Annotated in this window: 50 protein-coding genes, 1 tRNA gene and 1 pseudogene (1 of these 52 running past the window's edge); 29 read left to right on the top strand and 23 right to left on the bottom strand. The window is 63.5% G+C overall.

Translation table 11 applies throughout. The features are described 5' to 3' along the window. On the bottom strand, positions 1-83 hold the 5' portion of the coding sequence (locus tag MRBLMU1_RS25790) for a TonB-dependent receptor (protein WP_363507769.1). The gene continues 2,194 nt to the left of window position 1, outside the view; 83 of the gene's 2,277 nt are visible here — the first part of the coding sequence; the start codon lies at positions 81-83; the stop codon falls past the left edge of the window. 182 nt (positions 84-265) lie between these two features. Between MRBLMU1_RS25790 and MRBLMU1_RS25785 the strand changes: the two genes are divergently transcribed. The 3 genes from MRBLMU1_RS25785 (at position 266) to MRBLMU1_RS25775 (ending at position 2,501) form a co-directional block, all read left to right on the top strand. Continuing rightward, positions 266-931, top strand: coding sequence for a hypothetical protein (locus tag MRBLMU1_RS25785; RefSeq protein ID WP_363507767.1), 666 nt, complete (start codon positions 266-268; stop codon positions 929-931). Positions 932-980: 49 nt separating this feature from the next. Next, positions 981-2,102: a nucleoside hydrolase gene (locus MRBLMU1_RS25780; RefSeq protein ID WP_414646119.1), complete on the top strand. Its 1,122-nt coding sequence runs from the start codon at positions 981-983 to the stop codon at positions 2,100-2,102. Positions 2,103-2,192: 90 nt separating this feature from the next. Beyond that, the gene (locus MRBLMU1_RS25775; RefSeq protein WP_363507765.1) at positions 2,193-2,501 is read left to right on the top strand and encodes a DUF1272 domain-containing protein; all 309 of its coding nucleotides are present in this window, start codon (positions 2,193-2,195) and stop codon (positions 2,499-2,501) included. Between the two features lie 19 nt (positions 2,502-2,520). Here the strand turns inward: MRBLMU1_RS25775 and MRBLMU1_RS25770 are convergent, their stop codons facing one another. From MRBLMU1_RS25770 to MRBLMU1_RS25755, 4 genes are all read right to left on the bottom strand, one after another. Beyond that, complete coding sequence (locus MRBLMU1_RS25770; RefSeq protein ID WP_363507763.1) at positions 2,521-3,972, bottom strand: HD domain-containing phosphohydrolase; 1,452 nt, start codon at positions 3,970-3,972, stop codon at positions 2,521-2,523. Positions 3,973-4,007: 35 nt separating this feature from the next. Continuing rightward, positions 4,008-5,621, bottom strand: coding sequence for a GMC family oxidoreductase (locus MRBLMU1_RS25765; RefSeq protein WP_363507760.1), 1,614 nt, complete (start codon positions 5,619-5,621; stop codon positions 4,008-4,010). A 65-nt stretch (positions 5,622-5,686) separates the two neighbouring features. After that, complete coding sequence (locus MRBLMU1_RS25760; protein ID WP_363507758.1) at positions 5,687-6,466, bottom strand: SDR family oxidoreductase; 780 nt, start codon at positions 6,464-6,466, stop codon at positions 5,687-5,689. Continuing rightward, positions 6,463-6,789: a nuclear transport factor 2 family protein gene (locus MRBLMU1_RS25755; protein ID WP_363507755.1), complete on the bottom strand. Its 327-nt coding sequence runs from the start codon at positions 6,787-6,789 to the stop codon at positions 6,463-6,465. Before MRBLMU1_RS25755 ends, MRBLMU1_RS25760 begins: the two co-directional genes overlap by 4 nt. Before the next feature lie 104 nt (positions 6,790-6,893). Here MRBLMU1_RS25755 and MRBLMU1_RS25750 point away from each other — a divergent pair, with 104 nt between their 5' ends. Beyond that, positions 6,894-7,814, top strand: a complete 921-nt coding sequence (locus MRBLMU1_RS25750; protein WP_363507753.1) for a LysR family transcriptional regulator — start codon at positions 6,894-6,896, stop codon at positions 7,812-7,814. Between the two features lie 15 nt (positions 7,815-7,829). On the opposite strand, the gene MRBLMU1_RS25745 is transcribed toward MRBLMU1_RS25750, so the two are convergent. Together MRBLMU1_RS25745 and MRBLMU1_RS25740 are read right to left on the bottom strand one after the other, a co-directional pair. Further along, entirely contained in the window at positions 7,830-8,609 is a 780-nt protein-coding gene (locus tag MRBLMU1_RS25745; protein WP_363507750.1) for an alpha/beta fold hydrolase, read from the bottom strand. 204 nt (positions 8,610-8,813) lie between these two features. Next, positions 8,814-9,185, bottom strand: coding sequence for a MerR family transcriptional regulator (locus MRBLMU1_RS25740; protein ID WP_414646118.1), 372 nt, complete (start codon positions 9,183-9,185; stop codon positions 8,814-8,816). Between the two features lie 87 nt (positions 9,186-9,272). Here MRBLMU1_RS25740 and MRBLMU1_RS25735 point away from each other — a divergent pair, with 87 nt between their 5' ends. Next, entirely contained in the window at positions 9,273-9,722 is a 450-nt protein-coding gene (locus MRBLMU1_RS25735; protein WP_363507745.1) for a hypothetical protein, read from the top strand. Between the two features lie 39 nt (positions 9,723-9,761). On the opposite strand, the gene MRBLMU1_RS25730 is transcribed toward MRBLMU1_RS25735, so the two are convergent. Continuing rightward, positions 9,762-10,322, bottom strand: a complete 561-nt coding sequence (locus tag MRBLMU1_RS25730; protein WP_363507742.1) for a response regulator — start codon at positions 10,320-10,322, stop codon at positions 9,762-9,764. Positions 10,323-10,501: 179 nt separating this feature from the next. Between MRBLMU1_RS25730 and MRBLMU1_RS25725 the strand changes: the two genes are divergently transcribed. From MRBLMU1_RS25725 to MRBLMU1_RS25670, 12 genes are all read left to right on the top strand, one after another. After that, a complete protein-coding gene (locus MRBLMU1_RS25725) occupies positions 10,502-12,199 on the top strand; it encodes a response regulator (RefSeq protein ID WP_363507739.1) in 1,698 nt (565 codons plus the stop codon). Between the two features lie 165 nt (positions 12,200-12,364). Then, positions 12,365-12,577 (top strand): hypothetical protein, encoded by a 213-nt coding sequence (locus MRBLMU1_RS25720; protein ID WP_363507737.1) that lies wholly within the window; start codon positions 12,365-12,367, stop codon positions 12,575-12,577. Positions 12,578-12,781: 204 nt separating this feature from the next. Beyond that, a complete protein-coding gene (locus tag MRBLMU1_RS25715) occupies positions 12,782-13,495 on the top strand; it encodes a response regulator transcription factor (protein ID WP_363507734.1) in 714 nt (237 codons plus the stop codon). A 10-nt stretch (positions 13,496-13,505) separates the two neighbouring features. Further along, entirely contained in the window at positions 13,506-14,981 is a 1,476-nt protein-coding gene (locus MRBLMU1_RS25710) for a sensor histidine kinase (protein WP_363507731.1), read from the top strand. A gap of 2 nt (positions 14,982-14,983) precedes the next feature. Continuing rightward, complete coding sequence (locus MRBLMU1_RS25705; RefSeq protein ID WP_363507728.1) at positions 14,984-16,261, top strand: ABC transporter substrate-binding protein; 1,278 nt, start codon at positions 14,984-14,986, stop codon at positions 16,259-16,261. A gap of 338 nt (positions 16,262-16,599) precedes the next feature. Next, on the top strand, positions 16,600-19,740 hold the full coding sequence (locus tag MRBLMU1_RS25700) for a TonB-dependent receptor (RefSeq protein WP_363507725.1): 3,141 nt from the start codon (positions 16,600-16,602) through the stop codon (positions 19,738-19,740). Positions 19,741-19,852: 112 nt separating this feature from the next. Beyond that, positions 19,853-20,662, top strand: a complete 810-nt coding sequence (locus MRBLMU1_RS25695; RefSeq protein WP_363507722.1) for a 3-keto-disaccharide hydrolase — start codon at positions 19,853-19,855, stop codon at positions 20,660-20,662. Positions 20,663-20,731: 69 nt separating this feature from the next. Then, positions 20,732-22,018: a Gfo/Idh/MocA family protein gene (locus tag MRBLMU1_RS25690; protein WP_363507720.1), complete on the top strand. Its 1,287-nt coding sequence runs from the start codon at positions 20,732-20,734 to the stop codon at positions 22,016-22,018. A 27-nt stretch (positions 22,019-22,045) separates the two neighbouring features. Next, the gene (locus tag MRBLMU1_RS25685) at positions 22,046-23,434 is read left to right on the top strand and encodes a Gfo/Idh/MocA family oxidoreductase (protein ID WP_363507718.1); all 1,389 of its coding nucleotides are present in this window, start codon (positions 22,046-22,048) and stop codon (positions 23,432-23,434) included. A 117-nt stretch (positions 23,435-23,551) separates the two neighbouring features. After that, positions 23,552-25,171, top strand: coding sequence for a rhamnogalacturonidase (locus tag MRBLMU1_RS25680; RefSeq protein ID WP_363507716.1), 1,620 nt, complete (start codon positions 23,552-23,554; stop codon positions 25,169-25,171). 107 nt (positions 25,172-25,278) lie between these two features. Next, positions 25,279-26,106 carry a 3-keto-disaccharide hydrolase gene (locus MRBLMU1_RS25675; RefSeq protein ID WP_363507713.1) on the top strand — a complete coding sequence of 276 codons (828 nt, stop codon included), beginning with the start codon at positions 25,279-25,281 and terminating at the stop codon, positions 26,104-26,106. Positions 26,107-26,379: 273 nt separating this feature from the next. After that, positions 26,380-27,111, top strand: coding sequence for a PEP-CTERM sorting domain-containing protein (locus tag MRBLMU1_RS25670; RefSeq protein ID WP_363507710.1), 732 nt, complete (start codon positions 26,380-26,382; stop codon positions 27,109-27,111). A gap of 79 nt (positions 27,112-27,190) precedes the next feature. Here the strand turns inward: MRBLMU1_RS25670 and MRBLMU1_RS25665 are convergent, their stop codons facing one another. After that, positions 27,191-28,519 carry a type II toxin-antitoxin system HipA family toxin gene (locus tag MRBLMU1_RS25665; RefSeq protein ID WP_363507708.1) on the bottom strand — a complete coding sequence of 443 codons (1,329 nt, stop codon included), beginning with the start codon at positions 28,517-28,519 and terminating at the stop codon, positions 27,191-27,193. Positions 28,520-28,522: 3 nt separating this feature from the next. After that, complete coding sequence (locus MRBLMU1_RS25660) at positions 28,523-28,780, bottom strand: helix-turn-helix domain-containing protein (RefSeq protein ID WP_363507706.1); 258 nt, start codon at positions 28,778-28,780, stop codon at positions 28,523-28,525. Between the two features lie 568 nt (positions 28,781-29,348). On the opposite strand from MRBLMU1_RS25660, the gene MRBLMU1_RS25655 reads away from it, so the two are divergent. Next, positions 29,349-30,323 carry a hypothetical protein gene (locus tag MRBLMU1_RS25655; RefSeq protein ID WP_363507703.1) on the top strand — a complete coding sequence of 325 codons (975 nt, stop codon included), beginning with the start codon at positions 29,349-29,351 and terminating at the stop codon, positions 30,321-30,323. Between the two features lie 38 nt (positions 30,324-30,361). Beyond that, complete coding sequence (locus MRBLMU1_RS25650) at positions 30,362-30,655, top strand: hypothetical protein (RefSeq protein WP_363507700.1); 294 nt, start codon at positions 30,362-30,364, stop codon at positions 30,653-30,655. A gap of 209 nt (positions 30,656-30,864) precedes the next feature. Here the strand turns inward: MRBLMU1_RS25650 and MRBLMU1_RS25645 are convergent, their stop codons facing one another. Next, positions 30,865-31,188 carry a hypothetical protein gene (locus MRBLMU1_RS25645; RefSeq protein WP_363507697.1) on the bottom strand — a complete coding sequence of 108 codons (324 nt, stop codon included), beginning with the start codon at positions 31,186-31,188 and terminating at the stop codon, positions 30,865-30,867. Positions 31,189-31,207: 19 nt separating this feature from the next. Continuing rightward, the gene (locus MRBLMU1_RS25640; protein WP_363507694.1) at positions 31,208-31,447 is read right to left on the bottom strand and encodes a hypothetical protein; all 240 of its coding nucleotides are present in this window, start codon (positions 31,445-31,447) and stop codon (positions 31,208-31,210) included. Between MRBLMU1_RS25640 and MRBLMU1_RS25635 the strand changes: the two genes are divergently transcribed. Next, entirely contained in the window at positions 31,431-31,865 is a 435-nt protein-coding gene (locus tag MRBLMU1_RS25635) for a hypothetical protein (protein WP_363507691.1), read from the top strand. The two genes, MRBLMU1_RS25640 and MRBLMU1_RS25635, sit on opposite strands and share 17 nt — an antisense overlap. A 63-nt stretch (positions 31,866-31,928) precedes the next feature. On the opposite strand, the gene MRBLMU1_RS25630 is transcribed toward MRBLMU1_RS25635, so the two are convergent. From MRBLMU1_RS25630 to MRBLMU1_RS25605, 6 genes are all read right to left on the bottom strand, one after another. Next, entirely contained in the window at positions 31,929-32,756 is an 828-nt protein-coding gene (locus MRBLMU1_RS25630) for a hypothetical protein (RefSeq protein WP_363507688.1), read from the bottom strand. 285 nt (positions 32,757-33,041) lie between these two features. Continuing rightward, a tRNA-Ser gene (locus MRBLMU1_RS25625) sits at positions 33,042-33,131 on the bottom strand. A gap of 218 nt (positions 33,132-33,349) precedes the next feature. Further along, positions 33,350-35,434, bottom strand: coding sequence for a putative bifunctional diguanylate cyclase/phosphodiesterase (locus MRBLMU1_RS25620; RefSeq protein WP_363507685.1), 2,085 nt, complete (start codon positions 35,432-35,434; stop codon positions 33,350-33,352). A 3-nt stretch (positions 35,435-35,437) separates the two neighbouring features. Then, positions 35,438-36,604, bottom strand: coding sequence for an EAL and HDOD domain-containing protein (locus tag MRBLMU1_RS25615; protein ID WP_363507682.1), 1,167 nt, complete (start codon positions 36,602-36,604; stop codon positions 35,438-35,440). A gap of 279 nt (positions 36,605-36,883) precedes the next feature. Continuing rightward, positions 36,884-37,501: a response regulator gene (locus MRBLMU1_RS25610; protein WP_363507679.1), complete on the bottom strand. Its 618-nt coding sequence runs from the start codon at positions 37,499-37,501 to the stop codon at positions 36,884-36,886. 66 nt (positions 37,502-37,567) lie between these two features. Further along, positions 37,568-38,929: a cache domain-containing protein gene (locus MRBLMU1_RS25605; protein WP_363507676.1), complete on the bottom strand. Its 1,362-nt coding sequence runs from the start codon at positions 38,927-38,929 to the stop codon at positions 37,568-37,570. A gap of 223 nt (positions 38,930-39,152) precedes the next feature. Here MRBLMU1_RS25605 and MRBLMU1_RS25600 point away from each other — a divergent pair, with 223 nt between their 5' ends. The 7 genes from MRBLMU1_RS25600 to MRBLMU1_RS25570 all read left to right on the top strand — a co-directional run bounded on the left by MRBLMU1_RS25600 (position 39,153) and on the right by MRBLMU1_RS25570 (position 46,529). After that, a complete protein-coding gene (locus MRBLMU1_RS25600; RefSeq protein ID WP_363507673.1) occupies positions 39,153-41,237 on the top strand; it encodes a carbon starvation CstA family protein in 2,085 nt (694 codons plus the stop codon). Beyond that, positions 41,237-41,437, top strand: coding sequence for a YbdD/YjiX family protein (locus MRBLMU1_RS25595; protein ID WP_209720512.1), 201 nt, complete (start codon positions 41,237-41,239; stop codon positions 41,435-41,437). Before MRBLMU1_RS25600 ends, MRBLMU1_RS25595 begins: the two co-directional genes overlap by 1 nt. 130 nt (positions 41,438-41,567) lie before the next feature. Then, positions 41,568-42,437: a ThiF family adenylyltransferase gene (locus MRBLMU1_RS25590; protein ID WP_363507670.1), complete on the top strand. Its 870-nt coding sequence runs from the start codon at positions 41,568-41,570 to the stop codon at positions 42,435-42,437. Then, positions 42,434-43,537 carry a nitroreductase family protein gene (locus tag MRBLMU1_RS25585; RefSeq protein ID WP_363507667.1) on the top strand — a complete coding sequence of 368 codons (1,104 nt, stop codon included), beginning with the start codon at positions 42,434-42,436 and terminating at the stop codon, positions 43,535-43,537. Before MRBLMU1_RS25590 ends, MRBLMU1_RS25585 begins: the two co-directional genes overlap by 4 nt. Continuing rightward, positions 43,537-44,226, top strand: coding sequence for an acyltransferase (locus tag MRBLMU1_RS25580; protein ID WP_363507664.1), 690 nt, complete (start codon positions 43,537-43,539; stop codon positions 44,224-44,226). Before MRBLMU1_RS25585 ends, MRBLMU1_RS25580 begins: the two co-directional genes overlap by 1 nt. A gap of 173 nt (positions 44,227-44,399) precedes the next feature. Next, on the top strand, positions 44,400-45,341 hold the full coding sequence (locus tag MRBLMU1_RS25575; protein WP_363507661.1) for a PEP-CTERM sorting domain-containing protein: 942 nt from the start codon (positions 44,400-44,402) through the stop codon (positions 45,339-45,341). A gap of 234 nt (positions 45,342-45,575) precedes the next feature. Next, complete coding sequence (locus MRBLMU1_RS25570) at positions 45,576-46,529, top strand: PEP-CTERM sorting domain-containing protein (RefSeq protein ID WP_363507658.1); 954 nt, start codon at positions 45,576-45,578, stop codon at positions 46,527-46,529. A 75-nt stretch (positions 46,530-46,604) separates the two neighbouring features. On the opposite strand, the gene MRBLMU1_RS25565 is transcribed toward MRBLMU1_RS25570, so the two are convergent. Beyond that, positions 46,605-47,810, bottom strand: coding sequence for a glycosyltransferase (locus MRBLMU1_RS25565; RefSeq protein ID WP_363507655.1), 1,206 nt, complete (start codon positions 47,808-47,810; stop codon positions 46,605-46,607). A 186-nt stretch (positions 47,811-47,996) separates the two neighbouring features. Between MRBLMU1_RS25565 and MRBLMU1_RS25560 the strand changes: the two genes are divergently transcribed. Further along, entirely contained in the window at positions 47,997-50,981 is a 2,985-nt protein-coding gene (locus MRBLMU1_RS25560) for a hybrid sensor histidine kinase/response regulator (RefSeq protein WP_363508686.1), read from the top strand. A gap of 1 nt (position 50,982) precedes the next feature. Next, a complete protein-coding gene (locus MRBLMU1_RS25555; RefSeq protein WP_363507652.1) occupies positions 50,983-53,133 on the top strand; it encodes a putative bifunctional diguanylate cyclase/phosphodiesterase in 2,151 nt (716 codons plus the stop codon). Positions 53,134-53,280: 147 nt separating this feature from the next. Here MRBLMU1_RS25555 and MRBLMU1_RS25550 read toward each other — a convergent pair whose 3' ends face one another. From MRBLMU1_RS25550 to MRBLMU1_RS25535, 4 genes and pseudogenes are all read right to left on the bottom strand, one after another. Further along, the gene (locus tag MRBLMU1_RS25550; RefSeq protein ID WP_363507649.1) at positions 53,281-54,498 is read right to left on the bottom strand and encodes a CaiB/BaiF CoA transferase family protein; all 1,218 of its coding nucleotides are present in this window, start codon (positions 54,496-54,498) and stop codon (positions 53,281-53,283) included. Continuing rightward, positions 54,495-55,085, bottom strand: a complete 591-nt coding sequence (gene recR, locus MRBLMU1_RS25545) for a recombination mediator RecR (protein ID WP_363507646.1) — start codon at positions 55,083-55,085, stop codon at positions 54,495-54,497. The genes MRBLMU1_RS25550 and recR overlap by 4 nt, the downstream gene beginning before the upstream one ends. Before the next feature lie 21 nt (positions 55,086-55,106). After that, on the bottom strand, positions 55,107-55,433 hold the full coding sequence (locus tag MRBLMU1_RS25540) for a YbaB/EbfC family nucleoid-associated protein (protein WP_363507643.1): 327 nt from the start codon (positions 55,431-55,433) through the stop codon (positions 55,107-55,109). A 49-nt stretch (positions 55,434-55,482) separates the two neighbouring features. After that, positions 55,483-56,705 (bottom strand): annotated as a pseudogene (locus MRBLMU1_RS25535) (DNA polymerase III subunit gamma/tau); the annotation flags it as partial.

Genomic DNA, 56,705 nt, shown 5'->3' with positions numbered 1-56,705 from the left:
TCCTGCGCCCGCACGGCGGGTGCCGCGCCCACGGCCAAGGCCATCCCGATCATGGCCGCGCCTTCAATTTTCAACATCCGCATACAAGTTCCTCCCGCGTTGGTTCGATTAGCTTTTATGTCCGTAGTAAATTCTATAATGGTACGTACCTCAATTGATTTTATTTTTTATTTTTTGGATATTTGTTGTGTTTACGGCGCATTGGTGTTGAATTTTTCCCGCATCGATGCGATTATGGTACGTACCACAAGACATATAGGCCAACATGACAATCGCTTACACACCACCCGCCTACATCACCTTCACCGGCATCGACCGCGCCGATCTTCTGCCTGGCATGCTCGCGCTTTCGGCGCGCTACCCGATCGAATGGGGCGTGCTGCTCGACGCCGCGCAGGAGGGGTCGCCCCTGTTCCCCTCCGCCGGTGTGCGCCGCGTTCTGCAAAGCGCGCCGCTGCGGCTGTCGGCCCACATCTGCGGGGCCGCCGCGCGCAGCATCGTTGAAACCGGCGACGCCGCGATCGATTTGGCTGGTTTTTCCAGGGTTCAGATCAACCATGGACGCGCGGGCAGCAGCGACGGCGATATCCGCAACAGCGCCATCTTCGGCGCCCGGCAAGGCGTGCGGGCTGCGTTGCAATGCCAAGGCGACTTCCCCTCCGATACAAGGGTCGACTGGCTGTACGATGTGTCGTTCGGGACCGGCGTGCGGCCTACCACCTGGCCCGCCGCGAATGCGGGCCTGCCGTTCTGCGGCTACTCCGGCGGGCTAGGTCCGGACACGGTGCGGGACACTCTGCTAAAGTTCCGGATCGGCGCCGGCGCCAGCTACTGGATAGACATGGAATCCGGCGTGCGCACGGAGAACCGCTTCGACCTGGCAAAATGCGAAGCGGTGTGCCGGATCGTGTTCGATCAGCCAGGTAAGTAATTCCCGATTTCCCAACCCGTAACCGAAGAGCATAGTGCGGCGAACAATCATGATCATGGCGTGCGCGCTGACGCTGATCGGCACACCGCCTGCCCTGGCGGCGACCACCGCCCCCAAGATCATTATCGACAGCGACTTCGGCACCCTCAACGACGACGGCCAATTGCTCGCCATCGCCGCCCAACTCCAGGCGCGCGGCCGCATCGAAGTACTCGGCCTCACGGTAGTCTCGGGGAACAAATGGCTGCGCCAGGAGGTGGGCGACGCGCTGAAAGCCGTCGAACGCCTGGGCATCGAACAGCAAGTCGGTGTCTACGCCGGCGCCAACCTCGCGCTGTCGCACGACCTGGCCACTATCCGCGAGGAGCAGCGACTACACCCGGGCGGCGACGGCTACCTGGGCGCATGGAACTGGCCCGAACCCAAGTCCGACGCCGACATCAAGGCGCCACCCGACGGTCCCGCGCGACACACCAGAGTGCGCGACCAACACGCCGCCGACTTCATCGCCGACAGCGTTCGCCGCCATCCGGGACAAGTCACGATACTGGCCATCGGCCCGCTGACCAACATCGCGCTGGCCGTGCGACGCCATCCCGACATCGTGCCCCTGATCGCGCAGATCATCTACATGGGCGGCGCGTTCGACGTGGCCGGCAACACCACGCCGACAGCGGAATTCAACTGGTGGTTCGATCCCGAAGCGGCGCGCGAAGTGCTGCGGCTACCGCTGCGGCACGTCATATTCCCGCTCGACGTCACCAACACCGTCCAAATCGACAAGCAGGTCTACGACCGCGTCGTCAACGGCGCGGCCAGGGACGGAATCATCGCCAGATTATTCAAGCAGCTCAATGGCTATGGCTACGACGGAAAAAACGGCTTCGAGACGAATCCCGCCTACCACACCGACGTCTGGGACACGCTCACCCTCGCCTACGTGGTCGATCCGACCTACGCCACTCGCTCCGTGCGGCGCTGGATCGACATCGACACCACGGTCGGCGCAAACAACGGCCGCTCGATCGGCTACGCGACGGCGCAACCAGGACTTCAGCCCGCGACGGTTGTACAACGCTTCGACAACCGGCGCTTCTTCGACTTTTATGCGGACGGACTGACAGCCCCGGTCCCGGTGGCCATTAACGCGGCCTCGAGCAAAGCCAACTGACGAGCGCCATTATCCGGCCGCGCCTTTAGCGACTCATCGCGCTTTTGTTGCTATACTTGCAAGCAGCACAGCCAACTAAAGGAAAGCCCCATGCTTCAACTCAGACCGACCTGTGAACACTGCAATAAATCCCTGCCGCCGCAAGCTTTGGACGCCCGCATATGCAGCTACGAGTGCACCTTCTGCGCCGACTGCGTCGACAACGTCGTATCGAACGTCTGTCCCAACTGCGGCGGCGGTTTCACGCCAAGGCCGGTCAGGCCGTCGAAGAACTGGAAGAACAACAATTACCTCGGCAATGATCCGGCAAGGACCGAGATCAAGCACAAGCCGGTGGATGCGGCAGCACACGCCGCCTTCGCCGCTGAAATAAAGGCGATCCCGCCCGAGGCGAGATAAGCCATGGAGCCGGGGTTGATCACTCGGCGTGGATCAAGCCGAGCGTCAGCCCTTTCAAGGTGGCGGCGGTCCGGGTTGAACACTCGAGTTTGCGGAAAATGCTCTCGACATGGGTGCCCACGGTGGACGGGCTGATCTGCAACTCGCGCGCCACCTCCTTGTTGCTTTCGCCCAGACTGAGCCGGCGCAGTACCGCGATCTCCCGCTCCGATAACAGCTTCTTGCGCTGGGCCGCAGGCTCGGCCGCGTCGACGCAGGTGCCGCCGGCGGCCGCGATCACGAAGTTCACGGCTTGCAGATCGAATCGCCCGGCTACCGCGTCCGCCGACAGGAGGCGTGCCGCCTCCCGCGACGCGCACGCGGCGCGCCATGGACGCGGCATGCACAACGCCGCATACGCGGCCGCCGCCGCCAGTATCCGTTGCGGCATGTTCAGCGACTCGGCATCGAGGTCGCGGTAGTATCCGCTGCCATCGAGCCGCTCGTAGACATGCGACGCGAGCGCCGCCTCCGCCCGCAGCGAGGGAATCTGCACGCCGGCACGCGCCGTCCAATACGGCACCAGACGCACTTTTTCCCAGTCCGCCATCCCGAGCTTGCCGGCACGCTGCCAGACGATGTTGGGCACCGCCGCGCGGCCGACGCCGTGGATGAGCCCCGCGCGCCCCAGACAGCGCTGCTGGGCAGGCGGCAGGCCCGCCAGCACCGCCGCGCGTTCGGCAAGGTCGGCGACGCGGCGCGAGTAGCCCAGCAGCCATGGCAACTTCAGCTCGATCGTGTCGGCCACGATCGTCAGGGCAACCCGTTCGGACAGGGTCGGCATCTCCGCCGGACAGGCTGGCGCCTCGATCGCCTCGAGCCAGGCCTCGGCATGCGCCGCCAGCAGGCGCACGAGGTCCGCCGGATACTTCTTGTCGGCGCGCGTGGCGATGAGCCGCAGCGCTTCGCCCACGCCACGGGCGCGCGTCAGGAGTTCGAGATCCCCCGCCAGGTTGGCGTGGTAGACCAGGCGTGGGATCTGCGGATCGCACAGCCGTTCGGGCATGCCGCCGCCGTCGTAGTGCTCCCAGAAGCGCCGCAGTCCGGTCTCGACCTCCTCCGGCAAGCCCATCGCCTGGGCGATCGCGCCCGACACTTCGCAGTGGATGCGGGCGAGCGGCGCCACGCTGGTAAAGCTCATCCCGTTGCCGGGCGGGAGGGTTTCCAACAGCATGGCGTCGCGCCCCGCGACATCGTCGCCCAGCAGCGCGGAGAAGCCGCTGGCGTTCGCCGTGCATCCGGACCAGCGCAACAAGGTCACCAGCCGCGCGTGGCCGCACGCCCCCGGCTCGGCGCCGTCCGCCAGCGCCAGCCGCTCGGCCAGATGGGCCGAACGTATCGATTGATTGGTGGGCTGGCCCATGCTCAGGTCGCCGACCATGGCCAGCAGTTGGACGGCTTCCTCGACGGTGACGGTGTGGTCTTGTTGCATTTTTGTACTGTAATGGAAAACCCTAGCGAGGGCAATCAGATGCCGTGTTTGGCCTTGATGACTTCGGCCGCCCGCTCGCCGATGACGACGCAGGGCGCCATCGTGTTTCCGGTGGTGATGTGCGGCATGATCGAGGCGTCGGCGATGCGCAGATTGCCGACACCATACACCTCGAGATTGCCGTTCACCGCCGACATCGCGTCCCGTCCCATCTTGGCGGTGCACGACTGGTGCCAATAGGTGACCGCGCCGTTGCGGATGTAGGCTTCCATCTCCTCGCGGCCCAGCTTGCCGGGCATGCTCTCGCCCTTGACCAGCCGCGCGAACGCGCTGGCGTTGCCCAGCTCGCGGCACATCTGGACGCTGGCGATGGCCGCCTTCATGTCGTCCGGATCGGCCAGGGTGTTGGCGCGGATGACCATCGCGTCTTGCGCGTTCGGCCCCGACAGCTGCAACTCGCCACGGCTCTTGGGATGCGCAAGGCCGGCGAACATGGTCCAGCCATGCGCGGGCACGCCGCGCGCCGCGTTCTCCGCGCTCGGCACGGGAAACTCGACCTGGCAATGCAGCATGTCGGGCGCCTCGAGCCTGGAATCGCTCTTCCAGTACAGCGTCGCCTCGGACCCGCCGTTGCCGACCTGCTGCGGCTGCGCGTACTCCCAGATGCAGCCAAAGGATACGTGGTCCTGATGGTTCTGGCCGACACCAGGCAGGTGCTGCCGCACGGCGATGCCGTGGCGCTTCAGTTCCTGCTCGGGGCCGATGCCGGACTGCATCAGCACCTTGGGCGTGTTGACCGCGCCCAAGGACAGGATCACCTCCCGCGTGGCGCCGAACAAGCGCTTGCGTCCATCGAGAATGACCTCGACACCGGTCACCTCGCGGCCCTCGAACGTGAGCCGCGACACCAATGCGCCGGTCAGCACGGTCAGGTTGGGCTGCGCCATCTTTTGGTAGGTGTACGAGCGGAAGACGGACAGCCGCTTGCCGTCGCGGATGCGCAGGTCGTTGATCGCGGCGCCGCCGTCGCCCTCCATCATCGCGCCGTTCGGGCTGTCGAAGGTGGGGATGCCGAGCGAGCGCGCGGCCTCCAGCATCAGCGTCGCCGTTGGCTGCGGCTGGTGGGCCGGCGCCACGTAGACCGGACCGCCCTGCCCGCGCCGCTCCGGATCGGCCGGACCGTGCCAGTCCTCGATGCGGCGGTAGATCTTCAGCACGGATTCGTAGTTCCAGGCGTCGTCGCCCGCCTCGGCGGCGAAGTGGTTCCAGTCGCTGCTGTGCCCGCGCGCCCACAGCATCACGTTGATGCTGGAGCCGCCACCCAGCACCTTGCCCATGTTCATCGGGATCGAACGTCCGTTGAGGTGCGCGTTCGGCTCCGCCATGAAGCCCCAGTCGCGTTCCGAGCCCAGGTTGAGCGGCCACTGCGCCGGTTCGATGACGCTGTCGACGTCGTCGCTGCCGCCCGCCTCCAGCAGCAATACGTTGACGGCGGGATTCTCGGCCAGGCGCGCGGCGACGACCGAGCCGGACGAGCCGGCGCCACAGACGATGAAGTCGTAGTGGGTTTTGAGCGCTCCGGTGAGCGTGGACTGGTTACGGAGAACCGCTTGCGCGAATTCGACTTCGGGGGATGATGAACTGTTCATGGTGGGATCCAATGGTTGGGTGAAGGATGCCGCCCTGACCTAGCGACGGCGCTTGGAAAAGCTGTCTAAACGGTCGGTGTCGTGCCGCCATCGATCACGAACTCGGCGCCATGGACCGACGCCGCCAGCGGCGACAGCAAAAACGCCACCAGCTCGGCGACCTCGTGCGGTCTGCCGGGACGGCCGATCGGGATGCCACCCAGCGACGCCATGAGCTCCTCCCTCGCCTCGTCCTCGCTGCCTTGCCTGTGTGTCGCCATGCGAGTAATCAGGGCTTGTGCGGCGGTGGTTTCAATGAAGCCGGGCGAGACGGCGTTGACGCGAATCCCGCGCGGGCCGAATTCGTTGGCCAGCGATTTGCTGTAGTTGGCAAGGGCGGCCTTGGCGGCGGCGTACGCCACGGTCGACTCGAACAACGGCAGCCGGCGCTGGATCGACGTGATATGGACGATGGCGCCGGCGCCGCGCTCCAGCATCGCCGGCAGGAAGGCGCGGTCGAGCCGCACGGCCGCCATCAGGTTGACCTGGAGCGCCGCGTCCCACATCGCGTCGGTCAGCGCCAGCGCGCCGCCGCTGGGCGCGGACGAGCCGCCCACGTTGTTGACAAGGAAATCGAGGTGGCCGAACTCGCGCTTGACGGCGTCGGCGACGTAAGCCGCCCCTTCGGCGCTGGACACGTCCGCTTCGAGGTAGCGGACCCCGGCCAGCGGCTCCGGCGGCAAGTGGCGCGCCGGGGCGATGACCTTCGCGCCTTCCTCCACCAATTTGCGGACGATGGCCTCCCCCATCCCCTTGGTGCCGCCGGTGACGAGCGCGTGCTTGCCTTCGAAGAGATAGCGGCTCATGGCTTGATCTCCAGCGACTGGATGCTTCCGGAGCGCAACAGGAAGTTGAAGTTCAGCGTGACGGGGCTGCCCGGGAAGCTGCCGCGGACGGTCGCCCGCAGGATGTGGCGGCCGTCGGTTTCCTCCAGGCCGGTGGGTTCCATCGTGGCGCTGTAGCGCTCGCCGGTCTCGGCGACCCATGCCGCGATCTCTTTACGGCCATGCCGCGTGCTGCCCTCGTCGTGGACGGTGGCATCCTCGTGGAAACACGCGGCGGCGCGTTCTGGCTCCCGCGCGTTGGTGGCCTCGACGTACTCGGTGATGGTTTGCGGTAATTTGTTCATGTCATTCTCCTAAAAGGTGTGAAGCCAGTGTATATTCGGCCATCATGAAGAAAAAGGACCACAATGGACATGTGCTATGAACCAATGGTTCAAAATTGGTCGCTATGAGTTCGCTCGACTTGATTCGACTCTTCCTCGCGGTGGCGGAAGAACTCAGCTTCACGCAGGCGGCCCGGCGGCTGAACATCACGCCGACGGCGGTCAGCAAAGGCGTGCGCGCGCTCGAAAAAAAGCACGGCGTGCCGCTGTTCGTCAGAACCACCCGCAGCGTCTCGTTGACCGACGCCGGGGCCGGCCTGCTGGCCGCGCTCAAGCCGGCGGTCGGCCAGATCGACGAGGCCTTCGACGAGTTGTCGCGCTTCCAGAGCCGTCCGTCCGGGCACTTGCGCCTCACCGCGCCGCGCGCCTTCGGGTTTCTCGTCGCCCGGTTCCTGGTGCCGCGCATGCGCGCCGCCTACCCCGACATCACCTTCGATCTGTCGCTCGACGACGGCTTGGTCGACCTGGTGACGGCGGGCTACGACGCCGGCATCCGGCTGGGACAGGCGATCGCGCAGGACATGGTGGCCATCAAACTCAGCCGTCCGCTGTCGTGGTCGCTCGTATCGGCGCCGGGCTACTTCGAGCGCTCCGGCCTCCCCGAGCGGCCACGCGATCTGCTGGCGCATCAAACGCTGCGGTATCGCTTCTCCACCTCCAGCCGCTTGCCGCCGTGGCGATTGACCGGCGACGACGGCGAACTGCTGCTCGACACCGACGCCGCCCTGACCGCCAACGATACGCAGATGCTGGCCGAGTGGGCCCGCCAGGGCATGGGCATCGCCTACCTGCCGGACCTTGAAATCGATGATGACGTGCGGTGCGGACGACTGGCGCGGGTATTGACGGAGTTCGTGCCCGCCACATCCGGACTGTTCCTCTACTTCCCCATGCGCACCCAGAACCAGCCGAAGATGCGCGCGCTGATCGAGCAGGTGTCCCGGCTGGCCGACGAAGGCGCGCTGGATGTCAGCTGCGCCCGCTAGTACCCAAATGCCTGCTTATTTGGTTGCCGCGACCGCGTCGAGGATCACCTTCGCCACCTCGGCGGGACGCGACTGCTGCGGCACGTGGCTGGCCGGCAGTTCGGTGGTCTTGGCGCCGATCTTCTTGGCCATCGCGTGCTGCAAGCCCGGGTCGATCATGCGGTCGCGCGCGCTGACGATGAACCACGACGGTTTGCTCGTCCAGGCGGCGGCGGTCACCTTGTCGGCGAAGGCTTTGGCCTGGATCGGTCCCTGGGTCGCCGTCATGACGGCGGCTTGGGCCGGCGTCACATCCTGGGCGAAGTCTTCGCGCATCGCCGCTTCCGGCAGGCTCAGGAAGCCCTCGCCATCGGCGACGAAGCGCTTGGTGCCGGGGGCTGCGGGGTAGCCCTCGCCGGTTTCGGCGGTGGACTTGCCGGCGTCGGGCGCGAACGCGGCGACGTACACCAGGCTGCGCACCTTGTCGTGCTGGCCGGCGTCGGTGATCACGGTGCCGCCCCACGAATGGCCGACCAGCACGACCTTGCCCGGCTGAGCCGCGATCGCGCGGCGCGTTGCGGCGACGTCGTCGGCCAGCGAGGTGAGCGGGTTCTGGACGGCGGTGACCTTGATGCCCTTGGCCTGCAGCAGCGGGATCACCTTGGCCCAGTCGGAACCGTCGGCGAAGGCGCCGTGGACGATGACGACGGAGGGTTTGGCGCTGGCGTCGCTGGCGGCGGCGCTGGCTTGCGGGACGATGGTTGCGAAGGCGGTTGCGATGGCGAGCAGGCGCAGCGAGGTTTTGATGGTGGTCATGGCGTTCTCCGTTTGGTTTGTTGGGTAAGTGAAACCAGTGTAGGGAGAATGTTGGTAAGGCGGTATCGGGTGAATGGCCTATGTCGGTGTCGTAAGTTCGAGGTTTAACAGTAGACGGGCCGTCAGTCTACGCCTTGGGCTGTGCGCTTGGCGCCGACTGCCGGATGGGCTGGCAGAGCGCGGCAGCATAAAAGTTCTGAAAGATCAAACGGAATCGCTGGCTTGCAGTGGACATGCCGACATGTCCTGTCCAAGGCGGCGTGACAATTCGCCGCGCAGCGACTGCAAACCGTCAATACGCTGGTCGATATCGGCCAGCTTGCGCTCCAGCGCGACGCGCAGCTGCCCGGCCGAGGCAGCGGGCGCGGCCAGCAGCGGCAGGTCGGCCTCAATCTCGGCAAGCGTAAATCCCAGCGACTGCGCCAACCGGAGGTAGCGCAGCCATTCCACTGTCTCGGGCGGATAGTCGCGGTAGCCGTTGGCGCCGCGCCGCGCGCGTAACAGACCGCGCTTCTCGTAAAAGCGCAGGGTATCGCGGCTCAGGCCGGTGGCGTCTGCCATTTCTCCGATTTGCATCAATTTTCGCACATTGTGACTTGACCTTGGAGTGTACTCCAGGCTTTAGCATGTCGCATGACTTAAAGATAACCCAGGAGAGACCCCATGCATTTCTCGACCAACACTTTCCGCCACATCGTGCGCGCCAGCGCCGTCTACGACCTGGTCGTGACGGCACCGTTCGCCACGCCGTGGACGTTCGCGCAGGCACATGCGCAGCTCAACGCGGTCAACCAGGCGATGGGCGGCGCCGCCCTGCCGGCGTTCGCGCCGTTTCACGTGCTGTTCGCCTGTCTGCTCGGTAGCGTGGTGCTGGTCTGGTCGGTGCTGCGCGTCACCGATCCACAGCAACGCTTTGGGCGCTACGACGGCGTGGCCCGTGTGCTGTTCAGCAGCTGGATGATGTGGGCGTTGCATGCGACCGGGGAGCCGCTGCTTTGGCTGTTTATCGTGCCGGAGCTTGCTTGGGGCGTGATCCAGTGGATGCCGGTGATCGCCGTTGACCAGCACAGGCCCGCGAGGCCCGAGGACACGCTGATCCGGGTCTTGAAGTGAAAACAAGCGACGCGGCCGGGCTATTGGGCGGATGACAACTCAGCGCACATGCATCTCCTCCACCGCCGCCAGCAGTTCTTCGTTCGTGAACGGTTTGCGAACAACGCCATGGGCACCCAGCGCCAGCGCCATTTGCAGACGTTCCTCGGAGTCGGCCGAGACGACGAGCGTCTTCAACGGCTCGGGCAGCTCGTTTTTTTTCAGAAAACGCAGCACGTCCAAGCCGTCCAGGCCCGGCATGCGCAGATCCAGCGTCATGAGCGCCGGCTTGAAGATGGGCAGCATCGCGCCGGCCTCGAAGCCGTTCGACGCGACCGCCGTCTCGAAGCCCGCGCCGCGCAGCACACGTTCAATGGCGCGCGCCATGTTCGGCTCGTCATCGACGATCAGGACGCGCCTGGGCTGGACAACGGCCAGCGTGTGGTCGGGGATGCCGTTTTTCCGCATAAATTCATGCAACTCGCCGACCAATACCCGGCGGTCGCCCCTGCCGGGTAATTTGTACGCCGGCAACAATCCACGCTCTATCCAGCGTGATACGGTCCGGAAATTGACGCCGCAAATGCGCGCGGCCTCTCCCGTGGTCAAAACGTCCGACATGTTCCACCCTCCTTTTCGCGCCGTTGCGCCTAGTTTGCGTTGACAGGATAGTCACTTCGTCCAGCATGGGCAACATGTGATCGCCATATTGGTCACGTCGTTGACAGGATAGTCAGGTAAGTCTATATTGACAGTACGGGTCGCATACAGGCGGGCTGCCACCGAATCCGAGAGGGAATATGATGAGCCAGACGACCACCCGCAAAGCGCCAAGCGCTGCCGACACGCCAGCGGTCAATTGGGCCGAGAAGCATTACCTGGTGGTCGACGATTGCGCCAGCATCCGTCAATTGCTGCGGGAGAGCCTGCGCAACATGGGCGCCAAGAACATCGACCTGGCCATGGACGGCCAGGAGGCGATGACCATGCTCACCAATAAGCGCTACGACGTCATCTTGTGCGATTACCATCTGGATGGCGGGCGGAACGGCCAGCAAATCCTGGAAGAGGCGCGCAGCAACAATTCGCTCATGCCCAGCAGCATATTCATCATGGTCTCGGCCGAGAAGAGTTCCGATTCGGTGATGGGCACCGCCGAACACTGCCCGGACGCCTATCTGCTCAAACCCATCACCGAGGGCATGCTCACCACCCGCCTGAACCGCGCGTGGCAGAAAAAACAGGTATTCCGGAAAATCGATTTGGCCTATGCGCGCAAGGATTATGCGCACGCGGCCATGTTGTGCGACATGCAGATCGGCGACAACAAGCTGCATGAAAACGATTTGTTGCGCATGAAGGCTTCCCTGCTGCTCAAATGCGGCCAGCGCGACAACGCCCGCGCCATCTTTGAGAACGTGCTGTGCCACCGCGACTGCACCTGGGCCAAGGCCGGCCTGGCCAAGCTCCGACTGCAGGACGGCGATTATGCCGGCGCCTGCCAAATGCTGCAGGATGTCATCGCCGGCAACGGCCTGTACCTCGACGCCTACGACCAGCTCGCCACCGCGCACAAGCACCTGGGCCAATCCGAGCAGGCCAGCGCCGTGCTTGATCGTGCGGCCCGGCTCTCGCCCAATTCGGCGCCGCGCCAAAAGACGCTGGCGGAAGTCGCACTGAGGCTGGGCGACGTGGCCGCCGCCGAAAAAGCCTACCGCAAATGTATAAGCGTCGGCGAACATTCGATCAACAGATCGGCCGATCCCTATTTCGGCTTGGCGCGCGTGTGCGGCATCAAAAAGGCCCCCAAGGAGGCCATGCAAATCCTCGCGACGGTGCAAAAGAAATTCGCGGGCGACGTCAGCGATCTGCGCGCCAAAATCACGGAGGGACTGGTGTGCCTGGACAATGGCGACACGCGTAGCGCCACCGCCATCGCCGAGGAACTCGAAGCGATGCTGGCCACGGCCACCGCCGCCGTCCTCCCCTCCCCGAACACGTGCATGGATATCGCCACGCTGCTGCTGGAAGTGGGCATCAAAGAGCCGGCGGTCAAGCTGCTGTGCTACGTCGTCCAGAATAACGACGACGACAAGACCGTGCGCGACGAGGTGCAAAAAGTTTTCGAGTACGCTGGGATGGACGAAGAGGGAGCCAATCTGATCGCGAACGCGCGCAAGGAGGCAAGCGACATCATGAACCGGGGCGTGCTGTTGTGGAAGACCGACAAGCTGGACGAGGCGGTCGAGTGGATGCGCGCCGCGCGGCTGAAATTGCCGGGAAATCTGCGCATCTTGCTCAACACTGCGCAAATTCTAATTTCACACGTGCAAAAGCGCGGCTACGATCTGGCGCTGGTGGCCGAAGCGGCCGAGGTGCTGAACCACATCGACAAGATGGCGCCCGGCCAGCTCCGCCATTGCGAACTGAGCGCGCAGTTGGCAACCCTCATGCCCGCCACTGCCGAGGTCGACCTCGTGGCGGTGATGCTGCACTGACGCCTCGCGCCCCGGCGCGGGATCAGATCGCTGACCGCTGTCGGCCATGGCAAAGGCCGGCGTATGCTGTATGCCGCTACCGGAAATCTGGTCGAGCCGATGCCACCCGCACCACCTTCCGCAGCATCTCTACAATTGCTAGTCATTCACTTCCTAGTCCCTCTCATGGCAAACCAAAACGACCTTCCGGGGAACCTGATCAATGTGACGAGCGATGACCGCACCTGGAACGGCGTCGTCGTCGTGATCATCGAGTTTATCGGCGCGCAGCTGTATAGCGGCGCGCTCGTGACCGCGATTGCGCTCCGGCTGTTTCGCGGCAACCAATGCCCCGTCAAGTGCCCGACCAAAGCCAAGTCCAAGCCTGAAGTGCCATGACCTCTATGTGAATGGCTCGATCCATGCCCTGTGCAGCTGTCCCGGTCGAACCCTATTTCGGTCCCAACTCCCCGGACATTACTGCAATATTACTGCTATACTGCAATGAAAGCCAATCCGGGCTTAGACGCCGGTCCGCGCTTACAGGCGCCGCCGAACAGGCGACCATTTGTATCGGGGGCGGCAACAGACTGGCATATTCGCATGCAACTTTTACTTGTCGAAGACGACGAAATCCTCGCCACTGGAATGGCATCCCTGCTTGGGCTCTCCGGGTTCACGGTCGAACACGCGCCCAATGGCGCGGTTGCGGAATTCCTGCTCGCACGACATCAGTTCGACGCCGTCATCCTCGATCTCGGCCTGCCGATGGTGGACGGACGCACCGTGCTGGAAAACCTGCGTACGTCAGGCAACGACCTGCCAGTCCTGGTGCTGACCGCGCTTGACCGCCTCGACAGCCGCATCTCGGTGCTCAACGCCGGCGCCGATGATTACCTGACCAAGCCGGTCGACTTCTATGAACTGGAAGCCAGACTGCGCGCCGTGTTGCGTCGTTCGGCGCACAAGACGACGGCCAAGCCGGCCTCTCAAGGTGGCAGCGCGCCACCCAGCGCCATGCTGCGATTCGATCGCGACAACCGCAGGGCTGTCAGCGACACCGGGACCGTCGAACTCAGCCCGCGCGAAACCGTCCTGCTCGACCTGCTGCTCGCCAACGCCGACAACGTGGTGACCAAGGAGCAGATTGCCGCAGCATGGGCGAAGGAGGGGCACGAAGTCGGCCAGGGCAACGCGACCGAAGTGCACATCCATCGGCTACGTCGCAAGCTTGACAATTCTAGTCTGGTCATCAAGACGATTCGCGGGCTGGGGTATCTGCTTGAAGGCACAGCCGAGTGCGTCCAGCGCACCTGAAGCAAGCGTGATGGCCCGCTTGCGCCTGCACCCCGGCAGCCTGTCGCTGCGCCGCCAACTGGTGCTATGGATGCTGCTGCCCCAACTGGTGCTGTGGCTTGCAGGCGGGGGCCTGACTTATCGCCTGGCCGTGCATTATGTGAACCAGGCCGCCGACGCCACGCTGTCGCAGACAGCCAGAACCCTCGCGCGGCAGGTGCAGCCTACGCCCCATGGCTTGCTGGTGGACTTTCCCCGTGCGGCGCAGGAAGTGCTCGAAGCCGATCCCGACGACCGCCTGCTGTACACGGTCAGCTCGCCGCCAGGGCGGGTCATCCTCGGCAATAACACTGTTCCGCCGCCACTGGGGGGCGTGCGCCCGCGCTGGAACGAGCCGTATTTCTACGACGGCGAAATGATGCTGGCCGACGCGGGGGCAAGCGGGACCGCCCGCACCAGGATCATGGTGCGCATCGCCGCCTTGTTCGTGACCTATGACGATCCCGACGGCAAGCAGCAGACGATGCTGGTGCAGGTGGCACGCAATATGGCACACCGCGAAAATCTGTGGAAGAAAATCCTGATCGATACGCTGCTGCCGCTGTCGATACTGATCGTGCTGATGACGATCATCGTCTGGGCTGGCACCGGCGCCGGCCTTGCGCCGCTGCTACGCCTGCGGCGCGAGGTCGAGGGCCGCTCGGCGATGGACCTGACCGCACTGCGCAGCGACGCCGCGCCACAGGAAGTACGCTCGCTGGTGCAAGCGCTCAATGCCTTGCTGGCTTCAGTGCGCAAGAATGTCGCGTCGCAAAAGCGCTTCATCGCCGATGCCGCTCATCAACTGCGCACGCCTCTGGCCGGACTGCGAAGCCAGACACAGCTCGCTTTGCGCACCAACCGCGATCCCGCGCTGACCGCCTGCCTGGACCTGGTGCATCAGAGCGCAGTGCGCGGCGCCCACCTGGTCGACCGGCTGTTGATGCTTGCGCGTGCAGAGCCGGAAGCTGCGATGGCGACGGAACAGACGCCGATCGAGGTACTCCCTTTCGTCAGGACACTCGTGACGGAAACAGTGCCGCGCGCGCTGCGCGCCCGTATCGACATTGGCATGGAAGACGCGGGCGGCGGGACGGACGCTGCCCAACTGCGCGTCATGGGCAACGAGTTGCTGTTGCGTGAAGCGCTATTGAACATCCTGGACAATGCGATCGAATACGCCGGGCCGGGCAGCGACATCACCGTCCGGGTGAAACGGCACGCCGACCGCGCGGTGATCGAGGTGGTCGACAGCGGTCCAGGCATTCCCGCCGCGTTGCATGAACGCGTGCTCGAACGTTTTGTCCGGGCCACCGACAAGGGCCTGGGCTGCGGCCTCGGTCTGGCGATCGTCACGGAGATCGCCTTGCGCCACCAAGGCAAAGTCGAACTCAGCGACGCGACGCCGCATGGACTGAAGGTGGAGTTTAGCCTGCCGCTGGCGGCACCGACCATATCCGGGCCGTAGCCATGCGGACCATACAAACGGCGCACGGCAGCCCCCGGGCATGGATCGTCAATGCCGCGATGGTGGCCTGGATGCTGGTCCACGGCGGCGCCAACGCCGAGCCGATCGAAGTACTGCACTCATGGAATGGCGAATCCGACGCCAAGGCCTTCGCCGTGCTACGCACCGCAGTGACCGGCAAAGGCCATAGCTGGCGCGATTTCACCGTGGTCGGCGGGGGTGGCAACGGCATGGCGAACGCGCTGCTCAGCTTCCGTGTTCTGTCGGGAAATCCTCCTTCGCTCGCACAAGTTGCGACGCCGGCCATCGAGCAATGGGCGCGGCAAGGCCGCCTGGCCAACGTGGACACGGTCGCCAAGGCCCAGAACTGGGACGCGCTGCTGCCTGCGCCGGTCCGCGCCGCCGTGCAGCACAACGGCAGCTATGTGGCGGTGCCCGTTAACGTGCATCGGCTCAACTGGCTGTGGATCAATTCGGCCGCTTTCGAGCGCGTGGGCGCCGGCGTGCCGTCCACCTGGCCGCAGTTTTTCGATACCGCGGAAAAACTGAAACGCGCGGGCCTCGTGGCGGTCGCCCACGGCGGCGAGCAATGGCAGGATCACCTGCTGTTCCAAACGGTCGCGCTGGGAGTCGGTGGCGGCGAATTCTACGTGCGGTCGCTGCTGGAGCTCGATCCCGCAGCCCTGTCCAGCTCCACCATGGAGCAAGTACTGCTGACCTTTCGCCGCATTAAGCAATACACCCAAGCGAAGGGTCCGGCGCAGCGCTGGATGAATGCGTCGCAATCGCTCATCAACGGATCGGCCGGGATGCAGTTCATGGGCGATTGGGCCAAGCCCGAGTTTGCCAGCGCAAAGGCGCGCTACGGCTGGACCTTTCAATGCGTACCGACGCCGGGCAGTGCCGGGGCTTTCCTGTTCGCGATGGACACGTTCGCCGTCTTGAAACCCGCCGGTGCCAGTGCCACCCGCGCACAGCTGGACTTCGCCTCCGAAGCGATGTCGACATCAGTCCAGATAGCGTTCAACCTGGCCAAAGGCTCTATCCCCGTGCGGCTGGACGTCGATATCAGCCGGTTTGACCCTTGCGGTGTCGCCGCCGCCGACGCCTACCGCGACGCGGCGCAGCGGGGTACCTTGATACCCAACGTCAGGCCCTCGACACGGCCGGAAATCGCACAGGCATTCCCCGCCATCACCAGCGCGTTTTGGCGCGACGAGCGCATTTCTCCGGCGACGGCGATGAAACGCCTGGTCGCCGCGGTTCGCCAGGGCCGCTAGACACCTCGCAGGCGGAGCATTCGATCGCGCCAGCGCTCCGGCGCAGCCTTGCGACAGCCCTGCGCGCCAACACAATCCCCCTCCCCTAAAACGACTGTTGCGCGAATTCCGATAAACATCAACACGGCAAGTACTAAGTACTTGACTGGCGGTAAAGCCATGCAATACATTCGCAATATTGCATTAATATATTAGTACATCGGATTTATTACTGCAATATTGCATGCACAGGGTCGCATCGCCACATGCAATGAATGCTCCGTTTCCGGCAGGTCCGGCAACGCGATGGCCTCGAGCCAACAATAAAAAACCATTTTTCAAATCGGTGGAGGAGACACATGAAGCCCTTGAATAAAACGGCGATCGCGCTCGCGGTGGCCCAAACGGCCCTTGGCGCCGGCGGTATCGCGCAGGCGCAGGATACCGGCAGACTTGCGCCAGCCGGACAGAACGAGGAGGTGCAGGCGGTGGTGGTCACCGGCGTGCGCGCGTCGCAGATGCGCGCGATCGATATCAAACGCAACGAGGACAAAGTGGTCGACGCCATCGTTGCCGAGGACATCGGCAAACTGCCCGACTTGACGATCGCCGATTCGCTACAGCGCGTCACCGGCGTCCAGGTGGCGCGCGAAGCGGGCGAAGCCGGCCGCGTGACGCTGCGCGGCATGCCGCAGGTGCTGACCACCTTGAACGGCGATATGTTCCTCGGGGCCGGCAACGTCGTGTCCACCCAGCCCAACTATGCGGACATTCCGGCCTCGCTGATCGCGGGCGCCACCGTCATCAAGTCGAACACCGCCGACATCCTGCCGGGCGGGATCGCGGGTACGATCGACTTGAAAACCCGCCAGCCCCTGGACCTCAAGAAGGGCTGGACCCTGAGCGGCATCGCCGAGAACCAGCGCGGCTCCTACTCCAAGAAGGATAGCCCGAACGTGTCTTTTCTAGCGGGTTACAAGGCCGAGGATTCGAGCTGGGGGGCCCTGGTGTCGGCCAACAAGTCGAAATCGACGCGGGCAAACTACAACGCCAACGCCCAGAACAATGACTGGGACAGGATCACGCCGGACGGCGTGATGAAAAATCCGAACGACCCCGGTGCGGGTTACTACGATCTGACCGGCAAGGGTTCGGCCTGCGTGACCGCGCCCTTCCCTACCGGAATCAATCCCACCGCCGCCCCGGGATCGCTGACGGCGGCGCAGGCCAGCGCCGTCAAGACCTTCCATGATCGCAATAACCTCAGCTGCCTGATCGCCGGCAACTACGTGTGGATGCCGCGCATGATCTCGGCGAACGACAGGACACTGATCCGCGAGCGGGAAGCCGCCTCGGGCGCCCTGACCTATAAATTCAACCGCCAGCTGCGCGCCACGCTCGAGTCCTTCCACTCGAAGATCGCGGACGAGAACTACCGTCACGACATCTATTTCCATAACAATGGCGTGCTGTTCGACCGCCTGTTGCCGGGCGCGGCGCCGATGCTGGTCAGCGAGAATAACGTCGTCACGAAAGGTGTCCAGCGCACCGCGCGCCAGTTCTCGCGCGCCGGCAATGAGCGCAACGACGGCAAGTCGACCAACACCATGCTGCGTCTCGACTACCGGGGCGACGCCCTGTCCGGCGATGTGCGGCTGCAGCATTCCACCAATAACCGTTACAACGTGAACGGACAGATCGACTCCAACTATAACCCGACCTTCACGTCCACGCCGGCCGGTTGCACCGCCAATTGCACCACGACGAGCGGAACCGGCACCGCGGCATACCAAGGCTACCTGATGGGCTTTGATCTGACCGGCAAGCGGCCGGCCATCGACTTCCTCGACGGCGGATGGGATGCGACGAAGCTACAAGTGGGCAACTTCAACGTGCGCGGCAGCGACGAGACCGGGCGCCTGTCCAACCTCTCCGCCAACGGGGTGTGGCGGGATCCGGTATGGGTGTTCGACGGTTTCAAATTCGGCGCGCGGGCCAGCAAACAGAATATCAAGCGTTATGGCTGGGAAATGTATGCCCCGACGTATACCGGCGTCCCGGGCTCGGGTTTCAATTCCAATCCCAGCATCAGCTCGGTGCCACGCGGGACGCCGTTCAGAGATGCCCAGAAGAGTGGCTTCGGGCCGGATCTGCTGGCGGCCTACCCCGATCATTACACCAAAATCTATAACCGGGTCGGCATTTTTTCCACCCCATCAATCGCCCTGCTCGACCCGGCGGCGCTGAAGTATCCCATGCAGGCGTGGCAGGAACAATTCCCGCAGTGGACCAATCCGGCAACCGGCCAAACCTATACACCGTACCAAGGGGCGGCGCCGGAACAGAACTACCTGTACAAGGTTGTGACGAAGGAGGCTTATTTCCAGGCTGACTTCTCGGGAGATACGTGGTTCGGCCTGCCGTATTCCGGCAACGTAGGCGTGCGCCAGGTCAATTCCGAAGCGACCATCACCCGCAACGTCATCGACCCGAACGTGCGCCAGTACCCGAATGGTCCGCTGGCCGATCTGGGCGACGAGGTGCTGGTGCGTAACTACCGTGACACGCTGCCGAGCTTCAACCTGAGCGTATCGCCTACGGACAACCTGGCGATCCGCCTGGGCTGGAACAAGGCGGTCACCAGGCCGGACCTCAATGCATTGGGACGTCAAACCCAATACAGCCGCAACGCCAACAACGGGACCGATCCGACCCTGCCGGATTCGTTCAATATTTTCTTGGGCGCCAACGCCGGCAATGCGGACCTGCAGCCGTGGCGCTCGACCAATACCAATTTGAGCCTCGAGTGGTATCCCACCCGTGAGATCCTGGTCAACCTCGCGGCCTACCGTCTGGACATCGCTTCGTTTGCCCGCACCCTCAGCTTCGTCGCCCCCGGTCCGGACATCGACGGCGTGGTGCGCCGCACCGGAAACTGGACGCAGACCGTCAATGGCTCGGGCACCAAGACGCAGGGCCTGGAAGGCGGTATCAAGATGCCGTTCACCTTCCTGCCGGGCGCCTGGAGCGGCCTTGGCATGGACGCAAATTACACCTACGGCGAATCGAAGGGGTTTGATACCGATTTTTACGGCAACAGCCTGCCGTTGCCGGACTTCTCCGAACATACCGCCAACCTCGCGCTGTGGTATCAGAAATACGGCTGGCAGGCCCGGGTGGCGGCGAACTGGCGCTCGCCGCGCTTCTCCCAGGTTCGCAGCCAGCGCGCGCCCAACACCAACGTGGGAGCGCCGGATCTGGTCGCGCAATACAACGCCGATCAGATGTTGTCGAACGCCCGTCTGGCAACCTCGTTCAACGACGTGACCTATGTCGACGCGTCGGTGAGTTATGACGTCAGCGAGTACGCCACCGTGTATTTGCAGGTGGCCAATCTGACCAAGGCTTTCGACTCGCGTTACGCGCAGTTCAAGGAAATGTTCATGGACCAAGCCACATTCGATCGCACCTTCACGCTCGGCGCGCGCTTCAAGTTTTAAGGCACACGATAAGGATCAATCTTCGCTTATCTCCCTTGGCCAGTCAGCCACTCGCCCGGTGCGCGGGGTTGGCTGGCGTTTTTTCATAATGTTGTTTTCATGGAGTTTTGCAATGCCATACACCCCTCTTCTTCCCGCGCTTGTGCTGTCCGCCATGACCCTCGCCGCGGCGCCCGTCGCGGCGCAAACGGGCGCCTGCGAGAACGCCGGCGCGCCGCCCACGCCAGCGCTGACGGCGGCCGAGAAATCCGAAGGCTGGACCGCTCTTTGGGACGGCAGCTCCACCAGCGCCTGGCGCGGCGTGAAAACCGATGACTTTCCCAAGCATGGTTGGCGCGCGTGCGGCAACGTGCTCACCATCATGGGAAAAGGCGGCGAGGAATCGCGCGGAGGTGGCGACATCATCAGCCGCGAGCGTTACGCCGATTTTGAACTGACGCTCGAGGCGAAGCTGACCCCTGGCGCCAACAGCGGCGTGAAGATTTTCACCCAACCGAACCTGGCGCCGATCGACCGCCTGACCGGCAAGCCGGCAGCGGTGGGCTCGGCCATCGGCATGGAGTTCCAGTTGCTCGATGATGAACGCCATCCGGACGCCAAGCTCGGACGCGACGGCAATCGCACCATCGGCTCGCTGTATGACCTGGTCCCGGCCGGGAAGGACAAGACGGCCGCCCCGGTGGGTCAGTGGAACCATGTGCGCATCCTGGCACGTGGCAAGAGCGTGACATTCTGGCTCAATGGACGCAAAACCGTCGAAGTCGAACGCGGTTCGGCGGCGTTTCGCAGCGCCGTGGCCACCAGCAAATTTCGCGACATCCCGGGCTTCGGGGAATGGCCCGACGGTCATATCCTGCTGCAGGACCACGGTGATCAGGTTTCCTTCCGCAACATCCTGATCCGCGACCTGCGCGCGAAGTAAAACAGCGATGTTCCGAATTCGTTTATGTGAAGCGCGACGGCCACTGGACCGCAGAAAAGAAATGGCAACATGACTAGCAAACGCCCCAACGACATCCGGCATGAAGCTGAGCAGCGCCGGCGCTTTCTGGCGCGTGTGGCCGGTGTCATCACGAGCTCCGCCCTGCTGAGCGCGTTACCGTGGATGGCGCCGCTACGCGCCCAGCCGGTTGGCGACGCCGCGTCGGACCGGGTACGCATCGGCGTGATCGGCATCGGCTCGCGCGGCAGCCTGCTGCTGCAGTACCTGCTGCGCACGCCCGGCGTCGAAATTGCCGCGCTGTGCGACGATTATCCGCCCCACCTGGCCGCCGCGATGGCCGCCGCCGGCGGCAAGCCGAAGGCGTACACCGATTACCGCAGAATGCTTGAGCTGGCCGGCCTCGACGGGGTTGTGATCGCCACGCCGCTGCACCAGCACGCGCCGATGTGCCTGGACGCGCTGGCGGCCGGCAAGCATGTGTTCTGCGAAAAGAGCCTGGCGGTGACCGTCGACGAATGCAAGGCCATCGCGCGCGCGGCCCACGCCAGCGGGCTGGTGTTCCAGGTCGGCCACCAGCGCCTGTTCAGCGCGTCCTTCCTCCACGCGCACGAACTGGTGCAAACCGGCCGGATCGGCCCGATCACGCAGATCCGTGCCAGCTGGCACCGCAACAACGATTGGCGCCGCCCGCTGCCCGACCCCGCCCTGGAACGCAAGCTGAACTGGCGCCTGTACCGCGCCTACTCGGGCGGCCTCATGACCGAACTGGCCTCGCATCACCTGCAGGTGGCGAACTGGTACCTCGATGCGGCGCCGCTGTCGTGCGTCGGCTACGGCAGCGTCAATCACTGGAAAGACGGGCGCGAAGTGTTCGACAACGTCAACGTGCTGTTCCGCTATCGCGGCGGGGTGACCTTTATTTACGACTCGCTCATCAGCAACCGCCACCACGGACTGGAAATCCAGATCATGGGGCCGCAAGGCGCCATCGAAGGCGAGAGCGGAAAGCTCTACCTGGAACAACCTCCCCCCGCGCCGGCGATCGCAGCGCTGGTCGAGCAGATCGAACGCGGCAGCGCCGAGACGCTTGCCATCGGTGCGCCGACCTGGAAACCAGAAAGCAAAAACGGCATGGCCGGGCAGGACCTGCGGCGCGAGCTCGGCGGCGACGATGGCACCATCCTGTCGATGGCCGTTTTCGCCAACGCGATCCGCTCCGGCCGACCGATCCCGCAGATGATCGAGCACGCCTATCGCTCCGGCATCGCCGCGCTGATGGGCCAAGCGGCCATGGACCAAGGCCGCGAAATCGCCTGGCCGGGCGACTACAACTAAACTCAATCAAACAATCAAGGAGACCTCATGACACACGCACTTTCCTCGCCGCGCCGCCGCCAGTTGGTCAAAGGCGCCCTGGCTGCGCTGGCCGTCCCCCGCTTCGCCCGCGCCAGGGCGGCCAACGGCAAGGTCAACCTGGCCTGCGTCGGCATCGGCAACCGCGCCGCCGATGTCGTCAAGGCCCTGCACGCCACCGGACTGGCCAACATCGTGGCGCTGTGCGACGTCGATATGGGCGCGCCGCATACGCTCGAGATCATGAAGCTGTTCCCGGATGTGCCGCGTTTCCAGGATTTCCGCACCATGTTCGACAAGATGGGCAAGCAGATCGACGCGGTCAGCGTGGGCACGCCGGACTTCTCGCATTTTCCGGTTGCCATGCTGGCCATGTCGCAAGGCAAGCACGTATATTGCGAAAAGCCGATGGGACAGAGTTTCCGCGAGATCGAACTGATGATGGCCGCCGAACGCAAGTACAAGGTGGCTGCCCAGATGGGCAACCAGGGGCACTCCGAAGCGAATTATTTTCAGTTCAAGTCCTGGGTCGATGCCGGCATCATCAAGAACGTGCGCGCCATCACGGCGCACATGAACAATCCGCGCCGCTGGCATGGCATGAAAGTGTCGGGCTATCTGCCACGCAGGCCGCTGCCAGCGACGCTGGACTGGGATGGCTGGGTCGCCACCGGCGCCTACCATGAATACAATCCCGGCTACATCAACGGCGACTGGCGCTCGTGGTTCGACTACGGCAACGGCGCGCTGGGCGATTGGGGCGCCCACATCTTCGACACCGCCCACGAATTCCTGCAGCTCGGTTTGCCGACCGAAGTCGAGGCCGTACGGCTCGAGGGCTGGAGCCCGTTGATCTTCCCGCAAGCGTCGACGCTGGCGTTCCGCTTCCCCCAGCGCGGCGCCCTGCCACCGTTGGAACTGACCTGGTACGACGGCGTGGACAACCTGCCGCCGCTGCCGAAGGACTTCGGCGCGGCCATCGTCGATCCGAACATTCCGCCGCCATCGAAAGGCAGCGGCAACGCGCCCGTGCTGCCTCCCGGGAAGATCATCTATGGCGACGGCCTGACCTTCAAGGGCGGCTCGCATGGCTCCGAACTGCGTATCATCGGCGACGCAGGGCGCGATCTGGCCCTGCCGAACGTTCCGAAGAGCCCGTCGAACCACTTCGCCAATTTCCTCAAGGCGTGCATGGGCGAGGAAACCTGCCGCTCCAGTTTTGCGGTAGCCGGTCCGCTGTGCCAGGCCATGGCGCTGGGCGTGATCGCCCAGCGAGTCAACGGCAAGCTCAGTTTCGATCCGGCCGGCAAACGCATCACCAACAATGCGCAGGCCAACGCCCTGCTGGCCGGGGCGCCGCCGCGCAAGGGCTGGGAGCAGTACTATAAGCTCGCCTAAGCATGTTCGCATAAACGAGGAGCTGGACAACCCGTGAGCACACGATTGAAAAACGCGTGGCGACACCAACCACGGCTCGCGCGCCGTCAGGGTCTTCATCTTCATAAAAGGTAACAAATGTCTATCTCCCTCACGCATCGTCGCAAATTCCTGCAGTCCGCCGTGCTGCTGACCGCCCTGCCGGGGGCCGCCTATGGCATATCTTCCAGCATCGCGATCAACGTCAAGAGCCACGGTGCGAAAGGCGACGGCAAGCATATTGATTCGCCCGCCATCAACGCCGCGATCGACGCCGCAGCTGCCGCCGGCGGAGGCACCGTCCACTTCCCGGCGGGAACATATCTTTCAGCGTCGATTCGGCTGAAAAGCAATATCACGCTCCATCTCGACAATGGCGCGGTGATCGAAGCGGTCGATTGGAAACTGGCGCCTTACGACCTGCCGGAGTTCAATCCCGTGGCCGAAAAGTATCAGGATTTCGGTCACTCCCATTGGCAGAACAGCCTTATCTGGGGAATCGGCTTGCACAACGTCAGCATCACCGGTGCGGGACTCATCCATGGTAAGGGCCTCAACAGCGGCTTCGACCGGTTTGCCGAACAGAGCCCGAAAGACCGGCGCTATCGGGACGGTGGCCCGGGCGAAGGGAACAAGGCCATCGCCCTGCGCGATTGCCGCAATGTGATCCTGCGTGACTTCTCGATTCTGCATGGAGGCCATTTCGGCATTCTCGCCACCGGCGTGGACAGCCTGCTGATAGACCACCTCAAGATCGATACCAACCGCGATGGCATGGACATCGACGCCTGCAACAATGTCCGCGTGACGAACTGCAGTGTGAACGCGCCCTGGGACGATGGCATCTGCTTGAAGGCCTCCTATGGACTGGGCAAGATTCGCCACTGCGAAAACGTCACCATCTCGGATTGCTATTTGGCTGGTAACTTCGACGAAGGCACCCAGCTCGATGGGACGTTCAAACGTAGCTCGCCGGCGTACAAGTCCTACCGCACTGGACGCATCAAATTGGGAACGGAATCGAATGGCGACTTCCGCAACATCGCCATCACCAACTGCGTCTTTGACGAGTCGCGCGGCATCGCCATCGAAAGCGTGGACGGGTCCCATATCGAGGACGTCACGATCACCAACATCACCATGCGTGACGTGGCCAACGATCCCATCTTCATCCGGCTCGGCGCGCGCTTGCGTGGTCCCGACAAGCCACCGGTGGGGACCATCAAGCGTATCAATATCAGCAATATCGTGGTGTCCGGCGCGAACGGCGGCTATGCGACGACATTGAGCGGCATACCCGGCCACCCGATCGAAGATGTCAGTATCAGCCAGGTACGGATCCAGACCAAAGGCGGCGGCACGGCCGATGCTAGCAACCGCGTTCCGCCCGAGGAGCCATCGGCTTACCCCGAGCCCGGCATGTTCGGCGCATCTCCCGCCTACGCGTTCTTCATCCGCCATGTGCGCGGACTCGAGCTGCACCAGGTTACCGTGACCTACCTGGATGCCGAGGAACGTAGCGCGATTGTGCTGGACGATGTGAAAGACGTAGTTTTCCGAAGCATCAACGTGCGGCCCGGGCGGAACGGCGCCGCACTCATGGATCTGCGGGGAGCGAGTGAATTGTCAGTCAAGGATATGCGCCATCTCGCCGATTTCGACGTCACGCCAACGACGGTCAGGAAAGTGTTTGCCACCTCGACCGTTGCCGCCCCGTAGGACCGTTCGAAACGGCCGGACACTTACTTGATCCAGCCAGCAATTTCAACGACACTGTCGGATACCGCCGCCGCCAGCGTTTTTTAACCACCATCCGGAAATGGGCAATGAAGACAATAAAACCAGCAAGCCTGCTTTGCGCGTTGGCGTTGACCGGGTGTGTCGGCGTCCACAACAACTCGCTTGAATCAAAGGGCGCCATAGCGCCACAGCCTAAGCAAGCGGAGTGGATTCAGCTATTCAACGGGAAAGACTTATCCGGCTGGACTCCGAAGTTCAAAGGCTATCCGGCGGGCGTCAATTACAAAAACACATTCAAGGTTGAAAACGGCATCCTCAAAGTCGACTACAGCGAGTACGACAAATTCAACGGCGAATTCGGTCACCTGTTCTGGAAGCAGAAGCTGTCGCACTACCGTATTCGGGCGGAATATCGTTTCGTCGGCAAACAGCTCGCGGGCGCTCCGGGCTGGGGTTTCCGCAATAACGGCATCATGATTTTTAGTGAACCGCCGGAGACCATGGAGCTCGACCAGGACTTTCCCGCATCGATCGAGGTGCAGATGCTTGGCGGAGGCGGGCCTGGTGACCAAAACAACGGATCGTTCTGCACCCCTCATACCAAGGCGGTTTTTAACGGGCAGCTGACCACGACCCACCGCACCTCGGCCAAGTCGAAGGTATATATGGGGGACGATTGGGTCACCATCGAGGTGGAAGTTCGCGGTGGAAAATTAATCAAGCATATCCTTGATGGCGAGACCGTGATCAGCTACAGCCAGCCTCAACTCAACCCGAGCGATCCACACAGCCAGCGACTCATGGCGAAAGGCTTCCCTCAGATGCTGGAGAGCGGATACATCGCCATCCAGGCGGAGACCCATCCTACGGAATTTCGCCGGATAGAAATCCTGCCATTGGAAGTATCACTTTAGGCCTAGTGAAATTATCAAAATTTAAATTTTCATCAGCATGCCTTGATGATATCATTGTGATCTAAATATCAACGAAAGCCGTTATGCCGCGCTCGAATAGACGCGAGCTGCCTGTCGCGGCACGACGGCCACGATGCTCTCTCCGGCCTGGCCGTCTGGGGCGCTTCGGCCCGCCGCAGCAAGCGGGCTAAGCTTAGTGGTGCAATGCCAACCGTCCGGCCACCATTGTCATGGTTGTTCGCGGTCCCTTCCAACCTCCTACGAAAAGCAAACATGACTATCAAATTGTTCGCGGCAGGCGCCCTCCTGGCGCTGAGCGCCTTCTGCAGCCAGGCACAAGCACAAACCTGGACCCTCACCACGACCGGCCATATCGACTATGGATATGACCACATGCAACTTTTTGGCGACATACCGGACACGGGTTCCTGGATAGGACGGGACTTGACGGGCCTGGCGTATACGGAAACGATTACCGTCAGCACCGACCCGGCGCAGTGGGAGTTCAGCAACACCGCAGGTTCCGCAACTGAGCTGTACGGCAACGGCCCGGGATACACCGTCGCGGTCACCGTCAACGGCCACACCAAGACCTTCAGCGCCAACGCGACCGTCAGTGGGAGCCAGCTCATTTCCAGCGCGCTTTCGAGCAACATCAATGGCGCTGAAGTGTTGAGCAGCATGTTGGGCGTGACGGGCGGTGTCCAGGTGTTGCAAGTACAGACTTATGCGAGCAGCTATTCCGCAGCGTTTGTTCCGACGGGAAGTTTCAACCAGTCTCAAACCTTCTCGCAAGACGTGAGCGGCGCTGAGTTCAACAAAAGCGCCTCTTTCTACTTCACAAACGATATCACCGGTCCGGACATCAGTACGATGTTCGGCGGCACGCCGGACAGTATTACCGTCACCATCTCCGCCGTCCCTGAACCATCCAGCTACGCCCTCATGCTGGCGGGGCTGGCCATGACCGGCTTGATCGCACGGCGCCGCAAGAATCGCGCTTGAAGGAATCCTCTCCATCGCGATTCATGCAGCGGGCGTTTCATCATGCTCAAATTCAACGAAGAATCGTAAGCGCCTGGGATCAACCGGCGTCCAATTGCTGTGCCGATCGTTTGATCCCTGCGAAGACCGTTTCCGCAACTCGGGCGGGAAAGCCCGATGGTAACCGTGCCGCTACTGCCTCGATCGCGCCCGAGGTTCGCGCCAGCACGCTTTCGATAACATCTTCCGCGTCGGCGCGTAGGAAACACTTGGCGGCGGTGCTGTTGAAGTGCCTGCGCTGCACGTCTGCGAAGCGGTAGTGTTTGTTCTTACCCAACAAGGCCATCGCAAGCTTGGCGTTGTGAAGCGAATATTGATTCGCGCCGCCGCCTTCAATCGGCCAGATCGACATGACGTCGTACAAGGGCGCAAGCGCGTAGCGACCTGCGGGCAACAAGTGGATGCTGAAGTTCTTGGCATGTCCATCCGGCGCGGCCATCAACCAGAACAGCACTTGGCTGGCCAGCAGCGTGGTCAAGTCTTCCTCCGCGCGCTCGGAGCCGCGCAGCACCGCCGCCAATTCAGCCAGGCCGGGACCGCCGTCACTTTCGTACTTCAGATGCGGCGGGACCCCAAGGGCTTGGCAGAAGTCTTCCTGCGGCAGACGCATGATCCATTTTCCGGACGAGTGCATTTTTCGGTCGAAGCGCTCGACGCCTAATACCTTTTGAGCACCAAAATTCAAGATGGCGGTCTTGGCGACCGGCAGGCCGAATTCCGCCAGCAAGTTAATGCACAGCCATTCGTTCTCGACCGATGCGGTCAAGTCGGCCTTGCGGTGGCCGACCAATCCCAACGGCAGTTTGAGTATGTGGGTGGTGGGCGTGGAACTGTGTGGACGCATCCAGCCGCCGTTGTGCCACAGCAGCGCGGTCTTTTCCTGCGCGCCCGCGAGCGAGATGCGCAGGTCGTCGGCGTCCTCGCGGCGTCTTAACGGTCCCGACTGCGCCAACTGGATCAAGTGTCGCTCAACGTCCTCCTCGGACATGGGACTGCCTTCGATGCGCTTGACGTCGCTCGGTGCCTCGTCCTCCTCCAGCAACTGGACCGCGCCAACGCAGTCCCGACCGATTTCTTGCAGCAAGTCGAATGCTTCGATGGAGGCGAGCTTGTAGTGGGACGCCAGGCGCTTGCGTATCGGCTCGCTGTCGGGAAGGAGATTGTCGAAAAAATCGCGGACGACATCACCCCGCAATGGCAGATCGCCCGTATAGGGCAGCGATAGCGACAATGGCCGTCCCACCGCCGATTCCGTCCAGGATTTATCGTAAAGGAATTGCGTTTCGCCACGCGGCGGGATGGTCCAGGTTCCGACGCGCTCGCCGTTGCTCCACACCGACAGCGACCGAGAATGCGATTTGCGTCCCATGGATTACCATTCCGGCGTGTTCGGACCACGCTCCTCGTCGACGCTCGTCTTCGGCTGCACCAGCACTTCGTGATTCAACGCGGCTAGCAGCGCCAGTAACTGCTCGACGTTGATCGATCCCGGATCGAGTTCCATCGCCGAGATGCGGCTTTGGCTAATGCCCAGGCGTTGCGCCAGCTCCGTCTGCGACAGCCCTGCGGACTTGCGCGCCGACTGGATAAGCGGACCAAGCTGTTTGGAGAGCGACAGAATTTGCCTCATGGGATTTCCGCGTTTTACCTTTATAACGAATATTTACAGATTACGCTTATAACAGGTATCCGTCAAATACCTGTTATACAAGTAATTTTTAGTTACAGCTTCTAGGTAGTTTTCTGAGGAAAATAGTCGGACCAGGCCTGCATCAACGGCATGCGCTTGTCGAGCAGGTCGCCGCGACGTTATGCGACCTCGATCTTGTCGGGCAGACGATGCGACGCGCCAATACATACTCGCAAACCTCGCGCGATAAGTTGTTGCCTTCCGCCTCAGTGGCAAGGACGATTGAATTTGAGAAATGAAAAAAGCCTATGGTAATCAAGGGCTTTATTGTTCGTTTGGGGGAAGCGGAAATTCGAACTCACGAACGGCTCACACCGTCAGCAGTTTTCAAGTCTTCGAAGATTACTAACGAAATCAAATACTTACAGGAATTTCGATTCCGCGACTGGTCGAAATTAAGGCTTGGCGAACCGGACTGTCGCTTATTTGTCTGGGGTGATAATTGAATAGAATTAGCCGGCTTTTTTTTTAGATAACATTGCTACGAGATCATTTTCCGGAGATTAACTTGAAAAGTTTCTTTTTTGCAATCTATTTGTTCTCCATTGGCTTCGTGGCGCATGCAGTTGAAACGCCTGACACGGGACCACCAAAAGGAAGACTTTACGAAAAATATTCATATAGCGAGGCCTTACAACGTTACTTCCCCTATGGAACTGCGGAGGTTAGCTCTGTTTTCAAAGTCGATGATCGAACTGTAAGGGTATGTGCAAGCGAACAGGCTTGCAAAGATTACGTCCACATCACAGATGAGCCTAATGGACAATTTATCTCTGGCCCATTCGTTGCAGACGTCGCAGCAAGCTGGCTTGATATTTCCAAGAAAGGTGTGAAGCTTTGCGCAATCTTTAGTCAGAATTCGAATTCGTCGTGCGTTCGCCTTGAACTTCCCGTAGCGACAGATATTGAGATTTCCTACAAACGGAAAGGACCGTTTCCAACACTGAGCGTTGCCTCAAATAATCATAGTACTGAATACCTCGAATGGTATGGGCACTATCTGAAACGCTTGGTATTTGGCGGCGGAAAATTGCTGCATAGGCTGAAAGCAGAAGCAGCGGCTCGTCCAGATGGGGGCAATGTGGCAACGCGCTCAAATGATGAAATGAGCCCCCAGTCAGAAGACATCCCAATCGTAGTGATCGATGGGCCGTCCCAACCTATCGATCCTGGTGGCGGTGGTGGTATCATTATAGTGCCAATTAATCCAGGCGGCGGAGGTCCAGACCCAGGCGGCGGCGGCGGTGGTGGCGGTGCCAGTAACCCTTGTGGGTGCGAGCCAACTCCGGAAGAAAAATCCGAAGGGCTGCGAAAGTGCCTAGCTTTAAATGAATATCTTTATTACGAACGGGACATCCCCAGATGCAAGGAGGTTTTTCCAGGGCTCGATACTGCTGATTCTCGCAACCGCGCAATTTGTTACGCAGAGGCAGTTAACGACTGGGCTGATAACAACGCCTGGTGTAAAGACAGGTGGAAGTAATTTAATCGCCGATTCAAAAAGTAATATTTAAGGAATTTATGTCTTTATTTTGTTCCAGACAACTTAAGGCTATTAACGCAGGGGGGATTCACCCCGATTTTTTGGTCGCTATCGACGTCCCCATCCGTGTAGAAGGCGACTGGGTGGCGAAATTGTATATCGGCGATTTTTCGGCTGCTATTTTTGGAGTGGATTCTTGGCAAGCTGTCACTTTAGCGATGAAATTTATCAATTCCGAGTTATCCAGTCGCAAAAAACACGGATGGAAATTTTTCGCATTTGGCTCCGATATCGAGATTGATTTCAGTGACAGCGATTTCAATTTGAGCTGATTGTATGCGTTTTCACAAATGTGACAAGTTGTCAGATATTGCTTCGTAAGTTAAGTGAGGGAGTGAAATGGCCTCCCTCGCATCGTGCTAACGAGCCGGGCAGTTGTCGAGCCATCCGAAGGGGGATTACCCCAGCTTTTTTTCAGTTCAAATTTGAACTACTACATGCGGCTCTAGCTCTATCGACTACCGACGAAACTGCGCCTCCATTAAGGAAGCGCCGATTCGGCAGTAGGCACGGGACACCCCGGCAGGCAATTTGTAAATCGAATGGTAGCCGCGTGGTCGAGCTTTTTCAATACAGCTTTTAAATTATTTTCAGCGCGCGCGATGACCAATCGTACATGCGGGCCACGCACCCCCTTCAATTTCGTGCGCGTGCGCACCTCGTCTAACTGGTAAATATGCCTGCACTTAAGCGCCATGCGGTCGTTGAAGTCGCCAAGCTGGCGATAAGCAGCTTCAACAAGCCAGCCGTCAAGATAGTTTGCCGAAACCAGCGGACGCACCGACTGAATGCGCTCATCTCGCAAATCGCATTCTGGTGCTCGCTCAGAAGTCCCATACCAAGTCCTCTCCGTAGATCAGGATGAAGTTATCGAGGACGTCCTCGACCGCAGCCCAATGTTCCGCGCCGTACACCTTCTTCGGCTTTTCTTTTACGACGACCGCGCTCGCCCCCTCCCCCCGGCGAAAAAGCGGCGCGCTCTCGCCAAAGGGAATGTTATCCATCCCGGCCGGCTCGCTGTCGTCATCGCCCAGCGGATAGGCGTACGTGGCCGACCCAGACATCAACAACAACGCCCTGGTTGTCCGCCAAGCCAAGACGGGAAAGCTGTTATGCATCATGCTGTACCAGGGCCAGATCAAATCGGAGCTGGCCAGCGTCATCAAGCGCATCCAGGCGCGCCCAGGACGCAAACGCGGGTCGTACCTAGTATCGCTACCGGACGGCCAGCAGCTCAACAAGTGGAATCTGCGCCTGCGTTTTGACACCGCCCGAAAGGCGGCTATCGAGACATGCAAGAAGGAGGAGCAGCATGTCCTCGCCGAGCGGATCGCTCTCTTTCAATTCCGCGACATTCGGGCCAAGTCCGCCAGCGAGATCGTGGATGCGGCCGACGCAAGCGCGCTGCTGGGGCACACCGAGCAAGAGATTACCGACCGCGGCTATCGCCGCGTCGGCCAGCCTGTCAAACCGACACGCTAGCAGAAAATAACCTTGGCCTGACTCTGCATGGAGTGAGGCCAAGGGCGGCTTTCGACTGCGGATTCAACCCGCTGCCTTGGGCAAAATAAATACTCGGACGTCTATGCCTTCGCCACCCGAAGCAAGGTCATTTTCGATCCCAACTGGATTCGCAATTCGGCCTTCAGGGTCATAGACGAAGCACACAAGCCGCTTGCATTGAGGGTGCCTTTTATATTTCGCAATATCGATAATCAATTGCTCGCCAACGGACTTCGCGTTCAGGCCTTGACGCGTTTTCTTGATCTCAACGACAGTTAGAATCTCTGGAAGTAGAAAGTCGGTGCGCGAGGCACTTCCCGCATAGCTCGGCACCCATTCCTCAGGGCGGACGTCGTTGAAGTGAAGCCTTAATAGGGCGTGCATGAGGTCTTGAACGTCGTACTCATCGTTTACGTCTAACGTATCTCGATCTGAGTGACGGGACCGAAGTTGAACCGCAACAGCATGAAAGCGAAGAATGAGTTGGTCCAGTGCGTCTACAAGCTTCCGCTCCGACTCAGCAATCGACACTGGACCACTTGCCGCCACAAAGAGGTTCTTGTTGCGTTCAATTCGAGTAAGAACGGCTGAAACAGTACTTCTTATTTCCTCAACGCTTGCGTAGGAGGCAGTTTGATAGATGTTACTGACGCCTTCGTTATACGCACTACTCACAAGTTGAATGTGCTGCCGTGAGCCAGGGACGTGATCTCGGAGAAGGTCCAGAAGCTCGGTGACTATTGTCCGGAAACGATAGTTGTCTTGCCGCTCAATGTGTACCCCAGTGCGAGTGTGACTAAAACGCGCCAATATATCGCCAAGTTCCGCAAGGTACGTCGTCAGGGCGTCGATGATTTCTTCAGGAGCCATTGAGAGCTAAGTTGTTATAAATCGTAAACCGCCGGGTGAGCGACTTCGCTGTCGCCATCGACCTGAAATGGGCCGTTAGCGGATAAATGAGAACTTTAACTCATCTGGCAGTTGGTGTCAGGTCAAGTCGGCGTTACTCCGTCTAATCATTTCCACTTAGACTAGTTGTGGAAACCATTTCCGCAACTAGTCTAAGAATCCTCGCAAATTTCCAGCGCAACATTTTTTACTGCCAGCTCCAAAAGCAAAAAAGCCCTTGGTAATCAAGGGCTTAATCATAGGCACTGGCGGAAGCGGTGAGATTCGAACTCACGAACGGCTCACACCGTCGGCAGTTTTCAAGACTGCTGCCTTCAACCACTCGGCCACGCTTCCTATGGCGCAGCATTATACAGAATTCAACCCGTTGATGGGGAATCGCCCTTCGTTGGCGGCAAATCGGGCGCTGGCGGCGCTTGGCGGATTACGGCGTCCCGCCTAATCCGCCCTACGTGACACCCGTTACACCCGGCATCCCTGGCATCCCCGGTACACCCGGTACAACCCGGCATCCCCGGTATCCCCGGCGCACTCGACACGCGGTCACAGACGCATCAGGCGGCCCTGCTGGCCTGCCCCGGCGTCCAGTTCTCCCTGAGCGCCAGCTCGAAGGCGGCCGCCTCCAGCGGCTGCGAGAACAGATAGCCCTGCACCTCGTCACAGCCGGAATTCTTCAGGAACGCCAGTTGCTCGACCGTCTCCACGCCCTCGGCAATCACCTTGTGCTTCAACTGCTGCGCGATGCTGATGATCGTGTTGGCGATCGCGCAATCGTTGGCGTCGCTCGGTATGCCGATCGTGAACGAGCGGTCGATCTTCAACGTGTCGATCGGGAACCGCTTCAGATACGACAAACTCGAATACCCGGTGCCGAAATCGTCCAGCGACAACGTCACGCCCAGCGCCGTGATCCGGTCCATGATACCGATCACGCGGTCGATGTTGTGCATCAGCGTACTCTCGGTGATCTCCAGCTCCAGCCACGACGGCTCCAGCCCGTACCGGTTCAGCGTATCCATCACCCGCCCGGGCAGCGACGCGGTGAACTCGCGCGCCGACACGTTGACCGCCAGCCGGATCGGCGGCAAGCCGGCGTCCTTCCACTGCTTTGCCTGCGAACAGGCCGCCTCCAGCACCCATTCGCCCACCTGCACCACCAGCCCGGTGGCCTCGGCCAGCGGGATGAACTCGACCGGCGGCACCAGGCCGCGCTCCGGATGGCGCCAGCGCACCAGCGCTTCGGCGCCGATGATCTTGCCGGTGTCGATGGAGAACTTGGGCTGGTAGTGCAGTAGCAGCTCGCCGTTGCCGAGCGCGTGGCGCAGCCCGGTTTCGATGCGCATGCGCTCCTGCATGCCCTGGTTCATGTCCTGGCTGTAGAAGGCGACGTGGTCGCCATTGACGCCGCCCTCCTGCTTGGCGCGGTACATGGCGATGTCGGCCAGCCGCAGCAAGGTTTCGGCGTCGTCGCCGTCCTGCGGATAGACGCTGATGCCGATGCTGCCGCCGACCCGCAAATCATGGCCGTCGATCATGATCGGGCTGTTGAGCGTACCCAGCAGTTTTTGCGCGACCATGCTGGCTTCGAAGTGCTGGCCGAGGTCGAACAGGCCGATGGCGAATTCGTCGCCGCCCAGCCGCGCCACCAGGTCCTGGTCGCGCAGCACCGTGCGGAAGCGGCGCGCCACCTCGCACAGCAACTCGTCGCCGATCTTGCGCCCGAGCGTGTCGTTGATCATCTTGAAGCGGTTGAGGTCGATGAACAGGACGCAGCCTTGCAGCTTGCCCCGCTGCGCGACCATCAGGGCCTGGTCGACCAGCTTGGTCAGCAGGGTGCGGTTCGGCAGGTTGGTCAGCGCGTCGTAGTACGCCAGGTGGTGGATGCGCTCTTCGGCTAGCTTGCGCTCGGTGATGTCGGTGAGGTAGGCGATCAAGCCCATCGATCGCTTGTTGAGGTCGCACAGCGGCGACAGCGAGAGGCTGGCCCAGAACACCTCGCCCGATTTTTTCTTGCGCCGCACTTCCATCAGCCGCCCGCCCTGCTCGAGGAAGGGGTCGTGGGCGTCGATGTCTTCCTCGTCGTACAGGAACAGGATGTTGCGCCCCACCGCTTCCACCGAGGTGTAGCCGAACAGCCGCTCCGCGCCCTTGTTCCAGCTGAGGATGAAGCCGTTCATGTCCATCGTGACCACCGATTCGTGGATGTGGTCGAGGATCTGCGCCTGGTGCTGCAGCTGCGATTCGACCTGCACGTAGGCGTGGGTGCTGCGCTGCGCCAGCGAGTGCACTTGCAGCACGCTGCCGGCCAGCGTGGCGAGGCTGGCCAAGTGCTGGCGGTCGGCGTCGCTGTAGCCGAGCCGTCCGGAGACGATGAAGCGGCCGAAATAGCGGTCCTCGAACCAGATGTCCTGCGTCAGGCTGGGGACGGCGGCGTCGTTGGCGGCGACGACTTCCTCGACCGGCGGCGCCACCAGCAGCGAGACGGCGTCGGCCGGCAGGTACTCGCCCAGCGGGCTGTTGGTGACGATGCGGACGATGCGTCCCAGTTCCTCGGCCATGGCGCTGCCGCGCAGGCGTAGCACGGCGTCGCAGACGGCGGCGCTGTGGTTGAGGAAGTCGGAGACGGGATGGTCGGCCATAGGTTATAGATTCCTGCTGACCTGGATGGCCCAGTGGTAGGCCTGCAACTGCGCTTGCCAGTAGGTGTCGGCGCCGATGCCGGCCTTGTCGAGCGCGTCGCGGTCGTGGTGTTCGACCAGGCTGAGCAATTCACCCAGCGGGCCGCCCCGGTCCAGCAGCGCCATGACGACATCCAGATCCAGGCTGAGCGCGGCGACGATTTCCGTCATCGACATACCCAGCAGCACATCGAGCAGCGAGAACACGCCGGCGACAAAGGCCATGTCCTGCTGGTCGCGGTCCCAGCCCAGCGATTTGCTCAGGGCTTCCATGTGGGCCGCGCGCACCGCCGCCAGCGGCAGCAGCGGGTTGGCCAGGCCGTCGTCCTGCTGCCGCGCGTAGAGCAGCAATTGCAGCCAGCGTTGCAGCTGGCGCCGCCCCAGCACGTTGATCGCCTGGCCGAAGCTGTGAATCGGCGAACTGAGCGCAAAGGCGGCCGAGTTGACCAGTTTTAACAGGTGGTAGGACAGCGCCGGGTCCTGCTTGAGCAACACTTCGAGCTCGCGCGAGTCGGCGTCGCGCGCCAGCAGGCCGAGCAGCGCCAGCAGCCGCTTGCGCGAGGTGCCGTCGTTGGCCGTCTCGCGCGACGGATGCAGCGCATAGTCGCCGCTGAACCAGTGGAAGCCGGCGTGCGCGCATTCGGCGATGCGCAGCTCGCTGTGCATGCCGGCGGCCAGGTGCGGGCCGGGCTGGGCGATGAGCGCGAGCACCGGCGGCAGGCTGGCCGAGGCGTCCACCATCAGCGAGGTGGCGCCGCACATGGTGGCGGCCGAGCCGGCGGTCACGCCTTCGATCATGATGCGATAGCCGGCCTCGGCGACGGTGGCGAGTTTTTTTTGCACCGGCACGTCGGCGCAGAGTTGCGCCGGCACGCGCAGGATCACGCGGCTGGGCGGCAGGATCGATAGTTGCGACAGTTCCAGCGACGCCGGATCGGGCACCGGCACGATGCAGTCGAGCGGCGCCAGCGCGGCGAACACGTCGGGGGTCCGGAACAAGGTCAGCGTGGACTGGAAGGCGTCGCCCGCGTCGGCGGACAATTCGAAAGTCAGCGCCACCCACTCGTTGCGAGCGTTGGACACCGCTTGGAATTCCACGAGGGGGAACTGGCTAGTATCTGGCGCGGACATCAATTTCTCATCGAGGGTTGTACGCGCAGCGATCGTTCGACTATGACGTCAGAGCAAAAAAATACCATGGGGCAGTAGAGTAATTTGCAATATGACCAGTATAGGAACAACTGACTGCACACTAAAACATTTTTCTTTTTATACAATTGCAATTTTCTAAGCAGTTAGAATATATCAGATATTGCCGGACAAACACGGAATATTAGAAATTGCTCAACAGTATTAGAGCTTCGACTCGATTTTGTTGCATCTAAACAAAGAATCATGGTGAAAGTTATGTCACTGGGCGTGCTGGACGGCAAAACGGATCAATTCGGCCTGCCCTTCGATGCCTAGCTTGCGCTTGATGTTGAGCCGGTGGGTCTCGACGGTGCGCACGCTGAGGTCGAGCGCGCGGGCGATCTGCTTGTTCGATTCGCCGTTGGCGATGTGGCGCAACACCTCGTGCTCGCGCGAGGTCAGCTGGTTGTCCTGGTTCTGCGGCTGCGCCAGCTGGCGCGCCAGCGCGGCGCTGTAGTAGATGCCGCCGGACATGACGGTCTCGATGGCGACGACGATGTCCTTGCCGGGCGCGTCCTTGAGCACGTAGCCGCGCGCGCCCGCCTGGATCGCCTGCGACACGTATTCGAGCTTGTCGTGCATCGACAGGATCAGCACGGCGATACGCGGGAACGCCTGCTTGAACTGGGCGGTCGCCTCGATGCCGTTGGTGCCGCGCATATTGATATCCATGAGCACCAGGTCAACCGTGCACTGGGCCGCCTGCTCCAGCGCCTCGGCCGCGCCGCCCGCCTCGGCCACCACCTCGAACTGCGGCATCGCCTCGAGCCGCGCGCGCAGGCCGTCGCGCACCAGGGGATGGTCGTCGACCAGCAGGATTTTGATTGTAGAGGTCATGGTGCTTCTTCCCGGTGCTTTATTAATTGCTTCAATGATCCATATTAGCCGTTGTCACGGCTTTATTCAGCTACTGTTGGCGGCGTAGGCGCTCAGCACCGTGCCGTCCGACGAGGAGACGATCTCGAAACGGCCGCCGATGGCGTCCATCCGCTCCATCATATTGCGCAAGCCGATGCCGTGCTTGGGATGCAGCGCGATGCCCTCGGCGTCGAAGCCGACGCCGTCGTCGCTGATGCGCAGGTTCACGCCCTTGCCGTCGCCGGTCAGGCCGATCTCGATGGCGCTGGCGCCGGCGTGGCGCTCGATATTGGTCAGCGCCTCCTGGGCGATGCGGAACAGCACCGTGTTGGCGACGTCGGCCAGGCCGTCGGTGATGCCGCTGGCTTCGAAGCGCACCGGCGTGCCGCTGCTGAGCGTGTATTCCTGCCCCAGGTGGTGCAGCGCGGCCGCCAGTCCCAGGTCGTCGAGGATGGCCGGGCGCAGGTTGTGCGAGATGCGGCGCACCTCGCCCATCACGTTGCTCAGTTGCCCGGCCGCGTGCTCGAACACCGCGTGCGCGGCCTGGCGCTGCTCCGGCTGGTCCGACGACAACCGGATCATGCCCGCCTCGATCTGCAGCTTGATCGACACCAGCCACTGGCTGATACCATCGTGCAAGTCACGCGAGAGCCGCGCCCGCTCCTCCTCCTGCGATTCGACCACCCGCTGCGCCAGCACCTTGAGCTTGGCGTCGGCGACGCGGAATTCGCTGATGTTAAGCGCCAGTCCGCTGCTGGCCACCGTCACCGACGCGGCGATGGCGATGGCGGCGATCCATAGCATGGTGTTGTGGATGTTGCCCGATTGCTGGATGTCGATCTTGGCCAGCGCGCGGTCGACATCGTCGAGGTAGATGCCGGTGCCCATCATCCAGCCCCAGTTCGGCATCGCCACCACGTAGCCGAGCTTGGCGACCGGCTTGCGGGTCGACGGCTTGATCCACATGTAGCGCTCCAGCCCGCCACCGGCGCGGGCGCGCTGCAGCAGGTTCTGTATCGTCGGCCGCCCCAGCGCGTCGCGCAGCTCGAACAGGTTGCGGCCCACCAGCTCCGGCTGGCGCGGATGCATCAGGGTGTTGCCGTTCATGTCGTACAGAAAGAAATAACCGTCGTCGCCGTAGCTCAGCGAGGACAGGATGCGCTTGGCCTCCGCCAGGGTCGCCGGATCGTTGCGGCCGGAATTGTACAGGTGCGAGATCGAATGCGAGGCCAGCGCGACGTAGTGCTTGAGCTCGGCCTCTTTGCTGCTGAGATACGCCTGCTGGATGGTGTCGCGCTGCTGCTGGGCCAGCAACACCGACTGGTGCCGCACCGCCAGCGCGATCGCGCACAGCGCCAGGATCAGCGGCGTGATGGCCAGGAATATGACTTTTTGCCGCAACTTCATGAGAGACCGCCCATCCGATTATCCGATCCCCGCGATTTTACGCCCCCGCGCGCGCCATACCGTACGTAGTACTACCTACCACGACTGCGTAGTGCTGCGCTTGCGCCAATTATCAGCCTCATGAATACTCGCCATAAGCTGCCACGATACCGGATTGACAAGGATTAACCCGGCCAAGCAGGGCGGCATCAGACGAAGTGCAGGAACTACCCTTGGAGGAAGCATGAAATCATTACCCACTAGTACACCCCAGACCCTGGCCAGCAAGCTCGGCTGGGCGGCGCTGGCCCTGTGCGGCGCCGCCGCGCTGGGCGTGGTGGCGCTCAAGCGCGGCGAGTCCGTCAGCGCGATCTGGATCGTCATCGCCGCCGTGTGCGTCTATCTGATCGCCTACCGCTATTACAGCCTGTACATCGCCGACAAGGTGCTGGGGCTGGACGACAAGCGCATGACGCCGGCCGCCAAGATGAACGACGGCCTCGACTACGTGCCGACCAATAAATACGTGCTGTTCGGCCACCACTTCGCCGCCATCGCCGGCGCCGGTCCGCTGGTCGGGCCGGTGCTGGCCGCGCAGATGGGCTATCTGCCCGGCATGCTGTGGATCCTGGCCGGGGTGGTGTTCGCCGGCGCGGTGCAGGACTTCATCGTGCTGTTCATCTCGATGCGCCGCGACGGCCGCTCGCTGGGCGACCTGATCAAATCGGAGCTGGGGCAAATCCCCGGCATGATCGCGCTGCTGGGCACCTTCATGATCATGGTCATCATCCTGGCGGTGCTGGCGCTGATCGTCGTCAAAGCCCTGACCGGCTCGCCGTGGGGCAGCTTCACCGTGATGGCGACGATCCCGATCGCGCTGTTCATGGGCGTGTATTCGCGCTACATCCGCGTCGGCCGCATCGGCGAGGTGTCGATCATCGGCTTCGTGCTGCTGATGGCGGCCATCTTCGGCGGCCAGTACGTGCAGGAAAATCCGGCGCTGGCGCCGATGTTCAACTTCACCGGCACCGAGCTGACCTGGATGCTGATCGGCTACGGCTTCGTCGCCTCGGTGCTGCCGGTGTGGCTGCTGCTGGCGCCGCGCGACTACCTGTCGACCTTCCTCAAGATCGGCACCATCGTCGGCCTGGCGCTGGGCATCCTGTTCGTCGCCCCCTACCTGAAAATGCCGGCGATCACGCAATTCATCGACGGCACCGGCCCGGTCTGGTCCGGCTCGATGTTCCCCTTCCTGTTCATCACCATCGCCTGCGGCGCCGTGTCCGGCTTCCACGCGCTGATCTCGTCGGGCACCACGCCCAAGATGATCGAGAATGAAAGCCACGCCCGCTTCATCGGCTACGGCGCCATGCTGATGGAATCGTTCGTCGCCATCATGGCGCTGGTGGCCGCCTCGACCATCGAGCCGGGCATCTACTTCGCCATGAACTCTCCCGCCGCGCTGATCGGCACCACGGCCGAGTCCGCCGCGCACGCGATCTCGCAGTGGGGCTTCTATGTCACGCCGGAGATGCTGACCCAGACCGCCAAGGATGTCGGCGAGCACAGCATCATCTCGCGCGCCGGCGGCGCCCCGACCCTGGCCGTCGGCATGGCCCACATCCTGTCGAACGTGATCGGCGGCCAGGCCATGATGGCCTTCTGGTACCACTTCGCCATCCTGTTCGAGGCGCTGTTCATCTTGACCGCCGTCGACGCCGGCACCCGCGCCGGCCGCTTCATGCTGCAGGATTTGCTCGGCGCCTTCGTGCCGTCGATGAAAAAGACCGAGAACGTGTTCGCCAACCTGACCGCGACCGCGCTGTGCGTGGCGGCCTGGGGCTACTTCCTGTACCAGGGCGTGGTCGATCCGCTGGGCGGCATCAACACCTTGTGGCCGCTGTTCGGCATCGCCAACCAGATGCTGGCGGCGATCGCGCTGATGCTGGGCACCTGCGTGCTGTTCAAGATGAAGCGCGGCAAGTTCGCCTGGGTCACCATCGTGCCGACCATCTGGTTGCTGCTGTGCACCTTGACGGCCGGCTGGCAGAAGATCTTCGACGCCAACCCGAAAGTCGGTTTCCTGTCGCACGCGGCCAAGTACCAGGCCGCGCTCGACGAGGGCAAGCTGCTGGCGCCGGCCAAGTCGGTGGCGCAGATGCACCAGATCGTGTTCAACGATTATCTGGACGCGTCGCTGGCCGGCTTCTTCGTCATCGTCGTGCTCAGCGTGCTGGTGTTCGGCATCCGCACCGTGATGCTGGCGCGCGCCAACAGCAAGCCGACCGCCATGGAAAGCCCGATGGTGTTGGCGGCCAAGGTGCAATGATGTTGGGCGATATCGCCAAGGCGGGCCGCTATCTCGGGCAGAGCATGCGCCTGATGATGGGCCTGCCCGACTACGACACCTATGTCAGCCATCGGGAAGCCACCCATCCCGACGAGCCGATGATGACGTACGAGGAATTCTTCCGCGAGCGCCAGGAGGCGCGCTACGGCGGCGCCGGCAAGCGCGGCGGTTGTTGCTGATGTGAGTGGCCAAGGCCGGTTCTAACGAACCGGCTTTTTTTTCGTCGATTCCATACTTTTTGCGGAACTTTTGATTTACCTCATCTGTCCAAACTCCTTGAGCCGCATGGCGGCAGTTCCCGGGAGACACATGGCACAGACCTTCTCTTACCACCACGCGTTCGCGCGCAACCTCGGCTGGGTGACGCCGGCCGAACAATCGCTGCTCAAGGAAAAGCGCATCGCCATCGCCGGCCTCGGCGGCGTCGGCGGCTTTCATCTGCTGACCTTGGCGCGGCTGGGCGTGGGCGCGTTCCACATCGCCGATTTCGACACCTTCGACATCGCCAATTTCAACCGCCAGATCGGCGCCAACATGTCGACCCTGGGCCTGCCCAAGGTCGAGGTGCTGGAGGCGATGGCGCGCGATATCAATCCGGAATTGCAGATCACCAGCTTTCCGACCGGCGTGGACGACGTCAACATGCGCCGGTTTTTCAAGGGCGTCGACCTGTATGTCGACGGCCTGGACTTCTTCGCCTTCGGCGCGCGCCAGGCCACCTTCGCCGCCTGCGCCAAGCTCGGCATTCCGGCCATCACGGCAGCGCCGCTCGGCATGGGCACGGCCGTGCTCAATTTCATGCCGGGGGAAATGACGTTCGAGGAATACTTCGGCTGGGGCAACCTGCCCGACGACGAAAAGGCGCTGCGCTTCCTGGTCGGGCTGGCGCCGGCCGGACTGCACGGCCGCTATCTGGTCGATCCGTCCAGCATCAATCTGAAGGAGAAGCGCGGCCCCTCCACCATCATGGGCTGCGAGTTGTGCGCCGGTGCCGCCGCCACCGAGGCGCTCAAGATCATGCTCAACCGCGGCGACATATTGGCCGCGCCGCGCGGCTATCAGTTCGACGGCTATCGCAACAAGCTGGTGCGCACCTGGCGTCCCGGCGGCAACCGCCACCCGTTGCAACGGCTGGCGATGATGCTGGCCAGGCGGCGCCGTCCCGGAGACGAATCATGAGCAAGATGGAACAACATCTGGACGCCACCCTGGAACAGATCCTCGAGCTGGCGCGCTGGGCGCCCAGCGGCGACAACACCCAGCCGTGGCGCTTCGAGATCCTCGACACGCGCCGCCTGATCGTGCACGGCCACGACACGCGCGACCACTGCGTCTACGACCTGGACGGCCACCCGAGCCAGATCTCGCTCGGCGCGCTGCTCGAAACGATGGCCATCGCCGCCAGCGGCTTCGGGCTTGAGATGCAAGCCGCGCGCCGGCCGGAGGCGCCCGAGGCGCGCCCGACGTTCATCGTCGACTTCGTGCCGGCACCACGACTGGAAGCCGATCCGCTGGCCGACTTCATCCTGCCGCGCAGCGTGCAGCGCCGGCCGCTGAGCCGGCGCCCGTTGACGACGACCGAGAAGACCGCGCTGGCCGCCACGCTGCCGCCGGGCTTCGGCGTGACCTGGCTCGAAGGCCGCCAGCGCGCGGCGGCGGCGCGTTTGATGTACCGCAACGCCAAGCTGCGGCTGACGATGCCGGAGGCGCACCAGGTGCACCAGGCCGTCATCGAATGGAACGCCCGCTACAGCGAGGACCGCATGCCGGACCAGGCGCTGGGCGTGGACGCGCTGACCGCCAAACTGATGCGCTGGATCATGCGCGACTGGCGCCGCGTGGAATTCTTCAACACCTGGCTGGCCGGCACGGTGGCGCCGCGCGTGCAGATGGACCTGATCCCCGGCCTGGCGTGCGCCGCCCACTTCGTGCTGACGGCGGATCACCGCCCGCACAAGATCGACGACTACGTGACGGCGGGCCGGGCCATGCAGCGCTTCTGGCTGACGGCCACGGCGCAGGGCCTGCAATTGCAGCCGGAGCTGACGCCGCTGATCTTTTCACGCTACGTGCGCGACGGCCGCGTGTTTTCCGGCACGCCGGGCATGCAGCAGCGCGCGGCCGAGCTGGCGCGACAGGGCGAGCTGCTGGTCGGCAGACAGGTGTGGGAGACGGCCGTGTTCATGGGCCGCATCGGCGCCGGCGCTCCGGCGGCGGCGCGCTCGATCCGCAAGCCGCTCAACGAACTGCTGGTCGGCCCGCCGGCCGGGAGCCGCTGATGCGCGCCATCAAACCGTTGCAGATCGCCGTCTTCCTGGGCCTGCTGGCACTGATCCTGGCGCTGGGCCTGGGCGCCACCGCGCTGCTGCTGGGCAGCCTGCCGCTGGGCGACTTTCGCGGCGTGACGCTGCTGCTGGCGGCCGTGCTGCTGACCTATCTGGCGGCCTTCGCGGTCTACCGCTGTTTCCTGTTCATCATGCCGCTTCGCGAGGGAGAGGTGGCCGAGAATTCGCGCCACGAACTGGCCGCCAACGTCAACATCCTGTTCTACCTGCTGCTGTTCAATTCGCTGATCCGCACGCACTTCATCCCGGTGCCGATCGTGCGGTTGATCTATCTGGCACTCGGCGCCGAACTGGGCGCCAACACCTACAGCGCCGGCGCCCTGCTCGACCCGCCGCTCACGCGCATCGGCAGCAACACCATCATCGGCCACGACGCGGTGATCTTCGCGCACGTGATCGAAGGCAACAGGCTGGAACTGAAAGCCGTCGTCGTCGGCGACACCGTCACCATCGGCGCCAAGGCGGTGGTGATGGCGGGCGTGCGCATCGGCGACCACGCCATCGTCTCGGCCGGCGCGGTGGTGACGAAGGACACGCACATCGGCGCCGGCGAAGTCTGGGGTGGCATTCCGGCGCGCAAAATCAAAGCAGCCCCGACAGTAAAGGCTAGCGAGCTGAACTAGAGCAATGAGCTGGAGCAAACAAGTGCCGGAATTTTTTACGCACTGTTCGATCCGCAACACGGATCGCGGCGCAAGCCCTTGAATCCACTGGCTTCGTCCAAGCTGGCAGGGGTTTTGCTGAAGAGGTGGAGCGACCTTGATTTCCAGGGTCTTCTATTTCTTGGGGAACAGCTATGAACTATTACAAACCCGCCGCCGCCATCCTCGCCGCCGCGCTGGCCGCGCCGTTCGCCGCGCTCGGCGCCCCCGTGGTCGGCCTCGATCCCACCGGCACCGGCACCTACACCACCTATGCCGACCTGTGGACCAACATCACCGACACCGCCGTGGTCAACGGCTTCATCCCGGGCGCCACCGTCGGCGGTCCCGGCGGCATCGCGCCGTATCTGGCCGATCTGCACACGCAGACCGTCATCGGCACCATGAGCAACAGCAATATCGGCGCCATCGTCACGCCGCCCGGCCTCAACACCAGCTTCGAGCTGACCAAGATCGTGCGCTTCGAGGAGCTGGTCACGTCGCAGAACGCCACCACCGCGACCTTCGGGCTGGCGCCGAGCCAGTCGGCGGCGATGGACGTCGATCCCACCCGCGCCGGCGTGCAGAACTTCGCCGTGTTCTTCGACCAGATCACCCCCGGCGGTCCCAGCCAGGCCGTGCCCGGCAATGGCGTCAACACGGTGCGCTGCTATGGCGCCGGCGTCACCGGCGGCGCCGCCAACGGTTGCGGCGGCGCCGCCGGCGATCCGGACGGCGACGGCGTCATGATCCTGTCGGGCCACCTGGTCTTCAACGTCGCCAGCTTCACCGCCAGCGGCGCCGTCGGCACCGGTTCGTTCGATACCCGCTTCGTCATCGACTATGTCGATCCCGCCTACCTCGACATCGTCACCGGCTCGGTGTTCATCGACAAGTTCACCGGCACCACCAATGTGCCGTCGTTCTTTACACCGACCTCAATGTGGGACGGCGCCACGCCCACCACCGTGCCGTTCCTGAAGGTGGACTCCTCGCAATCCTTCGCCGTGCCGGAGCCCGGCACCGTGGCCATCATCGGGCTGGGCCTGGCCGGGCTGGCGCTGAGCAAACGCCGCAAGATCGACGTCCGGTCCTGATCCACTGTTTGCCGCTGCGGCGACAGCTTCGTCTCCGGCGTTTTTCAACGGACCCGGCGCCATGCCCGCGGTCCGTTTTTTTAGACGGTATTTTTTACATCCCTTGCAAAAACATAGCGTCGGCGTTGCGCAAGTGCTTGATTCCTCACGGTTCACCTTGCTTGGCAAGGGTTTTGCTCTATAGGCCATACGATCCCGATTTCCGGGGTCCCCTCAACTCCAGGGAGCACACACATGAACATCCTCAAACCCGCACTGGCCGCCGCCGCGATCGCTACTGCCCTGGCCGCGCCGCTCACCGCCAGCGCCGGCCCCACTGTGGGCCTCGATGTCACCGGCAGCGGCGCCTACAGCACCTACGCCGATCTGTGGACCAATGTGACCGACACCGGCCTGGCCACCGGCTTCATCCCCGGCATCACCGTCGGCCCCGGCGGCGCCGCGCCCTACCTGACCGAGCTGCGGTCGCAGATGGTCATCGGCACCATGTCGAACAGCAACGTGCCGGCCATCGTCACGCCCGCCGGCTTGAACACCACCTTCGAAATCAGCAAGGTGGTGCGCTTCCAGGAGCTGGTCGACCTGCAGACGCCGACCAGCGCCCACTTCACGTTGCCGCCATCGCAGTCGGCCGCGATGGACGTCGATCCGCTGCGCGCCGGCGTGCAGAACCTCGCCATCTACTTCGACCAGATCACCCCCGGCCCCGGCAGCAGCCGCGCCGTGCCCGGCAACGGCGCCAACACCGTGCGCTGCTACGGCACCGGTTCGACCTCGACCGGTTGCGGCACCTCCCCCGGCGACACCGACGGCGACGGCATCATCATCCTGTCGGGCCACCTGGTGTTCAACGACGCCAGCTTCACCGCCAGCGGCGCGGTCGGCACCGGCTCGTTCGATTCGCGCTTCATGATCGACTACGTCGATCCGGCCTACCTGGACATCGTCACCGGTTCCATCTTCCAGGACAAAGTCACCGGCACCACCAACGTACCCTCGTTCTTCACGCCGACGATGATGTGGGACGGCGCCACGCCCACCACGGTGCCGTTCCTGAAGGTCGATTCCTCGCAGTCCTTCGCCGCCCTGGCGGTGCCGGAACCCGGCACCCTGGCCATCATGGGCCTGGGCTTCGCCGGCCTGGCAATGGGCAGCCGCCGGAAAGGCAAGACCGGGAACAAATCCTGACACGGCGGTTGTGTAACTTTGGCGGACCCTGGCGGCGTACCTCGGTCCGTTTTTTTTCGCCCGGATGTCATCCGCTCACAACGGCAACAGCTTGAGCAGTAGCCCCGACAACCGGGCGCCGGCGTCGTAGCGGACGAACTGCTCGGCGACCTTGCGCGCGGACGCCGTGGCGCCGGGCTGTTCGAGCAAGTCGAGGACGGCGCGGCGCACCGCGTCCTCGCTCAGGCGGTCCGAGCGCAACAAGGCGCCGGCGCCGCTGGCCACCACGCCATGCATGTTCAAGTACTGATCGAGGTTGCCGGCGATGCCCAGCACCGGCACGCACGCGCTCAACGCCTGCTGGCTGGTCGGACTGCCTCCGTTGCAGATGACCAGGCTGGAGCGCCGCGCCGCCTCGATGCCCGGCAAATAGGCGGCCACGCGCGCGTTGGGCGGGACCGCCATCGTCCCCACATTGCCGGCGGTCGCGGCGATCACGCTGACCGGCAGCGGCGCCAACGCCTGCAACACCCGCGGCAGCAACGCGCCCCGCCCGGAGCTGCCCAGCGTCACATAGACGACCGGCCTGGCCGCCGGCAAGGCGTCCCACCAGTCCGGCAAGCCGGTGGGCGGCGACCACGTCACCGGCCCCAGATAGCAATGGGTGGACGGCAAGTTCGTCGCCGGGAACATCTCGGGGATGTCGGCATACAGCACGTGGTCGGCGTCGGTGTAGACGCGGCGCAAATCGTGGCCCAGCGGCGCCAGCCGGTACGCGCGCCGCACCTGGTTGAGCGGCGCGCTGTGCAGCGCGAACGCCAGCGGGCGCGCCAGCTTGAACAGAAGATCGGCGACAGCGATCGGCAGCACGCGCGACAGGCCGATCGCCGGCACCTGGTAATGCTGCCGCACGTAGGGACTCCAGTAGGCGTTGATCAAGCCCACATACGGCACCCCGGCCAGCCGCGCGCTGACCGATAGCGACAGGCGGAAATCGCCGATCACCACATCCGGCCGCACCGCCTTCAACAGGCGCAGGTCGTCCTCGACATAGCGGCGCAGGGTCGCCGCGTCGTACACCGGCTTACCGGCGGCCAACGCGGCCAGGAAGCGCGCGCTGGAAATGCTGGTGACGCCCCAGCTGCGCACATCGCTGCCCTGGAAGAACATTTCATAGCCGGGCGCGCAGGCGAAGTGCACCTCGTAGCGCCGGCGGTCGAGCGTTCCGGCCAGCGCCAACGGCCGTCCCACGTGCGCCAACGTCACGGCCTCGGCCACAAACAAGATCTTTTTGAGTTCCATATCGCCAGCGTGAAGTGTGGTATCCGACGCCGTTTGAGCATGCGCAAATGTGCAGCCTTAGACCTAGATCAACATCGCCCTTGCCACATACATATATTTTTCCTAGTGGCACTCAAGAATCGCGTGCCGCGCACCGCCCGCGTCGACGCATTCGGCGCCCACTGTATCGTTGGGAACCGCCACGCGATGTTCAATTTCGAACGTTCCGGCCTGAGCCAGAAACTGACCATCATTTCCGTGCTGTCCACGGGCAGTGCCTTGATGCTGGTATTCATTGCCTTCGCCGTCACGTCGGTGCTCAACCACACCGACGACGAGCGCAAGCAACTGACGTCGCTGGCCGGCGTGATCGGCAACAACAGCATGATCGCGCTATCGCGCGGCGACCGCAAGCAAGCTGAACAGACGCTGGCGACGCTGGTCGACGAGGACGACATCCTGCAGGCGGCGCTGTACGACCGCGACGGCAAGCTGCTGGCGCGCTACGCGTCGGCGGACCTGCCGGACGACCAGCAAGCGCCCGCCCTGCTCGACATCCCGGCCGCCGGGCCGGAGGTGCGCAGCGAACGCACCGGTCCGCCGTGGGCGCCGGCCATGCGCCTGCAGCGCGACGTGCGCGGGCGCGACGCGCCGGCCGGCACCGTGCTGATCGAGCGCTCGCAGACGCGCATGTGGATCGACGTGCTGAAAAACCTCGGCGCGGCGGCGGTCGCGGCGGTGCTGTCGTTCATGACGGCGCTGCTGATGGCGGCGCGCTTCAAGGGCAGCGTGGCCGAGCCGGTGGGCAAGCTGATCGCGGCGGCCCAGCAGGTCAGCCGCGGCCAGCCCACCGAGCGCATCAGCCATCAGCGCAGCGACGAGCTCGGCGCGCTGATCGATAGCTTCAACGACATGCTGGCCCAGGTCGAGGCGCGCGACGCCGCGCTGGCGCAGTACCGCGACCAGCTCGAGCGCCAGGTCGGCGTGCGCACCGAGCAACTGGAAAAGGCCAAGAACGCGGCCGAGGCCGCCAGCCAGGCCAAGAGCGCCTTCCTGGCCACGATGAGCCACGAAATCCGCACGCCGATGAACGGCGTGCTGGGCATGACGGAGTTGCTGCTGGCCACGCGACTGAGCGAGCAGCAGCGCCACTACACCAGCATGGTCAAGCGTTCCGGCGAGCATTTGCTGGTGATCATCAACGACATTCTGGACTTCTCGAAGATCGAGGCCGGCAAGCTGACGGTGGAATACATCCATTTCAACTTCCGCGATCTGCTCGACGACATCGACAATGTCTTTTCGCCGCAGGCGCAGGCCAAGGGCATACGGCTGGAGCTGGCCATCGCCAACGACATCCCGGTGGCCATCTACGGCGACCCGAACCGCTTGCGCCAGGTGATCTTCAATCTGCTGGGTAACGCCGTCAAATTCACCGAGAGCGGCAAGATCACCGTCAAGGTCGCGGTGGTGCAGGAGGATACGCAAACCGTCGGCCTGCGCTTCGAGGTGCACGACACCGGCATCGGCGTCTCGAGCGAGGCGCGCTCGCGCATTTTCGATTCCTTCTCGCAAGCGGACGGCTCGACCACGCGCAAACACGGCGGCACCGGCCTCGGCCTGGCGATCTCAAAACAACTGGTGGAGCTCATGGGAGGCACGATAGGCGTCGAGCATGCGTTAACTCAAGGGTCGATCTTTTGGTTTGCCGTAAATTTCGATAAACCACGCGTCGATTTTGACGATCCTTCCAACACCCATTTGGGAATACGCGCTTTGATTGTTGACGAAAACCCCACCAGCCGCGCCGAGTTGGAACGGCGGCTGACGGCCTGGCGCGTGCTCGGCGCCAGCGCCTCGGCCACGCAGGCGCTGCAGCAGTTGCGCCACGCCGCGTCGGCCGCGCAGCCCTACGACGTCGTGCTGCTCGACATGGAGCTGCCGCGCACCAGCGGCCTGGCGCTGGCGGCGGCGATCCACGCCGACGCCGGCCTGGCCGCCACGCGGCTATTGTTGCTGAGCACGGAACGCAACGCCGCCGACCGGGTCCAGCAGCGCGAGGCCGGGGTCGCCTTTCAACTGATCAAGCCACCGCGCGAGTGCGACCTCTACGACTGCGTCGTCAGCCAGACCCAGATGCGCAGGGCCGAACCGGCGCGCAACGTGCCGCCGCCGGCGTCCCCGCCGTCCGTGCCGTCCTTGCCGCCCGGTGACGAGCGGCCGATCCGCCTGCCGCATACGGGCGCGGCCTCGCCTGCCGCGCCGCCGCTGTCCACGCTCAGTTCCAGCACGGCGCTGCCGGCGCAGCGCGCGCGCAAGGGACGCAAGGTCTTGCTGGCGGAAGACAATCCGGTCAACGTCGAAGTGGCCAGCGCCATGCTCGAGGGGCTGGGCCTGGACGTCAGCCGCGCCTGCAACGGCCAGGAAGCGTTGCGCTCGGTGCAGGCCGGCGACTTCGACCTGATTTTGATGGACTGCCAGATGCCCGTGATGGACGGTTTTGCCGCCACCACCGAGATCCGCCGCCACGAGCAACAGCGCGGCCGCTCGCGCAGCCTGCCGATCATCGCCATCACCGCCAACGCGTTGCAGGGCGACCGCGAATCCTGCCTGGCCGCCGGCATGGACGACTACTTGAGCAAGCCGTTCACGCAGCAGGCGCTGGGACAAACCATCGGCCGCTGGATCACGCTGCCACGCGTGGCGCCGGCGCCGCTGGACGGCCCCGCCGAAGCGCCCGGCCCGGCCAGTCCGGCCGACGAGCCGGAGCCGTCCGCCGCCGCTCCGGCGGTGGCGGCGGCCCCGCCCGTCGCGTCCCCTGTCCCGCCGCTGCAGGAACCACTGATCAACCGGCAAGCGCTGGAGAACATCCGCGCGCTCAGCTCCAGCAACGGCGACGCGCTACTCGAGCGGGTGTTGCAGGCTTATCTGGACGATACCCCGGTCCATTTGCGCACCATCAAGTCCGCCATCGACAGCGGCAGCACGGTGCAAATGCGCAAGGCGGCGCACAGCCTCAAATCCAGCAGCGCCAACGTGGGCGCCGACGCGCTGGCGCAGCGCTGCCGGGAAATGGAACAGCTGGGCCGCAACGATACCACCGCCGGCGCCGCCGCCCTGCTCGATGAGATGGAACGATCTTTCCAGGCCGTGCGGCAGGCATTGGGAGCTATCCTGGAAAAGGAAATTTGACATGGCAACACCCCTCTCCCCCAAGCGCGGTCTGGTGCTGGTCGCCGACGACGATCCCGTGATGCGCCTGCTGATGCTGGAAATGCTGGCCCAGGTCGGCCTCGACGCCATCGAGGCCGAGGACGGCGTGCAGGCGCTGGCCTGCTACCAGAACATGGCGCCGGACCTGGTGTTGCTCGACGTCGAAATGCCCGGCATGGACGGCTTTTCCGTGTGCCGCGAAATCCGCCGGCTGGAAACGCACGCGGTCGTGCCCATCATCATGGTCACCGGCGGCGACGAGCTCGAATCGGTCACCAAGGCCTACGAGGCCGGCGCCACCGATTTCGTCTCCAAGCCGATCAACTGGCCCATCCTCGGCCACCGCGTGCTGTACGTGCTGCGCGCCAGCGACGCCATCACCCGCCTGCGCATCGCCGACGCCCACCACCGCGCCGTGCTGGCGGCGATCCCGGACACCTTCTTCCGCATGAACAAGGACGGCGTCTATCTGGACTACGAACAAGGCCACGAGGCCAGCAGCGTGTTCTCCAGCGACAATTGCGTCGGCCGCCACCTGAACCAGGTGTTGCCGGAGGAGATAGCCCGGCACATGCTCGAAGAGGTGCGCACGGTGCTCGACACGCAGCACATCCGCTCGCTCGACTACGAACTGCCGATCCCCGGCCCGACGCCGCGCGTGCGCCACGGCGAGCACGCGGTGCCGTTGCCGGTGCGGCATTTCGAGGCGCGGCTGGTGGCCACCGGCCCCGACGAAGTGCTGGGCCTGGTGCGCGACATCAGCGAGCGCAAGCGCACCGAGGAACAGATCCGCCGCCTGGCCTACTGCGACAGCCTGACCGGCATCCCGAACCGCCAAGCCTTCCTGGAAACGCTGGAAGCGGAGCTGACGCGCTCGCGCAAGGGCAACAAGAAGTTCGCCGTGCTGTTCATGGACTTGGACGCCTTCAAGCGCATCAACGACACGCTGGGCCACGACGTCGGCGACCATTTGCTGATGGCCGTGTCCGAACGCCTGCGCGAAACCACGCGGCCGAGCGACCTGGTCTCGCGCACCGAGGTGGGCGGCAACAACCTGGCGCGGCTGGGCGGCGACGAATTCACCATCCTGATCCCCGACCTGGAGCGGGTGGAAAACGCGCTCAACGTCGCGCACCGGGTCAAGGAAGCGATGCGGCGGCCGTTCCTGATCGACGCCCACGAAATCTTCGTCACGGCCAGCATCGGTATTTCCTTGTACCCGGAGGACGGCGAGGATTGCAACTCCCTGCTCAAGTACGCGGACACGGCGATGTACCACGCCAAGAACTGCGGCAAGAACAACGCCAAGCTGTACAGCTCGTCGCTGACGATGCAGATCATGAGCCACGTCAAGCTCGAGGTCGGCCTGCGCAAGGCCTTGCAGAACGACGAGCTGTATCTGCTGTACCAGCCGCAGATCGACGGCGCCAGCGCGCAGATCGTCGGCGTCGAGGCGCTGGTGCGCTGGCGCCATCCGGAGCGCGGCGTCATCTCGCCCACCGAGTTCATCCCGCTGGCCGAGGAGACCGGCCTGATCGTCCCGATCGGCGAATGGGTGCTGCGCACGGCGTGCCGGCAGGCGATGGCGTGGCAGACGGTCGGCAAGCAGCCGCTGCGGGTGGCGGTCAATCTATCGGCCAAGCAGTTCAAGGACGAGAATTTGACGCAGATCGTCATGTCGGCGCTGGACGACACCGGCCTGCCGGCCGAGCTGCTGGAGCTGGAGCTGACCGAAGGCACGCTGATGGACGACGCCCGCGCCACGATGGTCACCTTGGAACAGCTGCGCGCCATCGGCGTGTACCTGTCGATCGACGACTTCGGCACCGGGTATTCGTCGATGAACTATCTCAAGCGCTTCGACGTGCGGGCGCTCAAGATCGACAAGAGTTTTATTTGTGGGTTGCCGCAGGATTCCGAGAACGCCGCGATCACGCGCGCCATCATCGCGATGGCGCACGGGCTCAAGATGGATGTGGTGGCCGAGGGCGTGGAAACCGACGCGCAACTGGTGTTGCTGGAGGAATATGGCTGCGACATGGTGCAGGGCTATTACCTGGGCCATCCGTCGCCGCCGGAATCGATCACGCTCATGCTGAGCAACCAGTGCGCGCTGGCTGCGCCGCTGTAAGCGCGGATTCCACGGAAACACGTAGGGCGGATTAGCGCAGCGTAATCCGCCATGCATGCTCCGTCGGCGGCTCATCGATGGCGGATTACGGCTTCGCCTAATCCGCCCTACGTGTCTGCGTGGATGCGCATATATCGCCTCAACCGCTTATAGCACCCCGTCGCGCTTCATCGCGGCGATCTCGTCATCCCTGTACCCCAACGACCGCAACACGTCATCGTTGTGCTGCCCCAACGCCGGCCCTATCCACTGCGTGCGGCCCGGCGTGGCCGACAGCTTCGGCGAAATCGCCGGCAGCTTGACCGGCGTGCCATCGGCAAACTGGTGCTGCTCGAACATCTCCCGCGCCAGGAATTGCGGATCGACCATCATGTCCCGCACCGAATAAATTTTACCGGCCGGCACATCCGCCGCCTTCAACACCGTCAGCGCGCCGTCGATATCCTGCGTATCGCACCACGCCTGTATCGCATCGTCGATTTCCTGCGTGCGCTGGACGCGTCCATCGTTGCGCTCCAGCTGCGCATCACCGGCCAGATCGAAGCGCCCCATGGCCAGCATGAGCCGCTTGAAGATCGCGTCGCCATTGCCGGCGATAACGATGTTCTCGCCATCCCTGGTCGTATAGGTATTGGATGGCACGATCCCGGGCAAGGCCCCACCGGTCCGCTCGCGCACCACGCCGGCATGATCGAACTCCGGCACCAGCGACTCCATCAGATTGAAGACGGACTCGTACAGCGCCACATCGACCATCTGGCCCTCGCCTTCGAGCCGACCGCCGGTGGCGTCGCGGTGCCGCAGCGCCATCATCGCGCCGATCACGCCGTGCAGCGCGGCGACCGAGTCGCCGATCGACACGCCGACGCGCACCGGCGGCCGGTCCGCGTGGCCGGACACATAACGCAATCCGCCCATCGACTCGCCGATCGCGCCGAAGCCGGGCAAGTCCTTCATTGGCCCGGTCTGGCCGAAGCCGGACAGCCGCACCATGATGGTGGCCGGATTAAGCGCCTTCAATTGCTCGTAACCGATGTCCCATTTTTCCAGCACGCCGGGACGGTAGTTTTCGACGATGATGTCGGCTTCCAGCGCCAGTTGGCGGGCGATGGCGCGGCCGCGCTCGCTTTTCATATTGAGCGTCAACGATTTCTTGTTGCGCGACTGCACCGACCACCACAGCGACGTGCCGTCCTTCAGCACCCGCCATTTGCGGATCGGATCGCCGCCATCGGGCGACTCGATCTTGATCACCTCGGCGCCGAACTCGGCCAGCATGCGCGCGCAGAACGGGCCGGCGATGAGCGTGCCCAACTCCAGCACTTTAATGCCGGCCAAAGGACCGGAAGATTTGGGATCTGTCATGTCGCCCTGCGGTCCAGCATCGCGCGGGCGATGGTGCCGGCGTCGACGTATTCGAGCTCGCCGCCGACCGGCACGCCACGCGCCAGACGGCTGACGTTCAGCCCGCGCGCCTTCAGCAGCTCGCTGATGTAGTGCGCGGTGGCCTCGCCCTCGTTGGTGAAATTGGTGGCCAGCACCACTTCGGCGACCAGCCCGTCGGCGGCGCGCGCCACCAGCTTTTCCAGGTGAATATCCTTCGGCCCGATGCCGTCGAGCGGCGAGAGCCGCCCCATCAGGACAAAGTACAAGCCCTTGTAGGTCAGCGTCTGCTCGATCATCAACTGGTCGGCCGGCGTCTCGACCACGCACAGCAGACGGCGGTCGCGCTGCTCGTCGGTGCACATGTCGCAGACGTCTTCCTCGGTGAAGGTATTGCACAGCGCGCAGTGGTGCACGGCGCTGACGGCCTGATGCAACGCGCGCGACAGCATGTCCGCGCCTTCGCGGTCATGCTGCAGCAAGTGGAACGCCATCCGTTGCGCCGACTTGGGGCCGACGCCGGGCAGACGGCGCAACGCTTCCGTCAGAAATTCCAGCGACTTGGACATATGCCCGGACCGAGCCCTTCCTTAGAACGGCATCTTGAAACCGGCCGGCAGATTCATGCCGGAGGTCAGGCCGCCCAGCTTCTCGGCGGAGGTCGCCTCGGCCTTGCGCACGGCGTCGTTGAAGGCGGCGGCGACCAGGTCTTCCAGCATGTCCTTGTCGTCGGCCAGCAGCGACGGATCGATCGACACGCGCTTGACGTCGTTCTTGCAGCTCATGACGACCTTGACCAGGCCGGCGCCGGACTGGCCTTCGACCTCGATCAGGGCCAGCGCTTCCTGCGCCTTCTTCATGTTGTCCTGCATTGCTTGCGCTTGCTTCATCAAGCCTGCCAGTTGGTTCTTCATCATGATGGAGTTCTCCGTGTTTGAAATGGTAAGGATGTGATCGACGATGCGATCAGTTCGGCGCCGCCGCGAGGGCGGCCGCCGGCGGCACGATGGAGCCCGGCACCACCCAGGCGTCGAACTCGCGGATCATGCTGTTCACAAAGGGATCGTTGGCGATCGTCTCTTCGGCGGCCCGCTGGCAGGCCGCGCGGTGCGCCTGCGCCTCGGCGCTGGCGGTGTACCAGACGGCGCCCAGCTCGGTGTCGACGCGCACGGCGCGGCCGAAACGTTCGGTCAGCGCCACGGTCAGCTTTTCCACGTTGCCCTGCGTGCGCCAGGTTTCGATCGGCACGCGGACCTTGAAGACCACGGCGTTGCCGTCGAAAACGCACTCGATAAGCTCGGCCTGCATCGCCAGTTGCTGGGCCACGCCGCGCAACGGCAGCGCGGCGGCGACGGCCGGCCAGTTGCCATCCCAGTCCAGCTCGGGCACCGGGGTGATCACGTAGGCGTACGGCGCCTTGGCGGGGGCCGGCGCGGCGCGGGCCGGCGCGACGAAGGCCTGCACGCCATCGCCGGCGGCGTTGGCTGCGGGCGCCGGCGACGGGCTATGCGCCGGTGCGTAAGATGGGCTTTGCGCGGCCGGCGCGTAGCCTTGCGGCGCCGGCGACGATTGCGCTACCGCGCTGTCGTCGGAAAATTCGGTGACCCACGGCGGCAGATCGTCCTCGTCGTCGGCTTGCTGTTGGGCAGGCTGGGCGGCGGGCGCGGCGTATTGCGGCGCGGCGGCGGGCGCTGCCTGTTGAACCGGCTGCACGGTCTGGCGCGCCGGCGCTTCCAGCACGGCGGCGTCGCCACCCGATGGCGCGCCCGGCGGCATATCTTCCCATGGCGCAGGACGCGACGGTGCGGCGGCCTGCGCGGCATTAAAATTTGCGGAGGCCCCCGGAGCGCTCGGCGCCTGAGGCTGCGACGGCGCCGGTGGAGCGGCCATCGCCTGTCCTGCCGCCGGCTCGGAAGCGGCGGACGCGGGCGCCGTCGCCGCGGGACCACCGCCGTAGGCGCGCGCGCCCGGTTTGGAACCGGCGCGGGCCGCTTCCAGCGCGGCGTTCAGTGCGGCACGGGCGGGACTGATCGGTCCCGACGGCGCGGCAGGCGCTGCGGCCTGTGGCGCCGGTGCGGGGGCTGCGATCGGCGCGGCCATCGGAGCCGGGGCCGGCACAGGCGCCGGTGCCGCCATCGTCGGGGAAGGCGCCATGCCAGCCGCCGGACTCGCCGGCGCCGGAGCCATCG

Origin of the sequence: Burkholderia sp. LMU1-1-1.1 (assembly GCF_040675865.1) — a bacterium.
In the GTDB taxonomy this organism is placed as follows: Bacteria; Pseudomonadota; Gammaproteobacteria; order Burkholderiales; family Burkholderiaceae_D; genus Rugamonas.
Note: the sequence above shows the minus strand (reverse complement) of the source record. Positions and strands in the feature narration are given on the sequence as shown.

What these genes read in the sequence shown, in the direction of transcription:
- MRBLMU1_RS25650 (WP_363507700.1), top strand. Translation starts at nt 30,362, where the DNA reads ATGTCTTTATTTTGTTCCAGACAACTTAAGGCTATTAACGCAGGGGGG.
- MRBLMU1_RS25560 (WP_363508686.1), top strand. Translation starts at nt 47,997, where the DNA reads ATGTTCAATTTCGAACGTTCCGGCCTGAGCCAGAAACTGACCATCATT.
- MRBLMU1_RS25575 (WP_363507661.1), top strand. Translation starts at nt 44,400, where the DNA reads ATGAACTATTACAAACCCGCCGCCGCCATCCTCGCCGCCGCGCTGGCC.
- MRBLMU1_RS25550 (WP_363507649.1), bottom strand. Translation starts at nt 54,498, where the DNA reads ATGACAGATCCCAAATCTTCCGGTCCTTTGGCCGGCATTAAAGTGCTG.
- MRBLMU1_RS25730 (WP_363507742.1), bottom strand. Translation starts at nt 10,322, where the DNA reads ATGTCGGACGTTTTGACCACGGGAGAGGCCGCGCGCATTTGCGGCGTC.
- MRBLMU1_RS25570 (WP_363507658.1), top strand. Translation starts at nt 45,576, where the DNA reads ATGAACATCCTCAAACCCGCACTGGCCGCCGCCGCGATCGCTACTGCC.
- MRBLMU1_RS25705 (WP_363507728.1), top strand. Translation starts at nt 14,984, where the DNA reads ATGCGGACCATACAAACGGCGCACGGCAGCCCCCGGGCATGGATCGTC.
- MRBLMU1_RS25640 (WP_363507694.1), bottom strand. Translation starts at nt 31,447, where the DNA reads ATGTCTGGGTCGGCCACGTACGCCTATCCGCTGGGCGATGACGACAGC.
- MRBLMU1_RS25610 (WP_363507679.1), bottom strand. Translation starts at nt 37,501, where the DNA reads ATGACCTCTACAATCAAAATCCTGCTGGTCGACGACCATCCCCTGGTG.
- MRBLMU1_RS25785 (WP_363507767.1), top strand. Translation starts at nt 266, where the DNA reads ATGACAATCGCTTACACACCACCCGCCTACATCACCTTCACCGGCATC.
- MRBLMU1_RS25675 (WP_363507713.1), top strand. Translation starts at nt 25,279, where the DNA reads ATGAAGACAATAAAACCAGCAAGCCTGCTTTGCGCGTTGGCGTTGACC.
- MRBLMU1_RS25630 (WP_363507688.1), bottom strand. Translation starts at nt 32,756, where the DNA reads ATGGCTCCTGAAGAAATCATCGACGCCCTGACGACGTACCTTGCGGAA.
- MRBLMU1_RS25565 (WP_363507655.1), bottom strand. Translation starts at nt 47,810, where the DNA reads ATGGAACTCAAAAAGATCTTGTTTGTGGCCGAGGCCGTGACGTTGGCG.
- MRBLMU1_RS25710 (WP_363507731.1), top strand. Translation starts at nt 13,506, where the DNA reads ATGGCCCGCTTGCGCCTGCACCCCGGCAGCCTGTCGCTGCGCCGCCAA.
- MRBLMU1_RS25760 (WP_363507758.1), bottom strand. Translation starts at nt 6,466, where the DNA reads ATGAGCCGCTATCTCTTCGAAGGCAAGCACGCGCTCGTCACCGGCGGC.
- MRBLMU1_RS25695 (WP_363507722.1), top strand. Translation starts at nt 19,853, where the DNA reads ATGCCATACACCCCTCTTCTTCCCGCGCTTGTGCTGTCCGCCATGACC.
- MRBLMU1_RS25750 (WP_363507753.1), top strand. Translation starts at nt 6,894, where the DNA reads ATGAGTTCGCTCGACTTGATTCGACTCTTCCTCGCGGTGGCGGAAGAA.
- MRBLMU1_RS25685 (WP_363507718.1), top strand. Translation starts at nt 22,046, where the DNA reads ATGACACACGCACTTTCCTCGCCGCGCCGCCGCCAGTTGGTCAAAGGC.
- MRBLMU1_RS25780 (WP_414646119.1), top strand. Translation starts at nt 981, where the DNA reads ATGATCATGGCGTGCGCGCTGACGCTGATCGGCACACCGCCTGCCCTG.
- MRBLMU1_RS25690 (WP_363507720.1), top strand. Translation starts at nt 20,732, where the DNA reads ATGACTAGCAAACGCCCCAACGACATCCGGCATGAAGCTGAGCAGCGC.
- MRBLMU1_RS25770 (WP_363507763.1), bottom strand. Translation starts at nt 3,972, where the DNA reads ATGCAACAAGACCACACCGTCACCGTCGAGGAAGCCGTCCAACTGCTG.
- MRBLMU1_RS25665 (WP_363507708.1), bottom strand. Translation starts at nt 28,519, where the DNA reads ATGGGACGCAAATCGCATTCTCGGTCGCTGTCGGTGTGGAGCAACGGC.
- MRBLMU1_RS25755 (WP_363507755.1), bottom strand. Translation starts at nt 6,789, where the DNA reads ATGAACAAATTACCGCAAACCATCACCGAGTACGTCGAGGCCACCAAC.
- recR (WP_363507646.1), bottom strand. Translation starts at nt 55,085, where the DNA reads ATGTCCAAGTCGCTGGAATTTCTGACGGAAGCGTTGCGCCGTCTGCCC.
- MRBLMU1_RS25740 (WP_414646118.1), bottom strand. Translation starts at nt 9,185, where the DNA reads ATGCAAATCGGAGAAATGGCAGACGCCACCGGCCTGAGCCGCGATACC.
- MRBLMU1_RS25620 (WP_363507685.1), bottom strand. Translation starts at nt 35,434, where the DNA reads ATGGCCGACCATCCCGTCTCCGACTTCCTCAACCACAGCGCCGCCGTC.
- MRBLMU1_RS25670 (WP_363507710.1), top strand. Translation starts at nt 26,380, where the DNA reads ATGACTATCAAATTGTTCGCGGCAGGCGCCCTCCTGGCGCTGAGCGCC.
- MRBLMU1_RS25660 (WP_363507706.1), bottom strand. Translation starts at nt 28,780, where the DNA reads ATGAGGCAAATTCTGTCGCTCTCCAAACAGCTTGGTCCGCTTATCCAG.
- MRBLMU1_RS25700 (WP_363507725.1), top strand. Translation starts at nt 16,600, where the DNA reads ATGAAGCCCTTGAATAAAACGGCGATCGCGCTCGCGGTGGCCCAAACG.
- MRBLMU1_RS25585 (WP_363507667.1), top strand. Translation starts at nt 42,434, where the DNA reads ATGAGCAAGATGGAACAACATCTGGACGCCACCCTGGAACAGATCCTC.
- MRBLMU1_RS25775 (WP_363507765.1), top strand. Translation starts at nt 2,193, where the DNA reads ATGCTTCAACTCAGACCGACCTGTGAACACTGCAATAAATCCCTGCCG.
- MRBLMU1_RS25580 (WP_363507664.1), top strand. Translation starts at nt 43,537, where the DNA reads ATGCGCGCCATCAAACCGTTGCAGATCGCCGTCTTCCTGGGCCTGCTG.
- MRBLMU1_RS25745 (WP_363507750.1), bottom strand. Translation starts at nt 8,609, where the DNA reads ATGACCACCATCAAAACCTCGCTGCGCCTGCTCGCCATCGCAACCGCC.
- MRBLMU1_RS25765 (WP_363507760.1), bottom strand. Translation starts at nt 5,621, where the DNA reads ATGAACAGTTCATCATCCCCCGAAGTCGAATTCGCGCAAGCGGTTCTC.
- MRBLMU1_RS25735 (WP_363507745.1), top strand. Translation starts at nt 9,273, where the DNA reads ATGCATTTCTCGACCAACACTTTCCGCCACATCGTGCGCGCCAGCGCC.
- MRBLMU1_RS25605 (WP_363507676.1), bottom strand. Translation starts at nt 38,929, where the DNA reads ATGAAGTTGCGGCAAAAAGTCATATTCCTGGCCATCACGCCGCTGATC.
- MRBLMU1_RS25540 (WP_363507643.1), bottom strand. Translation starts at nt 55,433, where the DNA reads ATGATGAAGAACCAACTGGCAGGCTTGATGAAGCAAGCGCAAGCAATG.
- MRBLMU1_RS25590 (WP_363507670.1), top strand. Translation starts at nt 41,568, where the DNA reads ATGGCACAGACCTTCTCTTACCACCACGCGTTCGCGCGCAACCTCGGC.
- MRBLMU1_RS25555 (WP_363507652.1), top strand. Translation starts at nt 50,983, where the DNA reads ATGGCAACACCCCTCTCCCCCAAGCGCGGTCTGGTGCTGGTCGCCGAC.
- MRBLMU1_RS25715 (WP_363507734.1), top strand. Translation starts at nt 12,782, where the DNA reads ATGCAACTTTTACTTGTCGAAGACGACGAAATCCTCGCCACTGGAATG.
- MRBLMU1_RS25720 (WP_363507737.1), top strand. Translation starts at nt 12,365, where the DNA reads ATGGCAAACCAAAACGACCTTCCGGGGAACCTGATCAATGTGACGAGC.
- MRBLMU1_RS25595 (WP_209720512.1), top strand. Translation starts at nt 41,237, where the DNA reads ATGTTGGGCGATATCGCCAAGGCGGGCCGCTATCTCGGGCAGAGCATG.
- MRBLMU1_RS25615 (WP_363507682.1), bottom strand. Translation starts at nt 36,604, where the DNA reads ATGTCCGCGCCAGATACTAGCCAGTTCCCCCTCGTGGAATTCCAAGCG.
- MRBLMU1_RS25680 (WP_363507716.1), top strand. Translation starts at nt 23,552, where the DNA reads ATGTCTATCTCCCTCACGCATCGTCGCAAATTCCTGCAGTCCGCCGTG.
- MRBLMU1_RS25725 (WP_363507739.1), top strand. Translation starts at nt 10,502, where the DNA reads ATGATGAGCCAGACGACCACCCGCAAAGCGCCAAGCGCTGCCGACACG.
- MRBLMU1_RS25600 (WP_363507673.1), top strand. Translation starts at nt 39,153, where the DNA reads ATGAAATCATTACCCACTAGTACACCCCAGACCCTGGCCAGCAAGCTC.